The sequence below is a fragment of the Plantactinospora sp. B24E8 genome, from assembly GCF_039871735.1.
Lineage (GTDB): Bacteria > Actinomycetota > Actinomycetes > Mycobacteriales > Micromonosporaceae > Plantactinospora.
Genome location: NZ_JBDPMH010000033.1, coordinates 1 through 57,671, shown reverse-complemented (window position 1 = coordinate 57,671; position 57,671 = coordinate 1). Strand labels below are relative to the sequence as shown.

At 71.3% G+C, this 57,671-nt stretch carries 45 protein-coding genes (1 of these 45 running past the window's edge); 29 read left to right on the top strand and 16 right to left on the bottom strand.

Annotation, left to right across the window (positions count from 1 at the left end; all coding sequences use genetic code 11):
* From ABGB21_RS30230 to ABGB21_RS30200, 7 genes are all read left to right on the top strand, one after another.
* On the top strand, positions 1–582 hold the 3' portion of the coding sequence (locus ABGB21_RS30230) for a helix-turn-helix domain-containing protein (protein WP_347656648.1). 720 nt of this gene lie to the left of the window's left edge; 582 of the gene's 1,302 nt are visible here — the last part of the coding sequence; its start codon lies off the left edge, out of view; the stop codon is at positions 580–582.
* Positions 579–1,859 (top strand): amidohydrolase/deacetylase family metallohydrolase, encoded by a 1,281-nt coding sequence (locus ABGB21_RS30225; RefSeq protein WP_347656646.1) that lies wholly within the window; start codon positions 579–581, stop codon positions 1,857–1,859. Before ABGB21_RS30230 ends, ABGB21_RS30225 begins: the two co-directional genes overlap by 4 nt.
* Before the next feature lie 3 nt (positions 1,860–1,862).
* Positions 1,863–2,243, top strand: a complete 381-nt coding sequence (locus ABGB21_RS30220; protein ID WP_347656644.1) for a RidA family protein — start codon at positions 1,863–1,865, stop codon at positions 2,241–2,243.
* 79 nt (positions 2,244–2,322) lie between these two features.
* Positions 2,323–3,609 (top strand): extracellular solute-binding protein, encoded by a 1,287-nt coding sequence (locus tag ABGB21_RS30215; RefSeq protein ID WP_347680622.1) that lies wholly within the window; start codon positions 2,323–2,325, stop codon positions 3,607–3,609.
* 6 nt (positions 3,610–3,615) lie between these two features.
* A complete protein-coding gene (locus tag ABGB21_RS30210; RefSeq protein ID WP_347656641.1) occupies positions 3,616–4,509 on the top strand; it encodes a sugar ABC transporter permease in 894 nt (297 codons plus the stop codon).
* Between the two features lie 296 nt (positions 4,510–4,805).
* On the top strand, positions 4,806–5,675 hold the full coding sequence (locus ABGB21_RS30205; RefSeq protein WP_347656639.1) for a carbohydrate ABC transporter permease: 870 nt from the start codon (positions 4,806–4,808) through the stop codon (positions 5,673–5,675).
* The gene (locus ABGB21_RS30200) at positions 5,675–7,402 is read left to right on the top strand and encodes a beta-N-acetylhexosaminidase (protein ID WP_347680620.1); all 1,728 of its coding nucleotides are present in this window, start codon (positions 5,675–5,677) and stop codon (positions 7,400–7,402) included. The genes ABGB21_RS30205 and ABGB21_RS30200 overlap by 1 nt, the downstream gene beginning before the upstream one ends.
* Here the strand turns inward: ABGB21_RS30200 and ABGB21_RS30195 are convergent.
* The 4 genes from ABGB21_RS30195 to ABGB21_RS30180 form a co-directional block, all read right to left on the bottom strand.
* Positions 7,395–8,681, bottom strand: a complete 1,287-nt coding sequence (locus ABGB21_RS30195) for a ferritin-like domain-containing protein (RefSeq protein ID WP_347656635.1) — start codon at positions 8,679–8,681, stop codon at positions 7,395–7,397. The genes ABGB21_RS30200 and ABGB21_RS30195 overlap by 8 nt on opposite strands.
* Positions 8,659–9,516, bottom strand: a complete 858-nt coding sequence (locus tag ABGB21_RS30190; protein ID WP_347656633.1) for a phosphate/phosphite/phosphonate ABC transporter substrate-binding protein — start codon at positions 9,514–9,516, stop codon at positions 8,659–8,661. Before ABGB21_RS30190 ends, ABGB21_RS30195 begins: the two co-directional genes overlap by 23 nt.
* Positions 9,513–10,643 (bottom strand): acyl-CoA dehydrogenase family protein, encoded by a 1,131-nt coding sequence (locus tag ABGB21_RS30185; RefSeq protein ID WP_347680618.1) that lies wholly within the window; start codon positions 10,641–10,643, stop codon positions 9,513–9,515. The genes ABGB21_RS30190 and ABGB21_RS30185 overlap by 4 nt, the downstream gene beginning before the upstream one ends.
* Before the next feature lie 97 nt (positions 10,644–10,740).
* On the bottom strand, positions 10,741–11,991 hold the full coding sequence (locus ABGB21_RS30180; RefSeq protein WP_347656629.1) for an MFS transporter: 1,251 nt from the start codon (positions 11,989–11,991) through the stop codon (positions 10,741–10,743).
* A 182-nt stretch (positions 11,992–12,173) separates the two neighbouring features.
* Here ABGB21_RS30180 and ABGB21_RS30175 point away from each other — a divergent pair, with 182 nt between their 5' ends.
* From ABGB21_RS30175 to ABGB21_RS30140, 8 genes are all read left to right on the top strand, one after another.
* A complete protein-coding gene (locus ABGB21_RS30175) occupies positions 12,174–15,392 on the top strand; it encodes a tetratricopeptide repeat protein (RefSeq protein WP_347656627.1) in 3,219 nt (1,072 codons plus the stop codon).
* A 141-nt stretch (positions 15,393–15,533) separates the two neighbouring features.
* Entirely contained in the window at positions 15,534–16,052 is a 519-nt protein-coding gene (locus tag ABGB21_RS30170) for a formate dehydrogenase subunit gamma (protein ID WP_347656625.1), read from the top strand.
* A complete protein-coding gene (locus ABGB21_RS30165) occupies positions 16,049–17,641 on the top strand; it encodes an NADH-quinone oxidoreductase subunit NuoF (RefSeq protein WP_347656623.1) in 1,593 nt (530 codons plus the stop codon). The genes ABGB21_RS30170 and ABGB21_RS30165 overlap by 4 nt, the downstream gene beginning before the upstream one ends.
* Positions 17,638–20,451, top strand: coding sequence for a formate dehydrogenase subunit alpha (fdhF, locus tag ABGB21_RS30160; RefSeq protein WP_347656621.1), 2,814 nt, complete (start codon positions 17,638–17,640; stop codon positions 20,449–20,451). Before ABGB21_RS30165 ends, fdhF begins: the two co-directional genes overlap by 4 nt.
* A 1-nt stretch (position 20,452) precedes the next feature.
* The gene (locus tag ABGB21_RS30155) at positions 20,453–20,668 is read left to right on the top strand and encodes a formate dehydrogenase subunit delta (protein WP_347656619.1); all 216 of its coding nucleotides are present in this window, start codon (positions 20,453–20,455) and stop codon (positions 20,666–20,668) included.
* A gap of 135 nt (positions 20,669–20,803) precedes the next feature.
* Positions 20,804–21,622, top strand: a complete 819-nt coding sequence (locus ABGB21_RS30150) for a TIM barrel protein (RefSeq protein WP_347656617.1) — start codon at positions 20,804–20,806, stop codon at positions 21,620–21,622.
* Positions 21,623–21,686: 64 nt separating this feature from the next.
* Positions 21,687–22,571 carry a 2-hydroxy-3-oxopropionate reductase gene (locus ABGB21_RS30145; protein ID WP_347656615.1) on the top strand — a complete coding sequence of 295 codons (885 nt, stop codon included), beginning with the start codon at positions 21,687–21,689 and terminating at the stop codon, positions 22,569–22,571.
* Positions 22,572–22,582: 11 nt separating this feature from the next.
* Positions 22,583–23,773 (top strand): glycerate kinase, encoded by a 1,191-nt coding sequence (locus ABGB21_RS30140; protein WP_347680616.1) that lies wholly within the window; start codon positions 22,583–22,585, stop codon positions 23,771–23,773.
* Between the two features lie 64 nt (positions 23,774–23,837).
* Here ABGB21_RS30140 and ABGB21_RS30135 read toward each other — a convergent pair whose 3' ends face one another.
* Together ABGB21_RS30135 and ABGB21_RS30130 are read right to left on the bottom strand one after the other, a co-directional pair.
* The gene (locus ABGB21_RS30135; protein WP_347680614.1) at positions 23,838–26,375 is read right to left on the bottom strand and encodes a X2-like carbohydrate binding domain-containing protein; all 2,538 of its coding nucleotides are present in this window, start codon (positions 26,373–26,375) and stop codon (positions 23,838–23,840) included.
* Positions 26,376–26,644: 269 nt separating this feature from the next.
* On the bottom strand, positions 26,645–27,808 hold the full coding sequence (locus tag ABGB21_RS30130; protein ID WP_347680612.1) for a molybdopterin molybdotransferase MoeA: 1,164 nt from the start codon (positions 27,806–27,808) through the stop codon (positions 26,645–26,647).
* A 138-nt stretch (positions 27,809–27,946) separates the two neighbouring features.
* Here ABGB21_RS30130 and ABGB21_RS30125 point away from each other — a divergent pair, with 138 nt between their 5' ends.
* The 5 genes from ABGB21_RS30125 (at position 27,947) to ABGB21_RS30105 (ending at position 34,116) form a co-directional block, all read left to right on the top strand.
* On the top strand, positions 27,947–29,320 hold the full coding sequence (locus ABGB21_RS30125; protein WP_347680610.1) for an OFA family MFS transporter: 1,374 nt from the start codon (positions 27,947–27,949) through the stop codon (positions 29,318–29,320).
* A gap of 108 nt (positions 29,321–29,428) precedes the next feature.
* The gene (gene fdhD, locus ABGB21_RS30120) at positions 29,429–30,277 is read left to right on the top strand and encodes a formate dehydrogenase accessory sulfurtransferase FdhD (protein WP_347680608.1); all 849 of its coding nucleotides are present in this window, start codon (positions 29,429–29,431) and stop codon (positions 30,275–30,277) included.
* 100 nt (positions 30,278–30,377) lie between these two features.
* The gene (locus tag ABGB21_RS30115) at positions 30,378–30,905 is read left to right on the top strand and encodes a (2Fe-2S)-binding protein (protein WP_347680606.1); all 528 of its coding nucleotides are present in this window, start codon (positions 30,378–30,380) and stop codon (positions 30,903–30,905) included.
* A 2-nt stretch (positions 30,906–30,907) separates the two neighbouring features.
* Positions 30,908–31,903 (top strand): xanthine dehydrogenase family protein subunit M, encoded by a 996-nt coding sequence (locus ABGB21_RS30110; RefSeq protein WP_347656601.1) that lies wholly within the window; start codon positions 30,908–30,910, stop codon positions 31,901–31,903.
* Positions 31,900–34,116 carry a xanthine dehydrogenase family protein molybdopterin-binding subunit gene (locus tag ABGB21_RS30105; RefSeq protein ID WP_347680604.1) on the top strand — a complete coding sequence of 739 codons (2,217 nt, stop codon included), beginning with the start codon at positions 31,900–31,902 and terminating at the stop codon, positions 34,114–34,116. Before ABGB21_RS30110 ends, ABGB21_RS30105 begins: the two co-directional genes overlap by 4 nt.
* Before the next feature lie 171 nt (positions 34,117–34,287).
* Here the strand turns inward: ABGB21_RS30105 and sucD are convergent, their stop codons facing one another.
* Together sucD and sucC are read right to left on the bottom strand one after the other, a co-directional pair.
* Positions 34,288–35,163 carry a succinate--CoA ligase subunit alpha gene (sucD, locus tag ABGB21_RS30100; protein WP_347656597.1) on the bottom strand — a complete coding sequence of 292 codons (876 nt, stop codon included), beginning with the start codon at positions 35,161–35,163 and terminating at the stop codon, positions 34,288–34,290.
* A gap of 5 nt (positions 35,164–35,168) precedes the next feature.
* On the bottom strand, positions 35,169–36,347 hold the full coding sequence (gene sucC, locus ABGB21_RS30095; RefSeq protein WP_347656595.1) for an ADP-forming succinate--CoA ligase subunit beta: 1,179 nt from the start codon (positions 36,345–36,347) through the stop codon (positions 35,169–35,171).
* Between the two features lie 424 nt (positions 36,348–36,771).
* Between sucC and frc the strand changes: the two genes are divergently transcribed.
* The 5 genes from frc (at position 36,772) to ABGB21_RS30070 (ending at position 43,654) form a co-directional block, all read left to right on the top strand.
* Positions 36,772–38,001 carry a formyl-CoA transferase gene (gene frc / locus ABGB21_RS30090; RefSeq protein WP_347656593.1) on the top strand — a complete coding sequence of 410 codons (1,230 nt, stop codon included), beginning with the start codon at positions 36,772–36,774 and terminating at the stop codon, positions 37,999–38,001.
* Between the two features lie 77 nt (positions 38,002–38,078).
* Positions 38,079–40,229 (top strand): acetate--CoA ligase family protein, encoded by a 2,151-nt coding sequence (locus tag ABGB21_RS30085; RefSeq protein ID WP_347656591.1) that lies wholly within the window; start codon positions 38,079–38,081, stop codon positions 40,227–40,229.
* A gap of 391 nt (positions 40,230–40,620) precedes the next feature.
* Complete coding sequence (locus ABGB21_RS30080) at positions 40,621–42,027, top strand: Nramp family divalent metal transporter (protein WP_347680602.1); 1,407 nt, start codon at positions 40,621–40,623, stop codon at positions 42,025–42,027.
* A gap of 19 nt (positions 42,028–42,046) precedes the next feature.
* Positions 42,047–42,625, top strand: a complete 579-nt coding sequence (locus ABGB21_RS30075) for a hypothetical protein (RefSeq protein WP_347653238.1) — start codon at positions 42,047–42,049, stop codon at positions 42,623–42,625.
* A 3-nt stretch (positions 42,626–42,628) separates the two neighbouring features.
* Complete coding sequence (locus ABGB21_RS30070; RefSeq protein ID WP_347653237.1) at positions 42,629–43,654, top strand: TerC family protein; 1,026 nt, start codon at positions 42,629–42,631, stop codon at positions 43,652–43,654.
* Positions 43,655–43,720: 66 nt separating this feature from the next.
* Here ABGB21_RS30070 and ABGB21_RS30065 read toward each other — a convergent pair whose 3' ends face one another.
* Positions 43,721–43,930, bottom strand: a complete 210-nt coding sequence (locus ABGB21_RS30065) for a hypothetical protein (RefSeq protein WP_347653236.1) — start codon at positions 43,928–43,930, stop codon at positions 43,721–43,723.
* A 661-nt stretch (positions 43,931–44,591) separates the two neighbouring features.
* On the opposite strand from ABGB21_RS30065, the gene oxc reads away from it, so the two are divergent.
* Positions 44,592–46,325 carry an oxalyl-CoA decarboxylase gene (oxc, locus tag ABGB21_RS30060; RefSeq protein WP_347653235.1) on the top strand — a complete coding sequence of 578 codons (1,734 nt, stop codon included), beginning with the start codon at positions 44,592–44,594 and terminating at the stop codon, positions 46,323–46,325.
* A gap of 199 nt (positions 46,326–46,524) precedes the next feature.
* Positions 46,525–47,883 (top strand): NAD-dependent succinate-semialdehyde dehydrogenase, encoded by a 1,359-nt coding sequence (locus tag ABGB21_RS30055; RefSeq protein ID WP_347653234.1) that lies wholly within the window; start codon positions 46,525–46,527, stop codon positions 47,881–47,883.
* 71 nt (positions 47,884–47,954) lie between these two features.
* Here ABGB21_RS30055 and ABGB21_RS30050 read toward each other — a convergent pair whose 3' ends face one another.
* Entirely contained in the window at positions 47,955–48,713 is a 759-nt protein-coding gene (locus ABGB21_RS30050; protein WP_347653233.1) for a TetR/AcrR family transcriptional regulator, read from the bottom strand.
* Between the two features lie 124 nt (positions 48,714–48,837).
* Here ABGB21_RS30050 and ABGB21_RS30045 point away from each other — a divergent pair, with 124 nt between their 5' ends.
* Together ABGB21_RS30045 and ABGB21_RS30040 are read left to right on the top strand one after the other, a co-directional pair.
* Positions 48,838–49,425, top strand: a complete 588-nt coding sequence (locus ABGB21_RS30045) for an NAD(P)H-dependent oxidoreductase (RefSeq protein ID WP_347653232.1) — start codon at positions 48,838–48,840, stop codon at positions 49,423–49,425.
* 33 nt (positions 49,426–49,458) lie between these two features.
* Positions 49,459–50,208, top strand: coding sequence for an SDR family oxidoreductase (locus ABGB21_RS30040; protein WP_347653231.1), 750 nt, complete (start codon positions 49,459–49,461; stop codon positions 50,206–50,208).
* Between the two features lie 61 nt (positions 50,209–50,269).
* On the opposite strand, the gene ABGB21_RS30035 is transcribed toward ABGB21_RS30040, so the two are convergent.
* The 6 genes from ABGB21_RS30035 to pnuC form a co-directional block, all read right to left on the bottom strand.
* Positions 50,270–51,031 carry a GntR family transcriptional regulator gene (locus ABGB21_RS30035; protein WP_347653230.1) on the bottom strand — a complete coding sequence of 254 codons (762 nt, stop codon included), beginning with the start codon at positions 51,029–51,031 and terminating at the stop codon, positions 50,270–50,272.
* 266 nt (positions 51,032–51,297) lie between these two features.
* Positions 51,298–53,022, bottom strand: a complete 1,725-nt coding sequence (gcl, locus tag ABGB21_RS30030) for a glyoxylate carboligase (RefSeq protein WP_347653229.1) — start codon at positions 53,020–53,022, stop codon at positions 51,298–51,300.
* Positions 53,023–53,386: 364 nt separating this feature from the next.
* On the bottom strand, positions 53,387–54,391 hold the full coding sequence (locus ABGB21_RS30025) for a 2-dehydropantoate 2-reductase (RefSeq protein ID WP_347653228.1): 1,005 nt from the start codon (positions 54,389–54,391) through the stop codon (positions 53,387–53,389).
* Between the two features lie 388 nt (positions 54,392–54,779).
* Complete coding sequence (locus ABGB21_RS30020) at positions 54,780–55,706, bottom strand: LysR family transcriptional regulator (RefSeq protein WP_347680600.1); 927 nt, start codon at positions 55,704–55,706, stop codon at positions 54,780–54,782.
* A gap of 62 nt (positions 55,707–55,768) precedes the next feature.
* Positions 55,769–56,881 (bottom strand): AAA family ATPase, encoded by a 1,113-nt coding sequence (locus tag ABGB21_RS30015; protein WP_347653226.1) that lies wholly within the window; start codon positions 56,879–56,881, stop codon positions 55,769–55,771.
* Between the two features lie 2 nt (positions 56,882–56,883).
* Positions 56,884–57,531 (bottom strand): nicotinamide riboside transporter PnuC, encoded by a 648-nt coding sequence (pnuC, locus tag ABGB21_RS30010; RefSeq protein WP_347653225.1) that lies wholly within the window; start codon positions 57,529–57,531, stop codon positions 56,884–56,886.
* Positions 57,532–57,671 lie beyond the last annotated feature (140 nt).

Below are 57,671 nucleotides of genomic sequence, written 5' to 3'. Positions count from 1 at the left end.
ATCGAGAACCGGGGCCGCCGCGGTGTGGTGGTCTTCGCCCACCAGGCCCTCTTCGAACAGGCGACCAACAGCTGGGTGACCCTGCCGGCGCTGGGACAGGCACAGGAGACGCTCGGGATCCGGGTCGCCGCCGGGTTCGGGGTGGGCGCCTCGGCCCGCAGCTGCCTGCAGCTGGCCGAGCGGGCGGCCGCCCGGGCCGAACAGGAGGACACGCCGAGCGCGTACCTGGTCGAGGACAGCGGCGTGATCATCGGGCCGATGAGCCCGGCCGGATCGGCCGTCACCTTCACCTACCGGGGGCACGGCGCCGCACTGGAGCGGATTGCCGCCGAGGTGGGGCTCAGCGCGGCGACGCTGTCGCGGCTGGCGGCCGTCGAACGGTCGCTGGCGGGCCAGGCGATCTCCCCGGGTGACCTCGCCCGACAGCTCGGCATCACCGACCCGAGCGGGCGACGGCTGATCCGCAAACTGAGCGAGTCCGGACTCGTCGAGGTGGAGGGCAGCACCCAACTGCACCGCAAGGGGCGGCCCGCCCGGCTGTACCGACTGCGCATCGGCGCGACGGTCGAGCAGGCCCGATGACCGGGACCAGCGACACCCCCGGCTGGGACCTGCTGCTGACCGGCGGAGACCTGCTCGATCCGGCCGACCGGCGCGCCGGTCCGCACGACATCGCGATCCGGGCCGGTCGGATCGCCGCCGTGGCACCCCGGCTGCCCCGGGCCGGTGTGACCGAGGTGGTCGACCTGACCGGACGGTTGGTCACCCCCGGCCTGGTGGACCTGCACACCCACGTGCATCCCGGTGCGACGTACTGGGGAATCGACCCGGAACCGGTGGCCTGGCGGTCCGGGGTGACCACCTGGGTGGACGCCGGGTCGGCCGGGGCCTGGTCCTTTCCGGCCCTCGCCGCCGCCATCGCCGGCTATCCGGTACGGGTACCCGCCCTGCTGAACATCTCCGCGGCCGGGCTGGTCGCCCCGGTCGGCGAATCCCGGAACCTCGCGAACTGCGACGTCGACCTGGCGGTGGCGACCGTACAGGCGTACCGGGAGACCATCGTCGGCATCAAGGTCCGGATGGATCGGCACAACGTGGGATCACACGGGCTGGCCCCGCTCCGCCGGGCGGTCGAGGCGGCCGCGGCCACCGACCTGCCGGTGATGGTCCACATCGGAGCCGGACCGCCCACGATCGGTCAGCTGCTGCCCCTGCTGCGACCCGGCGACATCATCACGCACTGTGCCAGCGGCATCGCCGCGGGTCCGACCGGGTTCGACCCGGCGGCGAAGGACGCCTACCAGGCGGGCATCCGGTTCGACCTCGGGCACGGCTCCGGCGGCTTCGCCTTCGACGTCCTCGAGGCGCAGCTGGCCGCCGGTTTGCCGCCGCACGCGGTCTCCACCGACCTGCACAGCCGCTCGCTGCACGGCCCGGTCTTCGACCTGCCGACCACGATGGCCAAGCTGCTGGCCGTCGGGATGAGCCTGGAACAGGTGGTCGCGGCGGCGACGATCGGACCGGCCCGGGCACTCGGCCTCACCGACGGAGCCGGCACGCTCGCGATCGGCGCGCCGGCCGACCTCGCCGTCTTCACCGTCGAACCCGACCGGTTCGAGCTGTCCGACGTGCACGGACAACGCCGTACGTCGCCGATCCGGCTGGTCAACGAGGTGACGTACCGGGCCGGCCGGCCGATGCCGCCCCGGCTGTCCGGGCCCGTCCCGCCGTGGGTCCCGCTCACCGACGCCCAACGGCACGCACTCGCCGAACGGGACCGGGCGGTACGTCGACTGCTGACCACACCCCTGGTGGGCCCGGACGGGCTCGCCGAACAGTTCCCCCGAGACGGAGGCTGACCCATGCCCAAGCGGATCGTCGTCGCCGAGCAGGCGGCACCACCCGGCGGCCCCTACTCCCACGCGGTGGTCGCCGGCGACTTCGCGTACCTCTCCGGCGCCTGCCCGGTGCTACCGGACGGCACCTGGGTGAAGGGTGACTTCGCCGCGCAGGCGCGAGCCGCGTTCGGCAACCTGGCCCGGGTGGCCGAGGCGGCCGGCGGCGACCTGACCGACGCGGTACGGGTCGGGGTGTACCTGCGCGACTTCGCCGACTTCCCGGCGATGAACGAGATCTACCGGGAGTTCTTCGGCGCCGAGAACCTGCCGGCCCGGACCACCCTGCCGGTCGCGTTGAACGGCTTCGACATCGAGGTCGACGCGGTCCTCCACCTCGGCGGGTAGCCGGACGCGGCGCCCCGGCCCGTAGGACATCCAAGCCGACCCACCCCGAACCTGGCTCGCTACCAGAGGGAGACAACCTGTGCGGAAACTCCTCGTCCTGACCGCGCTCGGCGCCCTCGTCCTCGGCGCCGCGGCCTGCGCACCCTCCACCGACCAACCGACCACCAACACCGACTCCCGGACCGGCACCCTGCGGGTCTGGCTCTTCGACGAGGCCAACCGGACCGCCAAGGAGGCGGTGGTCAACGAGGCGATCGCCGAGTTCAGGACCCGCCACCAGGACGTCACGGTCGACGTCAGCTACCTCGCCACCGACACCCGGGCCGAGCGGTACCGGGGTGCGCTCAACGACCCGGCGAGCGCGCCGGACGTGACCGAGATCGGCAACACCGACCTGGCGAGCTTCGTCGCCTCGAACGGGATGGCCGACGTCACCGAGGAGAACCGGAACTGGGCCGAGGCCGCCGACCTGCCGCCCGACCTGGTCAGCACGGTGACCGTGGGCGACAAGGCGTACGGCGTACCGTGGTGGATCGGGGTACGGGCCCTGTACTACCGCACCGACGTCTTCGCCGCCCTCGACCTCGAACCGCCGACCTCGTACGCCGAACTGGTCACCGCCGCGAAGAAGGTGCGGGCGGAGAACCCGGAGATGCTCGGCATCGCGGTCGGCGGGCTCTACACCTTCGGCGCCCTGCCGTTCGTCTGGGACGCCGGCGGCGACATCGCCACCGGGTCGGCCGGCGGCTACACCGCCGCCATCGACTCACCGGCGGCCAGGGCCGGCGTCAAGGCGTACACCGACCTGTTCAGCCCGGACATCTGCCCGGCGCAGCAGTGCGTCGACCTGACCGGCGGCGGCACCGTCGAGGCGTTCGCGGCCGGCCGGGCCGGGATGGCCATCCTCGGCAACTTCAACCGTTCGGCGGTCGACGCCGGCGCGGTCAAGGGGAAGTACGGCGTCGTCCCGCTGCCCGGAGCCAGGCCCGGCTCGATCGCACCCGCCTTCGCCGGCGGCAGCAGCCTCGGCGTCTTCCGCTCCACCGGCCACCGCACCCTCGCGGTCGAGTTCATGCAGCTGCTGGCGAGCCGGAAGTACACGCTGAAGCTGTACGACGCGATGGGCTTCGTACCGGCGATGCGGTCGGCCCGGACGGAGGTGATCGGCAAGGAGCCGTTCCTCAAGCCGTTCGTCGACACGATGGACGCCGGTACGCGGTTCGTCCCGGTCGACAAGGCGTGGACCACCATCGACGCCGAACGGATCCTGCCGAACATGCTGCAGAAGATCATCACAGGTCGGGCGACCGTGGACGCGGCGACGGCCGAGGCGAAGACCCAGATCAGCACGGCGTTCGGGAAGTAGCCACCGGTGTCCGTGACGATCCGCCGGCGGCGGCTGACGCCCCTGTGGTTGCTGCTGCCGGCGTTCGCCGTACTGGTGCCGATGTTCGCGTACCCGCTCTACCAGCTTGGGCTGCTCTCCCTCTTCGAGTACGGGCAGCCGCAGGTCAGTGGCGGCGTACCGGCCCGGTTCCTGGGTGTCGGCAACTACCGGACGCTCGTCGCCGACCCGACGTTCTGGACCGTGCTCGGCCAGACGGTGCTCTTCGCCGCCGGCTGTGTGGTGGTGACCCTGGCGGTCGGCGCGGCACTGGCGGTGCTGTTGACCCGGGTCGGCCGGGTGGCCCGGGCGGTCCTGTCGTTCGCGGCGCTGACCGCCTGGGCCGCACCGGCGATGACCGGCTCGGTGGTCTGGATGTTCCTCTTCGACAGCAACCTGGGCCTGGTCAACGAGGTGCTCGGGCTGGGCGCGTACAACTGGCTCTACGACCGTACGGTGGCGTTCGCGCTGGTCGGCGCGGTGGTGGTCTGGCACTCCTTCCCGTTCGTGATGATCACCCTGTACGCCGGCATCGAGGCGATCCCCCACTCGGTGCGGGAGGCGGCCGCGCTGGACGGCGCGGGTGCGTTCACCACCTTCCGGCGGATCATCGCGCCGATGTTGCGGCCCCTCATCGTGATCGTGGTGATCCAGTCGATCATCTGGGACTTCAAGGTCTTCACCCAGATCTACGTGATGACCCGGGGTGGCGGCATCGCCGGCCAGAACCTGGTGCTCAACGTGTACGCCTACCAGAAGGCCTTCGCCTCCGCCCAGTACGGCCTCGGCTCGGCGATCGGAGTCGTGATGACGGTGATCCTGCTCGTGGTGACCCTGCTCTACCTGCGCGCCCTCCGCCGCACCACCGGCGAGTCCCTGTGAGTGCGAGGAGTGAGCGGGGTGTGCGAGCCCCGCAGTCACGAACGGACGGGGGTGCGGTGAGTGCGAGGAGTGAGCGGGGTGTGCGAGCCCCGCAGTCGCGAACGGACGGGGGTGCGGTGAGTGCGAGGAGTGAGCGGGGTGTGCGAGCCCCGCAGTCGCGAACGGACGGGGGTGCGGTGAGTGCGAGGAGTGAGCGGGGTGTGCGAGCCCCGCAGTCACGAACGGACGGGGGTGCGGTGAGTGCGAGGAGTGAGCGGGGTGTGCGAGCCCCGCAGTCACGAACGGACGGAAGTTGGGTGAGGACGAGCAGGAGTGGGCGGGGCACGACCCGGGTGTGGCGTCGGGCCGCCGACGCGGTCGCGGTCGGCGTCGCCGCGGTCACGGTCTTCCCGATCTACTGGATGGTGCTCTCCGCGCTGAAGCCGACCGGCGAGATCCTGTCCGCCGATCCGCGACCGTGGACCCTGCACCCGACCCTGGAGCACTTCCGTTCGGCACTCGGGGTCAGCGGATTCGGCCGGTACTTTCTGAACAGCCTGGTCGTGGCGCTGTCCGTGGTGGCGTTGAGCGCGCTGGTCGCGTTCCTGGCGGCGGTGGCGCTGACCCGCTACCGGTTCCGTACCCGCACCACGATCCTGGTGCTCTTTCTGATCGCCCAGATGGTGCCGGTCGAGGCGTTGAGCATTCCGCTCTTCTTCCAGATCCGCGACCTCGGCCGGAGCGTACCCGGGGTCGGGCTGAACACCCTCGGCTCGCTGGTGCTGGTGCAGTTGGCCTTCAGTCTGCCGTTCGCGATCTGGATGCTGCGCGGTTTTGTCGCGGCGGTGCCGCCGGAGGTGGAGGAGGCCGCCACCCTGGACGGCGCCGGCCGGTTCACCATCCTCTGGCGGATCCTCTTCCCACTGGTGGCGCCGGGTCTCGCCGCGACCTCCGTGTTCTCCTTCATCACCGCGTGGAACGACTTCCTGTTCGCCCGGACGTTCATCATCAGCGCCACCGAGAACCAGACCCTGCCGGCCGCGCTGCTGGTCTTCTTCAAACCGGACGAGAACGACTGGGGCGGCATCATGGCCGCCTCCACCCTGATGACCATCCCGGTGCTGGTGTTCTTCGTCTTCGTCAGGCGCCGCCTGGTCTCCGGCCTCGGTGGCGCGGTGAAGGACTGATGGAGGTCACGAGCGAGGCGGTCAACCTGCTGCCCCATCCGGTCGACCTCCGGGCCGGTTCCGGCGGCTGCCCGCTGACCCCGACCACCACGCTCGCCGCCGACCCCGCCTGTGCCGGGGTCGCCCGGTGGCTGCGGGAGACCCTGTCCCGGAGCACCGGCCTGCCGCTGCCCGCTGTCGGGCCCGGGGCGGACCCGCCGGCCGTCGTGCCACCGGACGGCGCCGGGCCGGCCACCGGCATCAGACTCTCCGTCGACCCCGCACTGCCCGCCGAGGGCTACCGGCTACGGGTACGCCCCGACGGTGTCACCGTCACCGGTGGTACGCCGGCCGGCGTCTTCTACGGTGCGCAGACCCTGCTCCAACTGCTGCCCCCGACGGTGTACCGGCGGGCGCCGGTGTCTTCCGGCCCGTGGACCGTACCGGTGGTGGAGATCGACGACCGGCCGCGTTTCGGCTGGCGGGGCTTCATGCTGGACGTCGCCCGGCACTTCATGCCGGTCGCCGGGGTGCTGCGGATCATCGACCTGCTCGCCGCGCACAAGCTCAACGTGCTGCACCTGCACCTCACCGACGACCAGGGTTGGCGGGTGCAGATCCGGCGCTACCCGCGGTTGACCGAGGTCGGGGCGGGGCGGGCCGAGTCGATGGTCGGCTCGCGCCAGCACGAGCGGTTCGACGGGCGGCCGCACGGCGGCTACTACACCCAGGACGACCTGCGGGAGATCGTGGCGTATGCGGCGCAGCGGTTCGTCACGGTGGTGCCGGAGATCGACCTGCCCGGCCACACCCAGGCGGCGATCGCCGCGTACCCGGAACTCGGCAACCGGCCCGACCAGCCGGTCACCGTCTCCACCCGGTGGGGGGTCTCGTCCCGGGTCCTGAACGTCTCCGACGAGACGGTCGCCTTCTTCCGCAACGTTCTGGACGAGGTGATGGAGCTCTTCCCGAGCCGACACATCGGGATCGGCGGTGACGAGTGCCGCAAGGACGAGTGGCGGACCAGCCTCGCCGCCCAGCGACGGATCCGCGAGCTCGGGCTCGCCGACGAGGACGCGCTGCAGGCCTGGTTCGTCCGACAGTTCCAGGAGCATCTCACCGCCGCCGGCCGGGTGGCGTACGGCTGGGACGAGATCCTGGAGGGCGGCCCGCCACCCGGCGCCACCGTCGCCGCCTGGCGGGGGCCGGCCCTGGCGGTGGCGGCGGCCCGGGCCGGTCACGACGTCGTCGCCTGCTGGGACAGTGCCGCCTACCTGGACTACCGGCAGTCCGCGGATCCGGGCGAGCCGATCCCGGTCGGTACCGTGCTCGACGTGGCGGCGGTCCGGGCCTTCGAACCGGTGCCGCCGGAGCTTCCGGCCGACCTGCGGCACCGGATCCTCGGCGCCCAGTGCAATCTCTGGACCGAGCACGCCGACAGTCCCCGGGCCGTCGACTACCTGGCCTTTCCCCGCCTCTCCGGATTCGCCGAGGCGGTCTGGTCGCCGTCGGGGGCCGCCCCGTGGCAGGGCTTCTCCCGGCGTCTGGCCGGGCACCTCGACCGGTTGACCGCGATGGGGGTGGAGCACCGCCCGCCCGACGGGCCGCTGCCCTGGCAGCGCCGGCCGGACGCGCGCGGCTGGCCCCGTGAGCCCGCCGACCGGGCGGCCGAACTCGCCGCCCTCACCGGCAACGTGCTGTCGACACCCGCCGCCGGTCACCCGACCGGCCGCCCCGGACCTACATGAAGTTGCGGGTGTGCAGGGCCGACACGGCCGCCGCCTCGTCGTCCGGAAAGCCGATGTACTCCAGCCGTCGACGTCGACCGGCGTCCATCGCCTCCTGCAGCCGGAGCACCTCCTGCCACCCCCGGGCGATCGCCGCCGGTTTCCACGAACCGGCGGCCAGCACCACCAGCGCGTCGAAGACCTGCCGGTTCAGGCCGGCGGTGTCGGCCAGTACCGCGTGGCGGCGTTCGACCGCGTTACGCAGCCGGTGCAGGAAGGCCGGGTCGGCGCGGACCACGTGCGCGGTGTGCGCGACCCCGAACGCGACGTGCCGAGCCTCGTCGCGGGCCGCGAGCCGGGTGACGTCGGCGGTGACCGGGTCGGGGGCGTGCCGGTGCAGGAAGTGCAGCAGGTCCAGGAAGCTTCCCTCACCGAGCACGGAGAGCAGGAACGAGGCGAGGGTGAAGTCCGGTTCGGCCAGCAGGGTCTGCAGCGAGGCCCGCCCACCGGCGCCGGAGAGCCCGAGTACGTCCCGCCGCAGCAACGCCCGACGGGTGAAGATCTCGACGTGCCGGGCCTCGTCCGCAGCCTGGGCCGCCAGCAGTTGCATCACCTCGCGGTAGTGCGGGTGCAGCCGGGCGAGCATCCGGGCCGGGATCATGAGCGCGGCCTGCTCGTTCTCCACCAGGTACGTCATCACCTGCACGACGAGGTCCTCGACGTCCTCCGGCACCGAACCGGCCGCCGCCCAGTCGACCGCGGTCGCCGGGTCCCACTGGTTCGCGGTCGCCTGCGCGTACAGCCGGGGTGCGATGTCGGCCCAGACGAGGTCGCGGTCGACCCAGTCCACGGCGAGCGGTGGACCACCCGGCTCGACCAGCGCGCCCCGGGCCGCCAGACCCCACTCCCGATCCGCGTGCGGTACGACGTCGGCGGCGGTCCGGCCGGCCCGCCGCGCCCCCCGCCACCGGTCGAGGTCGGCGCTGCCCCGGAGCACGGTCCGGGTGATCACCCCCGGGCCGGACGTCGCCGCCGACCCGTACCGGCCGCCGGTCGACACCTCCCCGCCCAGGTCACCGGTCGCGGTTGACATGGCTCCGCCCGGATTCCGCTCGTCCGGTCCGGGTTCGAGCCGGTGTCCCTCGGCCCGGCACCAGGCCGCCAGGTGCAGGCCGAGTGCCGGGTGACGGCCGTGCACGACCAGCCGGTCACCGGGGGAGAGCCCGGCCAGCGCCCGGTCGACCAGCAGGTGCCCGCCGGCGTCGAAGCCGAGGTCGTCAAGGTGAACGATGGCCGGCACCGAGGGCTCCGTCGGCTTGGTAGAAACCGGTGTCGGTGACCGCCCGGTCCAGTGCGGCGTACCGGTCGGTGCGGCCCGGCAGCCACTGCTTCAGTCCTTCGAGATCGAGCAGCGGACGGGCGGTGTCGTCCGCGTAGGACATTCCCAGCAGCAGGCCACCGAAGGTGTCGACGAGCGCGGAGTCGGCCCGGGGCCCGACGGTCATGGTGCAGTGGTCGTACGGTTCGGTCCGGGCGAGCACCCGTACCGAACCGGCCGGCAGGGTGCCCTCCCGCCCGAACAGCAGCAGGCTCGCGTCGAGCAGGCAGGCCGCGTCGGCCCGCCCGGTGCGCAGCGCCTCGGCGGCGTCCCGTTCGCCGCCGACGTGGTCACCGTGCAGACCGACGCCCACGTCGAAGCGGAGCAGGTCGAGCTCCTTCTCCGGGTCGACGCCGGCGTCGCGGAGCAGCGCCAGTGGCAGCAGTGTCGCCTGGGGTGAGTCGACGGCACCGGTGGCGACGGTCCGGCCGCGCAGGTCGGCGGGGGAGTGCAGGTCCGAGTCGGCTCGGACCACGATCACCGAGGTGAGGTCGCGGTCGGTGTCGCGCATCGCGACGGCGCGTACGGTGACGTTCCGGGCCCGGGCCAGCCGGTGGGCGCGGATCCAGGCCAGCGGTGAGTTCCAGGCCAGGTCGACCCGGCCGGCGAGCAGGTCGTCGACCTGCCGCTCGTAGTGGGCGTAGAGGACGTAGTCGAGGTCCAGGCCCCGCTGTGCGAACCAGGACCGGAAGCCGGTCCAGATGGTGACCACCTTGGGGTCGTAGGCGACCGCGCCGAGCAGCAGGGTGCGGGTCATCCGGCCGTTCCGTCCAGCAGTGGCAGGCCGCAGAGCGCCCGGCCGACGAAGTCCAGCAGCGCCGACGTGGTCGGGGCCATCACCCTGGCGGCCCGGGAGTCCCGGAACCGGCGTTCGATGCCGAGTTCGCGGCGGAACGCGGCACCGCCGCACGCCGTCATGGCCAGGTCGGCCACCTCGGCGGCGCCGCTGTCCGCCGCCGCCTTGACCTCCAGGACCAGCAGTTGGGCGTCGTCGCGACCCTCCTCCAGCGCGGCCAGGGTGCGGTCGAGGAGTGCGGTGGTGCGGTCGGTCTCGATCCGCATCCGGGCCAGCAGTGCCCGGGACTCGGGCTGCTGTGCCAGGGACCGGTCCAGGTGACGCAGGTGGGTACGGGTCAGGTGTTCCGCCGTCTCGCCGGTCACCGCCTGCATGAGCCCGCTGCTCGCGGCGGCGTTGAGCAGGAGGAACCACGGCAGTACGGCGGAGAGTGCCAGGTCGAGGCCGGCGCCGTCGGTGCCGAGCAGGGCCGTACGGGAGACCGTCAGGTCGGTGCCGGTGACCGGGCGGGAGTCGTTGCCGCGCAGGCCCAGCCCGTCGAATTCGGGACCGACCGACAGTCCGGGGGTGTCGGTCGGGACCAGCCACAGTGTCATCGGCCCGGGTGCGGCGAGTGGCCGGCTCGACCAGATGTAGCTGTCGGCGTGGCTGGCCGAGGTGACCCAGCTCTTGCGGGCGTCGAGTCGGATCTTGTCGCCGTCCCCGGTCGCGGTGCCCAGTGGCGCCCAGAAGTGGCTCCGGGAGCCGGTTTCGGAGAAGGCGAGGGTGGTCAGGTGCCGTCCGGCGGCGATCTCCCGCAGCACGTCCGCCCGGTCGGCGGCGACCAGGGCAGCAACCGCGCTGTAGTGCATCATCACCACCATCGCGGTCGAGCCGCAGGCGGTGGAGAGTTGCCGGACGACGTCGGCGGCGGCGGGTAGGCCCGCGCCGCCTCCACCGTGGCGGCTCGGCACGGTGAGGGCGAGCAGACCCGCGTCGGCCAGCGCGTCCACCGCCTCGCGGGGGAAGGTGGCGGTCCGATCGACGGTACCCGCCGAGGGTACGACGATCTCCTTGACGATGCGCTCCAACGGATCCTGGTAGGTCACGCGTCCTCCCGGAAAGTGGGCCGCCATCCATCGTAGGTGAATGCGTACTCTGCGTCACGGTCACGTTTCTGTGGGGATCCGGTCCGTTCCGTCGACCTCACCGGGGCCGGGCGACCGCCGGCACTTCCGGGGGGTGCCCGCCGGCCCGGATCCGGGCCACCCGACGTTCCCGGGGTGGGCCGGCGACCAGGTGGCCGACGACCGCGAGCAGGCCGACCGCGCCGACGGCCAGCCAGTGCCCGTCGCCGAGGTACTGCAGACTCGTTCCGCCGATGGTCGGGGCGACGAACGCCGCGGCCGGGAAGGTGAGGTAGAAGACCGCCTGGTAGCGGCCGCGCAGCAGGGGCGGGGCCAGTTCGGCGTTGATCTCGGCGTTCGGCGGTGCGGCGAGCATCGAACCGACGGTCCAGACCAGCGCCGCCAGCAGGTAGCCGGGAAGTTGGTCGGCGAGTGCCAGGCTGGCGTACCCGATCGCCGTCAGGGCGGTCGCGGCGGCCAGCACCCGGTGTTTGCGGCGACCGTCGATCAACCGGGGCACGAAGAGCTGCCCGGCCACGATGAGTCCGCCGCCGAGCGCCACGACCAGCCCGTACGCCGAGGGGCTGAGTCCGTCGGCGCGCATCGACAGCGGCAGCACGGTGGAGTTCTGGGTGCTGAGGACGGCGAGCACGAAGGTCAGTCCGACGAAGGCCAGGAAGGTCCGGTCGGTGAGTGGGGTGCGCAGCCCGGCCCGGGGGCCGACGCTGGTCCGGTGCCCGGGGGTCAGGGTCTCCGGCACCTTCCAGGCGATGATGACGGCGGTGCAGAGCGTGGCGCCGGCGTCGACCAGGAACAGGGCCAGGTAACTCGCCTCGGCGAGCAGTCCGGCGAGCGCGGAGGCTCCCGCCGTGCCGAGGTTGAAGGCCCAGAACTGCAGGTTGAACGCGCGGGACCGCCGGGCCGCCGGCACCACGTCGACGATCGCGGCGACAAACGCGGGGCCGGGCATCGAGTGGGCGAGGCCGACCAGTGCGGCGAGCAGGGCGATGGTCGGCACGTCGGCGGCCACCGCCATCGCGGCCATCAACGCCGACGCGCCCAGGTGGGACCAGACCAGGGTGCGGCGTCGGCCCCAGCGGTCGGTGAGGACGCCGCCGAGCAGCACCCCGGCCACCCCGCCGATCCCGTACGCGCCGACCGCCAGCCCGGTGAGTGCCGGCCCGACCTGGCGGACCTCGGTGAGGTAGAGCGGGAGGAAGAGCATGGCGAACGCGCCGACGCGGTTGATCAGGAGTCCGGACCAGAGGTACCAGAAGGTTGCCGGTAGGCCACCGGCGGTGTCGACGAACCACGTCCGGACGGTGCGCACCGATCCTCCGATAAAGATTGTTTCCAGTTCTTCGGCCGGGTAGACGCTAGGGCGGCAGCGGCCGCCACGCCAGGGTTTTCCTTGTCACGTACCTCGTGGGCAGGCCGACCGGCGACGTCCGTACTGTCACGATGGGGATACGCGCTGTTCTGGCCCGGGTGCGTTTCGTCCATCATGGTGGTGTGTTGGTGCCCCGACGCTGGATGCTGCCGATGTCCATGGCCCTCGCCGTAGGGCTGGGAGCGCTGACTGTCGCGGTGGTGCTGCGGTGGTGGGCTTGGCCCACCGGACCGGTCCCGGCCGCGGTGTGGGCCTGGACCGAGCGGGCGAGCTGGATCACCGGGGTGCTGGGCCTGCTGATCGCCGTACTGGCCCTTCGCAGCCAGCGCCGGCCGATGGTCCACCGCCCGGTCGGGACGACGGCCACGACACCACTGGCACCCGGTCTCGGCTCGGTCGAGGTCGGCCAGTTGACCACCCCGGTACGGGGCCGGGACGCACTGATCGACCAGGTGCTTCGGGAACTGCACAACGCGCCGCCGTCGCGGGTCCGCGTCCTCGCCGGGATGGGCGGGAGCGGGAAGACCACGGTCGCCCGGGCCGTGGCCAGGCGGGCCCGGGACGCCGGGTTCACCGTCTGGTGGGTTTCCGCCGCCACCACCACCGACCTCTGGACCGGCATGCGTCAGGTGGCGACCCGGCTCGGTGGCCGGGACAGTGAACTCGACCGGGCCTGGAGTGGCGCCCAGAGTGCACCGGACCTGCTGTGGCGGCTGCTGGCCGGATACCGTGGTCGATGGTTGCTGGTCATCGACAACGCCGACGATCCGGAACTACTCTCCGGCGGCGGCGCGACGGTGACGTTGGGTACCGGATGGCTCCGACCCGTGACGTCACGCCGAGGCCTGATCCTGGTCACCAGCCGCGACGCCGACCCGGAAACCTGGGGACCCTGGTGCCGGCTGTACCGGGTCGGCATGCTCGACCAGGCCGCCGCCGGGCGGGTGCTGCGCGACCACGCCGGCGATGCCGCCGGTACCGAGGCCGAGGCCGAGGCGCTGGCGGTACGGCTCGGCGGACTGCCGCTGGCGCTGCGGCTCACCGGAGCGTTCCTCCGCGAGGTTGCCGGCTCACCGTGGCCGGTGCCGGCCGCGACGTTCACCGGATACCGGAAGGTCCTGGACGCGGGGCGGCTCGACCCGTTGACGCCCCCGGACGAAGTCACCGACGCGACCGCGTCCGGGGTGGTCGGCCGGAGCTGGGATCTGTCGTTGGAACTGCTCGACCGGCGGGGGATGACCAGGGCCCGGCCGCTGCTCCAGTTGCTGTCCGGGCTCGCCGACGCCGACGTGCCGTACCGGATCCTGCTCGACCCGGCGACGCTGGCCGGTACGTCGCTCTTCACCGGCCTGGACGGCGCCGAACTGTGGCGGCTGCTCCAGGCGCTGGCGAGCCTCAGCCTGCTCGACCAACGCCCGGCGTACGGCCCAGCCGAGGAACTGCTCCGGATCCATCCGCTGGTGCGCAACGCCAGTTGGCGGAACGCCGACGAGGGTGACCGGGCCGTCCTCGCCGGCCTCGCCGCCGCGCTCACCGTCGGAGCCGCCGAACGCGAGCATGCGTCGTCGACACCCGACGGGCCCGATCGGTGGCCGGTCTGGCAGGCGCTGGCGCCGCACGTCCTACAGGTGCTGCAGACGGTCTCGGAGTCGGCGACGGTGCCGCCCGAGGCGGTCGTCCTGGCCGCGCGCGCCGCCCATCTGACCGCCCGGCACCTGCACCGGCGTGGGCTGTACGGGCAGGCGGAAGAGGGATACCGGGCGGTGCTCGAGACGCGTCGGAGGGTGCTCGGTGACGAGGCGCCGCAGACCCTCGCGGCGCGGCACGACCTCGCCCGGGTCCACCATGACCGGGGCAGGTACGACGTGGCCGAGGCGGCGCACCGGCAGGTGCTCGCGATCCGTCGGCGGACACTTGGCGACGGGCATCCGGACGTCGCCGCGACCCGGCACCACCTGGCCCGCGCGCTGCACCACGGGGGGCGGTACACCGAGGCGGAGGCGGAGTACCGGCGCGCCCTGGCGGTCCGTCGCCGTAGCCTTGGGGAAGAACACCGGCTGACCCTCGCGACCCGGCACCAGCTCGCCCGGGTGCTGCACAACCGGGGCCGGCTGGCCGCCGCCGAGGCGGAGTGCCGGGAGATCTACGCGACCGAGGTCCGGGTACTCGGCGCCGAACACCCGGACACCCTGATCACCCGGCACCAGTTGGCCGTGGTGGCGCAGGCCCAGGGACGGCACGGGCAGGCCGAGGCCGAGTACCGGGCGGTGCACGCGATCCAGCGTCGGATCCTCGGCGACCGCCACCCGGACACCCTGATGACCCTGCACAATGTGTACCGGGGCCTGCTCAACCTCGGCCGGCTGGAGGAGCAGTTGGCCGGATACCCCGACATCATCGACGGGCGGCGCGAGGTGCTCGGCGACGAACACCCGGCCACCCTGACCACCCGGAACAACTACGCCGTGGCCCTGCACGGCGCGGGTCGGCTGGCCGAAGCCGAGCGGGTGGTGCGCGACGTGTTGGAGGTCTACGTACGGGTCTTCGGCGCCGACCATCCCGACGTGCTGGCACCCCGGGACACCCTGGCCGCGATCCTGTTCGACCAGGGCCGTCTCGCCGAGGCGGAACGGGAGTTCCGGCTGCTGCGCGCCGTCGGTGCCCGGGTGCTCGGTGAGTCGCACTCCTACACGCTGATCATGCGGTACCAGATCGCCGCGACACACCTCAGCGCCGGTCGGTACGCCGAGGCGGAGGCGGGGTACCGGGCGGTGCTCGTCGACCAGGAGCGCCAGTTCGGCTCCGAGTCGACCGACGCCCTCATGTCCCGGCACGGCCTGGCCCGGAGCTGGTACGCCCAGGGACGGTACGCCGAGGCGGAGGCCGGCTACCGGGACGTCGTCGTGGCCTGGGGGCGTCGGCCCGGCGACCACCGGCTGGGAGCGCTGGCTCCTCGGGCGGACCTCGCGTTGGCGCTGGCCCGGCTCGGCCGGGCGGTCGAGGCCGAGGCCGAGGTCCGGGAGGTGCTGGACATCCAGTACCGGCTGTTGGGGCGGCGTCATCCGGACCTTCTCGACACCCGCGCGGCACTGGCCGAGATCCTCGCGGTGAGCGGCCGTCCGGACCGGAGCCGGGCCGAGGCCCGGGGGATCCTGCGGACCGCCCGGTCGGTGCTCGGCGACGACCACCCGTTCACCGGGTTCGTCCGACGGGCTGCCAGGACAGGCCGGTTCGACTGGTCTGATCGGACCCGCCCGAGACCGAACAGCCGCAGTTCCGACGTCTTCAACGACGCGGTGTCCGAGGTGAACATGCCACAGCACCGGCACGACGACTGGTGACGTAGTCCGGGTCGCCGCCGCCGAACGGACGGCTCGATAGGTTCCGCCTATTGATCAATCGGACCTACCGATATGCATATTGTATTCAGAGCGCCGTATCGTGGGACTCGACCGGTCGGAGCGAGCGGAGGGTGGGTCCCCGTGGGAAGTCCTGGCGCCACGACGAGGGCGGATCGGGTGCGGGCGCTGGTCGCCGCACACCGCGGCGACCGGGGTGCGCTGCTGCCGATCCTGCACCGGATCCAGCACGAGTTCGGCTACGTCGACGCCGACGACGTGCCGGTGCTGGCGAACGAACTCAACCTCTCCCGCGCCGACGTGCACGGCGTGGTCACCTTCTACACCGACTTCCGATCCGAGCCGGCCGGGCGGACCGTGGTCAAGCTCTGCCGGGCCGAGGCCTGCCAGTCGGTGGGCGCCGACCAGCTCGTCGGGTACGCCGAACAGTCGCTCGGCATCAAGCTCGGGCAGACCACACCGGACGGTGCGGTCACCCTGGAGCAGGTCTTCTGCCTCGGCAACTGCGCGCTCGGCCCGGCCGGTCAGGTCGACGATCGCGTCCACGGACGACTCACCCCGCAGCGGCTCGACGCCCTGCTCGACCCGGCCCGGCTGAGCGGATCCGCCGGGGTGGCGAACGGAAAGACGGTGAACCCATGACAACCCCGGTCACGGTGTACGTACCCCGGGACTCCGCCGCGCTCTCGGTCGGCGCCGACCTGGTCGCCGCCGAGCTGGAACTGGCGGCGGCGCGGGCCGGACGACCGGTCCGGGTGGTCCGCAACGGCTCGCGCGGCATGCTCTGGCTGGAACCGCTGGTCGAGGTGGTCACCGAGCGCGGCCGGATCGGGTACGGCCCGGTGCCGCCCGAGCGGGTCGGCGAACTGGTCGACGCCGGGCTGCTCGACGGCGCCGACCACGAACTCTGTCAGGGGGTCATCGAGGAGCTGCCCTGGCTGGCCGACCAGACCCGGCTCTGCTTCGCCCGGGTCGGGGTCACCGACCCGCTGGACCCGGAGGACTACCTCGCCCACGGTGGACTCGCCGGGTTGCGCCGCGCCCTCGAGCTGCCGCCCGCCGAGGTGGTCGCCCAGGTCACCGAGTCCGGCCTGCGTGGCCGGGGCGGCGCGGGCTTCCCGGCCGGCATCAAGTGGAAGACGGTCGCCGACACCCCGGGCGCGCTCAAGTTCGTCTGCTGCAACGCCGACGAGGGGGACAGCGGGACCTTCGCCGACCGGATGCTGATGGAGGGTGACCCGTTCGTCCTGATCGAGGGGATGACCATCGCCGCGTACGCGGTCGGGGCGACCGAGGGCTACGTCTACATCCGCTCCGAGTACCCGGACGCCGTCGCCACCATGCGGCGGGCGATCGAGCTCGCCCGGGCCCAGGGCTGGCTCGGTGTGGACGTCCTCGGCTCCGGTCTCCGGTTCGACCTGCACGTGCGGGTCGGTGCCGGCGCCTACATCTGCGGTGAGGAGACCGCGATGCTGGAGAGCCTGGAGGGCAAGCGGGGCATGGTCCGGGCCAAGCCGCCGATCCCGGCCATCACCGGGCTGTTCGGCCGGCCGACCGTGGTGAACAACGTGCTGACCCTCGCCTCGGTGCCGACGATCCTCGCCGACGGTGCGGCGGCCTACCAGGCGCTCGGGGTGGAACGGTCGCGCGGCACCCAGGTCTTCCAGTTGGCCGGCAACATCAACCGGGGCGGGGTCTTCGAGACCGCGTTCGGGATGACGCTGAGCGATCTGATCCACATCTACGGCGGCGGCACCCGCTCCGGCCGGCCGGTCCGGGCCGTGCAGGTCGGTGGCCCGCTCGGGGCGTACCTGCCGGCGGACGGTCTGGACCTGCCGATGGAGTACGAGGCGTTCGCCGCGGCTGGCGCGATGCTCGGCCACGGTGGCATCGTGGTCTTCGACGACACCGTCGACATGGCGGCGATGGCCCGGTTCGCGATGGAGTTCTGCGCCGAGGAGTCCTGCGGCAAGTGCACGCCGTGCCGGGTCGGCGCGGTGCGGGGGGTCGAGACCATCGACAAGATCGTCGCGGGTCAGGACCCGGACGACAACCTGGCCCTGCTGGGGGACCTCTGCGAGCTGATGACCGAGGGTTCGCTCTGCGCGATGGGCGGGCTCACCCCGATGCCGGTACGCAGCGCGCTGCTGCACTTCCCCGACGACTTCACCGCCCGTGAGAAGAAGCGCTCGGAACAACTCCCTGGCCGATTTGAGGAGGCCACGTCATGAGCCTGCTGAAGGAACCCGATCTCGGTACCCCGGCGAAGGACGGCCCGGCAACGGTGACGGTCGAGGTGGACGGCCTGCCGGTGTCCGTACCGGAGGGCACCTCGGTGATGCGGGCCGCTGCGTTGAGCGGCATCGACATCCCGAAACTCTGCGCCACCGACAGCCTGGAGGCGTTCGGCTCCTGCCGGCTCTGCCTGGTGGAGATCGACGGTCGCCGGGGCACCCCGGCCTCCTGCACCACCCCGGTCGCCCCGGGAATGAAGGTCACCACGCAGTCGCCGAAGCTGGAGAAGCTGCGCCAGGGTGTGATGGAGCTCTACATCTCCGACCACCCGCTGGACTGCCTCACCTGCTCGGCGAACGGCGACTGCGAGCTGCAGGACATGTCCGGCGTGGTGGGCCTGCGCCAGGTCCGGTACGGCTACGAGGGCGCGAACCACTACGAGGAGCCGACCGACACCAGCAACCCGTACTTCAACTTCGAGGCGTCCAAGTGCATCGCCTGCTCCCGGTGTGTCCGGGCCTGTGGTGAGGTGCAGGGGACCTTCGCGTTGACCATCGAGGGACGCGGCTTCGAGTCCAAGGTCTCCGCCGGCGGCACCGACTTCATGTCGTCGGAGTGTGTCTCCTGCGGCGCCTGCGTGCAGGCCTGCCCGACGGCGACGCTGCAGGAGAAGTCGGTCGTGCAGCTCGGCATGCCGACCCGTACCGTGCTCACCACCTGCGCGTACTGCGGGGTCGGCTGCTCGTTCAAGGCGGAGCTGCGGGGCACCGAACTGGTCCGGATGGTGCCGCACAAGGACGGCGGCGCCAACGAGGGGCACTCCTGCGTCAAGGGCCGGTTCGCCTTCGGCTACGCCACCCACCCGGACCGGGTACTCACCCCGATGCTGCGGGAGAGCATCGCCGACGAGTGGCGGCCGGTCGACTGGGAGACCGCGATCTCGTACACCGCGACGAAGCTGCGGGAGATCCAGGCCCGGTACGGTGTCGGCGCGATCGGCGGCATCACCTCGTCGCGGACCACGAACGAGGAGGTGTACGTCGTCCAGAAGATGATCCGGGCGGCGTTCGGCAACAACAACGTCGACACCTGCGCCCGGGTCTGCCACTCGCCGACCGGGTACGGGCTGAAGCAGACCTTCGGCACCTCGGCCGGCACCCAGGACTTCCGCTCGGTGGCCCAGTCCGACGTGATCATGGTGATCGGGGCCAACCCGACCGACGGGCACCCGGTCTTCGCCTCCCGGATGAAGCGCCGGATCCGCGAGGGCGCCAAGCTGATCGTGGTCGACCCGCGCCGGATCGACCTGGTCCGCTCGCCGCACATCGCGGCGACCCACCACCTGCAGCTCGCCCCCGGCACCAACGTCGCCGTGGTCAACGCGATGGCGCACGTGGTGCTGACCGAGGACCTGGTGGACCGGGACTTCGTCGCGCAGCGGTGCGAGGGCTTCGACGAGTGGGCGGAGTTCATCGCCCGGCCGGAGAACAGCCCGGAGGCGGTCGAGGAGCTGACCGGCGTACCGGCCGAGGAACTGCGGGCCGCCGCCCGGCTCTACGCCACCGGCGGCAACGCGGCGATCTACTACGGTCTCGGCGTCACCGAGCACAGCCAGGGCTCGACCATGGTGATGGGCATGGCCAACCTGGCGATGGCCACCGGCAACATCGGCCGGGAGGGCGTCGGGGTCAACCCGCTGCGCGGGCAGAACAACGTGCAGGGCTCCTGCGACATGGGCTCGTTCCCGCACGAACTGCCCGGCTACCGGCACGTGTCGGACGACGTGGTCCGCGGGGTGTTCGAGGAGATGTGGGGACGTGACCTGGTCGCCGAGCCGGGGCTGCGGATCCCGAACATGTTCGACGCGGCGATCGAGGGCAGCTTCCGGGCGCTCTTCGTCCAGGGTGAGGACATCGCCCAGTCCGACCCGAACACCAAGCACGTGACCGCCGCGCTGGCCGCGATGGAGCTGGTCGTGGTGCAGGACCTGTTCCTCAACGAGACGGCCAAGTTCGCGCACGTCTTCCTGCCGGGCACCTCGTTCCTGGAGAAGGACGGCACGTTCACCAACGCGGAGCGCCGGATCAACCGGGTCCGTCCGGTGATGCCGCCGAAGACCGGCAAGCACGAGTGGCAGATCGTCGCCGAGATCGCCCAGGCGATGGACTACCCGATGCACTACGACCACCCGAGCCAGATCATGGACGAGATCGCCGCCCTCACCCCGACCTTCGCCGGGGTCTCGTTCGACAAGCTCGACAAGCTCGGCAGTGTGCAGTGGCCGTGCAACGACAACGCCCCCGAGGGAACGCCGATCATGCACATGGACGGCTTCGTCCGGGGCAAGGGCCGGTTCGTGCAGACCCCGTTCGTACCGACCCGGGAACGCAGCACCCGCAAGTTCCCGCTGATCCTCACCACCGGCCGGATCCTCAGCCAGTACAACGTGGGGGCGCAGACCCGACGGACCGGCAACGTGGCCTGGCATCCGGAGGACGTACTCGAGATCCACCCGCACGACGCGGAGGTCCGGGGCATCACCGACGGCGACCTGGTCACCCTGGCCAGCCGGGTCGGTGAGACCTCGCTGCGGGCGGTCTTCTCCGACCGGATGCCGGTCGGGGTCGTCTACACCACCTTTCACCACCCGGTGACCGGGGCGAACGTGGTGACCACGGAGAACTCCGACTGGGCGACGAACTGTCCGGAGTACAAGGTCACCGCGGTCCAGGTCGGGCTGAAGAATCCGCCCCGACCGCAGGACACGGCCCAGACCGGGGAACTGCTTCCGGCGATGGCGGACTGACATGCACACCGACATCTCGCCCCAGGTACGGATGGCGAACGAGATCGCCGTGCAGTTCCGCCACCAGGCGCCGGAGCTGGCGGCGCCAGCGATCGCCGAGCACATCCAGGCGTTCTGGGAGCCTCGGATGCGGGCCGAGCTGTTGCGGCGGATCGAGACGGAGCCGGACGCGTTCGACCCGCTGGCCCTGGCCGCCGCGCGGCTGGTGCGCCGCTGACCGATCCATCCTGAACGGCCCCGTGGCCCTGTACCGGTACCGGACAGGGCCACGACCGTTCCTGCCTTGACGCGCTTCCATACTGCATACAGAATCCTAAACGTGACCATGTCACGTGAGCGCCAGGGAGGGCCCGTGCCGACACACCACCTCCGCTACGACGTGAACTGCTCGATCCTCTTCACCGAACTTCCGATCCTGGAACGTCCGGCGGCCGCCAAGGCGGCCGGATTCGACGCGGTCGAGTTCTGGTGGCCCTTCGCCGAGGCGGTGCCGCCCACCGCCGAGGTGGACGCGTTCGTCGCGGCGATCCACGACGCCGGTGTCCAACTGGTCGGGCTCAACTTCTTCGCCGGCGACATGCCCGGCGGGGACCGGGGCCTGGTCTCCTGGCCCGGACGCTCCGCGGAGTTCCGGGAGAACGCCGCCCTGGTCGCGGCGATCGGCGCCGCCACCGGCTGCCGGAACTTCAACGCCCTGTACGGCAACCGGCTGCCCGACGTCGACCCGACCGAGCAGGACGAGGTGGCGGTGGAGAACCTGGCCGTCGCGGCCGCCGCGGTGGGCCGGATCGGCGGCACCGTACTGGTCGAGGCGGTCAGCGGCCCGCAGCCGTACCCGCTGCGCACCGCCGCCGACGCGATCGCCGTCATCGAGGTCGTCCGGGACGAGCGCGACGTGGAGAGCCTCGCCTTCCTCGCCGACCTGTACCACCTCACGGTCAACGGCGACGACGTCGTCAAGGTGACCGAACACGCCCACCGGATCGGACACGTCCAGATCGCCGACGCGCCCGGCCGGCACCAGCCGGGGACCGGCGACATCGACCTCGACGGCCACCTGGCCCGGCTGGAGGCGGCCGGCTACCACGGCTGGGTCGGCCTGGAGTACGTGCCGAGCGGCCCGAGCGCCGAGAGCTTCGACTGGCTGCCCCGGGACCGTCGGGCCGGCTGACGGCTGCCGGCGGGCACGTCGGCCCGGCTGAGTCACCAACCGCCAACCAAAGGAGATCGCTGACATGACCACCGTCGGTTTCATCGGCCTCGGCATCATGGGCGGCCCGATGGCCATCAACCTGATCCGGGCCGGATACCAGGTCGTCGGCTACGACTACAGCCCGGCCCGCAACGACGTACTCGCCCAGGCCGGCGGTGAGGTCGCCGCCGACATCGCCGAACTCGTCCGGCGTGCCGACACCGTGATCACCATGGTCCGCGACTCGGCCGACGTCGAGACCGTGGCCCTCGGCGAGCAGGGCATCCTGGCCAACGCCCGGCCCGGACAGCTCTACGTCGACATGAGCAGCATCTCCCCGCAGACCGCCCGGCAGGTCGCCGAGGCAGCCAAGGCCCACCAGGTACGAGTCCTGGACGCCCCGGTCAGCGGTGGCGAGGCGGGAGCGGTCGAGGGCAACCTCTCCATCATGGTCGGCGGCGAGGCGGCCGACTTCGAGGCGGCGCGACCGATCTTCGAGGTGGTCGGTGCGACCGTCGTCCACGTCGGGCCGCACGGCGCCGGGCAGACGGTGAAGGCGGCGAACCAGCTCATCGTCGCCGGCACCATCGAACTCGTCGCCGAGGCGATCGTCTTCCTCGAGGCGTACGGGGTGGACACCGAGGCGGCGGTCCGGGTCCTCGCCGGCGGGCTGGCCGGCAACCGGATTCTGGACCGCAAGGCGGCCGGAATGCTGGCCCGGCAGTTCCAACCCGGTTTCCGGATCGACCTGCACCACAAGGACATGGGGATCGTCACCTCGGCGGCCCGTGAGGCCGGCGTGGTCATCCCGCTCGGTGCGGCGGTGGCCCAGCTGATCGCCGCGCTGAAGGCCCAGGGCGACGGCGGACTCGACCACACGGCGCTGCTCAAGCTGGTCGAGCAGCTCTCCGGCCGGACCGGCGCCTGAACCGGCCCGAGATGCCGGCCCCGCGTCCGACGACTCCGGACGGGGCGGGCGGGCATGTCCTGCTCGCCCCGGACAAGTTCAAGGGTTCGCTGAGCGCCGCCGAGGTCGTCCGGTATCTCACCGTGGGTCTGCGCCGGGCCTGCCCGGCCGTCGAGGTACGCGGCTTCCCGGTGGCCGACGGCGGGGAGGGCACCCTCGACGCGGCGCTCTCGGCCGGCTTCACCCGGGTGCCGGTCCAGGTCACCGGGCCGACCGGGGAGCCGGTGGTGACCGCCTACGCCCGGCGCGCCGGGGTGGCGGTGGTCGAACTGGCCGACGCCTGCGGGCAGCGTCGGCTGCCCGGCGGACGTGCCGACCCGTTGCACGCCGGCACCCACGGCGCCGGTGAGGTGCTCCGAGCGGCACTCGACCACGGCTGTACGGAGGTCGTGCTCGGACTGGGCGGCAGCGCCAGCACCGACGGGGGCGCGGGGCTGGCCGGCGCGCTCGGGGTACGGCTGCTCGACGAGCACGGTGCGGAACTGCCGCCCGGCGGCGCCGCCCTGCGTCGGCTGCACCGCATCGACGCCTCCGGGCTGCATCCGGCGGTCCGGCGTACCCGGTTCGTGCTGGCCAGTGACGTGGACAACCCGCTGCTCGGCCCGACCGGGGCAGCCGCCGTCTACGGTCCGCAGAAGGGTGCCACCGAGGCCGACGTCGCCGTCCTGGAGGTCGGGCTGGCCCGCTGGGCCGAGGTGGTCGACAGCCACCTGCCGGCGGTGGCCCGACAGGCCGGAGCACCTGGAGCCGGCGCGGCCGGTGGGGTCGGCTTCGCCGCGCTCGCCTTCCTCGGCGCCACCTTCCGGCCCGGCATCGAACTCCTGCTCGACCTGCTCGGCTTCACCGCCCTGCTTACCGGCGCCCGGTTGGTGGTCACCGGCGAGGGCTCGCTGGACGGGCAGAGCCTGCGCGGCAAGGCTCCGGTCGGGGTGGCGTCGGCCGCCGCCGGGCGCGGGGTGCCGACCGTGGCGGTGGTCGGCCGGCTCGCGGTCGGCGAGGACGAGCTGCGGGCGGCCGGGATCGGCCGGGCGTACCCGCTCACCGACCTGGAGCCGGATCCGGAGCGCTGTGTCGCGGAGGCACCCCGGCTGGTCGAGCAGACGGCCGCCCGGGTCGCCGCCGACTGGCTGGCGCCGTCCGGCCGCCCCGGGCCCGACCGCTGACCGGGGCGGTTCCCTGCCGTACACCTCGCCTCCCCGGCAGGGAACCGCCCCGGTGCCGCCGCTGTCAGGGCTTCTTCGCGACCGTGTACCGGACGACGTCGGTACGCAGGACGTCGCCGGAGACCTTCACGATCCGAAGGGTGTGTACGGCGTCCGTCAGGCCGGTGACCGCGAACACCGGTCGGGCGGTGACCCGGACGTCGTTCGAGAGGTTCACCCGCTCGACGAGCCGGCCGTCGAGGTAGACGTCGGCCTCGCCCTGGTCGGGGCCGAGCGCCGTCCGCCACTCGACTCCGACGCCACGGAAGGTGAAACTCACGGCCGCGCCGTTGTCGGTTGTCGAGTGCACGTCGTCGCGGTGGTCGCCACGGAACCGGAAGTCGAGGACGGTGTCGCCGACCGGCCGGCCCGCCAGGAAGCCCTTCCGGATCGTCACGACCCGACCGTCGACGGTGTAGTCGGTTCCCCGGACCAGCTCCGCCCCGCCTCCGGCGACCGCGACGAGTTCGCCGGGATCGCGCCCGATCTCGACGGTGACGTCGGCCTGCGCGGACGGCCGCTTGTCAAACGTCGCCGTGGTGGTGCTCAGCAGGCTCTCCTGCCGCACGTCGAGCTTGTCGAGCAGCATGAACGACCCCGAGCGCTTCACACCCCGGATCGTGTGGGTGCCACTGGGCAGGTCGGAGACGCTGTACACCACCTGCTGCGCCCTGCGCCCCTCGGCGGGGTCGAGGTGGGTGCTGACCGTCTGCTTGAACTCGCCGTCCAGGTAGATGTCGACATCACCCTGAGACTCGTGGGTTTCCGTCACGTAGTCGACGCCGGTGCCGACGAAGGTGTACTCGAAGGAGTCACCGTTGGTCTCGGTGTAGTGCACGTCGTCCTCGTGGTCACCGAACCCGCGGTTGCCGCTGCGCCCCCACGAGCCCGTGTAGACGATCTCGGAACTGTTGTTGTTCACCGGGATCGTCCGTACGGCGGAGGTCTCCGACCGCCGCGGAGCGTCGGGCGTCGACGAGTCCGTCACGTCGATCGTCAGCTGTTCCGAGACCGCGGGCACCTCACGGTTGCCGTTGCGCTGCCACGCACCCTCGTACGACATCCGCAGGTCGTCGTCGTTGACGCCGATCGTCGAGTTCTTCTGCGGCGTGACGGTGAGCAGCCGGACCCCGTGGATCGGCAGTCCGGTCGCGACGAAGCCGGTCCGGAACTCCCCGAGATCCTTCCGGGCCCACAGGTCACGTACCTCGGCGGGACCGGTCAGCCCGAGGTCCGCCCAGTTCACCGCGACGTCCGCCTCGGTGGAGCCGAGGTTGAACAGGGCCACGGTGAACGTGCTGTCCTCGTTGAGCGAGTACCAGACCTGCCGGTTGGTCCTGGTCGACAGGGGTTGTGCGGGTCGTCCGGCCTGGTTGACCGCGATCACCTCGCGGTTGGTGAGCAGTTCGAGGCCGTACGGGTCGAGCCGGGTCAGGTCGTTGCCGAGGTAGAACGGCGCGGCGGAGATCGCCCAGAGGGTGGCCGCGGTGCGCCGCTCGTCCCGGGTGAGTCCGTCCATCGTGCCGTTGCCGACGTTGAGGGAGTCGAGGTCGTTCCACCCGCCCGGTCCGCCGTGCCGCCACCACTCGGCCAGCCGGGGGAAGAGCCGGGCGACGTTCTGCCAGTTCGTGAGCGCCTCGCCGGTGCAGTAGCACTCGACGTCCCAGTCGATGCGCCAGCCGTTCGCGTACTGCTTCCAGTAGTCCGCGTACCGGATGTCGAGCGCCCAGGAGAGTTCGAGCCAGATGCCGTGCCGGGCGAGCGCCTGCGACCAGGCCCTGACCTCGTCACGTGCGTCGAGGGAGAGGTCGCTGACGCCGGAGCCCGGGGTCACGCTGTCGAACTTCAGGAAGTCGACGCCCCATTCGGCGTAGAGGTCGGCGATCGAGTCGACGTAGGCCTGCGCGCACGGGCCGGAGAAGTCGATCCGGTGTCCCAGGCCCCAGTAGTCGCCCTTCTGCAGCGGGCGGACGGGCAGGTCCCCGGTGGTGCAACCCGGGGCGCCGTGGATGGGAACGTCGGCCTCGACCAGTGCCGGTGAGATCCCTGGGATCCCGTACAGCCCGAACTTCTGGCCGTTGGCGTGGACGTGGTCGATCACCTCCGGCAGCCCGTTCGGGTAGAGCGTCCGGCTCGGCACCGGGCGGCCGTGGTCGTCCGTACCGCCGTTCCAGCCGGCGTCGACGTTGATGTACTCGTAGCCGTACCGCTGGAGTTTCTGGTGCATGGCGTCGGACTGCGACTTGAGCTGGTCGGCGGTGATCCAGCCGCCGCCGTTGGGGGTGTACACCTGCATGCTGTAGCTGCTCCAGCCCATGTAGGGCCTGCGCGCCCGTTCCCCGGCCGGGGCGTACGGGTCAGCCACGGTGACGGCGGTGCCGGGTGTGGCGGCGGTGGCGCCGGGCACCGTGGCGGCGGTGCCGGGTGTGGCGGCGACCGGCGACGTGGTCGCCACCGGCTCGGCGAAGGCCGCGGCGGAGGGCGGTCCGACCGGCAGGAGGGCGGCGACGGCCAGCCCCACGAACGCGCCCCGCGCCGCTCTGGCGCCGAGGGGGAGGGTCATGAACATGTGCCTCTCTGTCTGACAGCTCGTCCCGGCGGAGGGGACGGATCGACACCGGGGCTCGGGAGTCACGAGTCACCGGAGTTGTCACCCCGGCCCGATGGCGCGCCGAGGTGGTGGCCGACCAGCGGCCACTGTGGAAACCTGGCGGAAACCATCGCCTAAATACTTCACGCCGTCAAGTATTGATTCGGGTCGGCGTCGCTCCTACCCTCGGTGCGGCCCGCTCGACGGCACGGAGTCGCCGGGCCGCGCTGCCATGCCCACGATCAGCCGAGGCGGAGGAGTTCGACCTCGCCGGTGCCGTCCCACTCCGGCGGTACGACGGCGAGCGCGTCCGCCCCGGCGGCGCCCCGGAGCGAGCCGGGACGGTCGTGGTGCAGCGGGGTGGCGGTGGCACCGGTCCGCAGCACCGGAACCAGCCGGGTGTCGTGCGGATGGCTGGCCACCGGCCCGGCCAGGGTGCTGGTCAGCGGTGGGGGTTCGGTACGGCCGGCGAGCCGCCCGAGCAGCGGCACGAGCAGGGTCAGTACGGCGGCCAGTGCGGCGTACGGGTTTCCGGGCAGGCCGACGACGTGCCGGCCGTCCGGCAGGATCGCCAGGAGTTGCGGATGCCCGGGTCGGCAGGCGACCCCGTGCACCGGCACGTCGGCGCCGAGGGTGTCGAGCGCCCCGCGCAGGTGGTCGGCGGCACCGGCCGAGGTGGCCCCGCAGACCACCAGGACCTCGGCGTCGGAGCGGAGCAGGGCGGCGACCAGTGCCGCCCGGTCGTCGGCGACCCGGGTCTCCCAGGCCGGCTCGGCGCCGGCGGAGCGGAGCAGCCCGGGCAGCATCGGCCCGATCGCGTCCCGGACCTGCCCCGGAGCGGGCAGGCCGCTGGTCCGCAGTTCGGCGCCGGTGACCACCACGCCGACCCGGGGGCGGCGGTGCACGGTCAGCGTGTCGTGGCCGAGGCTGGCGGCGAGACCGAGCAGGACCGGGGTGACGACCGTGCCGGCGGGCAGCACCTCCCGGCCGGTCGGGCAGTCCTCGCCCCGACGGCGTACGTGCCGACCGGGTTCGATCTCGCCGGTGACCGTTCGGCCGTGTCGGACGGCGCGTTCGTACGGCAGGACGGCGTCGGCGCCGCCCGGCACCACGGCACCGGTGGCGATCTCGACCGCGTATCCGGGCAGCAGGGCGACCGGCGGGTGCGGGTCACCGGCGAGGACCCGTCCGGTGACCTGCCACGGTCCGGGGCCGGCGACCGCGTACCCGTCCATCGCGGCGGCGTCGTAGGCCGGCAGCGGGGAGAGGGCGACCAGGGGTGTCGCCAGGGCCGCACCGACCGCGTCGGCCAGGGGTGTCTGGACCGGTGGGAGGGGGCGGGCCGTGTCGCGGGCGTACCGCCGGGCCTGCTGCCAACCGGTGGCGCTGACCGTGCCGAGTCTCATCCGCGCTCCTCGCCGCTCGTCCGCACCAGTATCAACGACATCGGCCGGCCTGGCCGATCGATCTGGACAGTCGCCGGTCGCGTGATAGAGAATAGTGCACTCGACATACTGTATACAGTGGCCCGGTTGGAGGAACCCATGGACTCCAGCGATCACCCCGCCCCGGTACGCGAGATCAGCGACCTCTACGGCCGCCGCTACCGGATCGGCGAGAGCGACCGCGCCCTGCTGGGGCGCTCCCGATCGTGGATGACCCGGCTGCCCTGGGCCGCGATGCTGGCGATCAGCCTCTTCCAGTACGGCTTCGGCGCGGCCCTGCCCACCCTCACCGAGGCCAACGGCTGGAGCCTCTGGCAGGCGTTCGGCGTACTCGGGCTGTGGGTGGCCTGCCAGGCCGCCAGCTCACCACTCGGCGGCTGGCTGTACCAGCGACTGCGGGTCCGGCTCGCCGTACCGATGCTGGTCGGGGCGGCCGGCTGCGCGGTCGCGTTGGTCACCCTGGCGCACCGTACCGACCTGGCCAGCGTCCTGCTCGGCTATTCGGTACTCGGCGGGTTCGGCGCCGGCCTGGTCTACATGACCTGCGTCGCCACCGTCACCGAGTGGTTCCCCGAGCGGATCGCGGGCCGGGTCGCCATGGTCAGCGCCGCCTTCGGGTACGGCGCGATCCCGTTCGTGGTCTTCGCCGGCTACGCCCTCGACCCGGGCAACCGTACCGCCGTCCTCGACGGCACCGCGGTGGCCGTCTTCCTGGTCGTCGGGCTCTGTGGACTGTTGATGCGCCGACCACCGAGGAACTGGTGGCCGGTGGAGATCGATCCACAGCGGTGGGCGGTCGACCGCCGGATCAACCGGAGCATCCCGCACAACCGGCCCGCCGTCCGGCCGTACCCGCCGAGGGCGGCGTGGCGCAGCGGCATGCTGCCGATGATGTTCGTGGTCGTGGTCCTCACCGCGGCGATGGCGCTGTTCGACATCGCGTACCTCGCCGGTTCCGCGCACGCCGGTCGGCTCTCCGCGCTGGCCCTGGTGGCCGCGATGAGTGCGCTGGCCGCGTCGAACGGCATCGGACGGGCGGTGACCAGTTCCCTCTCCGACCGGATCGGGCGGCGGGGCACCCTGGGGCTCGCCCTGCTGGTCGGTGGGGTGGCACAGTTCGGGCTGCTCGCCGCCGCGGCCAACAACAACCACCCGGCGGTCGTGGTGGGCTTCGCGGCGGCGGCCGGCGCCGGTACCGGAGCCGGGTACTCCCTGTTGGTCAGTCTGGTCCGGGACTGGTTCGGCGACGACGCGACGGTGCCGAACTACGGGATCGTCTACACCGGCAAGGCGGTCGGCGGCGTACTCGGAATCCTGCTCGCCGGGCTGGTCGTGACCACACCGGATTCTGTCGTACCGTTCGTGGTAGCCGGTTGCCTCGGTCTGCTCGGCGCGGCGCTGACCCGGTGGATGCGTCAGCCCGGGCTCGCCGTGGTCCGGCTGCCGTCGCCACTCGGCGTCGACCGCATCTAGCGCGCGGAGACGGCGTACGGGTGACCGGTGGTCCGCGGTGACGCGGGTGCGGATCCCGCGACGCGGTGTGCCCGGTGTGCCGGGCCGGAGAGGATCGGTGGTGGCGGGATGGGACGGGTGACGAGTCGACGCCGGGTCGTCCGGATCGTCGACGGGGTACGCAGCGAGCCGGTCGACACCCTGGCGGCCGAGGAACCGCTGGAGATCCGGGTGAACGGCCGCTCGCTGGTGATCACGATGCGCACGCCGGGCGACGACTTCGACCTGGCGGCGGGGTTCCTGGTCAGCGAGGGGGTGGTCCGGGCCGGCTCCGAGATCGCCAACATCCGCTACTGCGCCGGCGCCACCGCCGACGGGGTGAACACCTACAACGTGGTCGACGTGGTGCTGGCCCCGGGGGTGGCGCCACCGGACCCGTCGTTGGAGCGCAACTTCTACACCACCTCGTCCTGCGGGCTGTGTGGTAAGGCGAGCCTGGAGGCGGTGCGGACGATCGCCGCCTGGTCGGTCCGGGACGACCCGGTGCGGATCGATCCCGCGGTGGTCAGCACCCTGCCCGACACCCTGCGCAACGCGCAGCGGGTCTTCGACCGGACCGGCGGACTGCACGCCGCCGGGCTCTTCTCCGCCGACGGCCGGCTGCACTGCCTGCGTGAGGACGTGGGCCGGCACAACGCGGTCGACAAGGTGGTGGGCTGGGCGTTGCGCAACAGCCGGGTGCCGTTGCGCGGCACCGTGCTGATGGTCAGCGGCCGGGCCTCGTTCGAGCTGGTCCAGAAGGCGGTGATGGCCGGCGTACCGGCGCTGGCGGCGGTCTCCGCGCCCTCCTCGCTCGCCGCCGAGCTGGCCGAGGACTCCGGTCTGACCCTGATCGGCTTCCTGCGCGGTGCGTCGATGAACGTGTACGCCGGTGCGGACCGGCTCGTGCGGCGGGACCGTACCGAGGCCCCGGCCTGACCGAGCCTAGGCTCCTTTTCGCGCGGTTGTGGCTTCCTTGGTCCCTGTCCTCCTGGATACTGCCGGTAACGGCGGTATGTCGGATATGGCTGGAGGCCGCATGAGTCGAGACGACGGACACCGGGGCGCCGGACGGACGGTCACGCCCACCGGCGCCACCGGGATCGACCTGACCCTGACCGTCAACGGAGCCCTCCGCGACCTGCGGATCGACAACCGGGTCACCCTGCTCGACGCGCTCCGCGACGAAGTCGGGCTGACCGGCACCAAGAAGGGCTGTGACCAGGGTGCCTGCGGGGCCTGCACGGTGCTGGTCGACGACCGGCGGGTGCTGGCCTGCCTGACGCTGGCCGCCCAGTGCGAGGGCCGGCGGGTGACCACGATCGAGGGACTCGCCGAGGACGGGCGACGGCACCCGCTCCAGGACGCCTTCCTGCGCCACGACGGCTTCCAGTGCGGCTACTGCACCCCCGGCCAGATCATGTCGGCGGTCGCCCTGCTCCGGGAGGGCCGAGCCGGCAGCGACGAGGAGATCCGCGAGTTCATGAGCGGCAACATCTGCCGCTGCGGCGCCTACCCGAACATCCTCGCCGCGATCCGCGAGGTCGCCCGTGAGGCGGTGGGATAGCCGTGCGCCCGTTCGAGTACCTGCGCCCCGACGACGTGGGCGCGGCGGTGGCGCTGGTCAGTGCCGACCCCGCCGCGCAGTACCTGGCCGGCGGCACCACCCAGGTCGACCTGATGCTCAAGGACGGCATCCTCGACCCCGAGCGGCTGGTCGACATCACCCGGCTGCCGCTGCACGGGATCACCGCGGACGACCGGACGCTGCGGGTCGGCGCGCTGACGACGATGGAGGAACTGGCGGCCGACCCCACCGTGGCCCGCCGCCTCCCGCTGGTCCGGACGGCACTGCTCGCCGGGGCCTCGGCCCAACTGCGCAACATGGCGACGATCGGCGGCAACCTGTTGCAGCGCACCCGGTGCCGGTACTTCCGGGATCCGACCGTGCCGGACTGCAACAAACGGCGACCATCGTCGGGCTGCGCCGCGATCACCGGCGCGGCGGCCCGGATGCACGCCATTCTCGGCGCGGGCGAGACCTGCATCGCCCTGCACGCCTCGGACCTCTGCGTACCGCTGGTGGCGCTGGACGCCGTGGTGGAGGTACGCGGTGTCGACGGCGGGCGGCGGATCCCGCTGACCGAGTTCTACGTCCTGCCCGGCGAGCGGCCGGACGTCGAGACCGTACTGCGGCACGGCGACCTGGTCACCGGGGTGGAGGTGCCGCTACTCCCATCGACGGCCCGGTCGCTCTACCTGAAGGTGCGTGACCGCGCCTCCTACGAGTTCGCGCTCGTCTCGGTGGCCGCCGTGCTGACCGTGGAGGACGGGACGATCACCGAGGCCCGGGTCGGGCTCGGGGGCGTCGGGACGGTTCCCTGGCGGGCCCGGGCCGCCGAGGCGGTGCTGACCGGCGCGGCGGCGACCACCGCGACCTACCGGTGGGCGGCCGAGGCCGAGATCCACGACCCGTTCACCGTGCCGGGTACGGCGTTCAAACCGGAGCTGGCCAGACGGACGATGGTCCGGGCGCTGGAGACCGTCGTGGGGGACCGGCCATGACCATGACGGAACCGACGCGGGTGGTCGGGGCCGGACTGGACCGGGTCGACGGACCGTTGAAGGTGGCCGGCGCGGCGCCGTACCCGTCGGACGTCAGGTATCCGGCGATGGCGCACGCCGCGCTGGTCCGGTCCACCGTCGCCGCCGGCCGGATCGCCGCGATCGACACCGCCGCCGCCGAGGCGCTGCCCGGGGTGCTGGCGGTGCTCACCCACCACAACGCCCCACGGCTGCGGCCGGGGCCGGAGAACAACCTCGGACCGACCCCGCCGCCACCGCTGCAGGACGACCGGATCCTGCACAACGGGCAGTACGTGGCGGTGGTGGTCGCCGAGCAGGCGTACCAGGCGACGGACGCGGCCCGGTCCGTCACCGTCACGTACGAGCGGGCCGAGGCCGCCCTGGACATCGACGACGACCGGGGCGAGTTGAAGATCGACCCGTTCGGTTTCGACGGCGGACGGGGTGACCTCGACGCCGGACTGGCCGCCGCGGACGTGGTGCACGAGGCGACGTACACCACGGCGGAGAACACCAACAACCCGTTGGGGCTCTTTGCGACCGTGGCGGCCTGGGACGGCGACCGGGTCACCGTGCACGACTCCACCCAGTGGACGTCCAACGTGCGTACGACTTTGGCCCAGGTGTTCGGTCTGCCGGAGGAGGCGGTCCGGGTCTACGCGAAATACGTCGGCGGCGGCTTCGGGTCGGGGCTGCGGGTGTGGCCGCACACCGTGCTGGCGGTGCTCGCCGCCCGGGTCGTCGGGCGGCCGGTGAAGCTGGTGCTCTCCCGCCCGGAGATGTTCACCGGGGTCGGCCACCGGCCCAACACCGTGCAGCGGATCCGGATCGGCGCCCGCCGGGACGGTGGGCTGGTCGCCCTCGACCACGAGGCCGTGCAGACCGTCGCGATGGAGGACGAGAACCCGGAGCCGGTCGCGGCGGTCAGCGCCAACGCGTACGCCTGCCCGAACGTGCGGTACCGGGACCGGCAGCGGCGGCTGCACATCCCGTGCCCGGGGTCGATGCGCGCGCCGGGGGAGGCGCAGGGCAACTTCGGGCTGGAGTCGGCAATCGACGAACTCGCCCACCGGCTCGGGATGGACCCGCTGGAGCTCCGGTTGCGCAACTACGCCGAGGTCCAGCCGCAGTACGGCCTGCCCTGGTCGAGCAAGGCGCTGCGCGAGTGCTACACGGTCGGGGCGGACCGGTTCGGCTGGTCGCGGCGGGACCCACGGATCGGTGCCATGCGGGACGGCCGGTGGCGGGTCGGTTACGGCATGGCCGGGGTGAGCTACCTCTGGTGGCAGATGCCGTGCGCGGCGCGGGCCACGATCAGCCGGGACGGCACCGGCTACGTCCGCAGCGCCGCGACCGACATCGGCACCGGGACCTACACGGTGATGTGGCAGCTCTCGGCCGAACTGCTCGGACTGGACCCGGACCGGGTCCGGTTCGACCTGGGCGACTCGGACATGCCACCCGCACCGCAGGCGGGCGGGTCGGGGCTGACCGGTGCGCTGGGCAATGCGGTGTACGACAGCTGCCGCAATCTCCTGCGGCGTTTCCTCGACCGGGTCGCCGACGATCCTGGCTCGCCGCTGCGCCGCTGCACCGTGGACGACGTCGCGGTCAGCGGTGGGCGGATCCACCACCGGACCGACCCGCGGCGGGGGGAGAGCTATGTCGCGATCCTGGAACGGCACCGGCTCGACGAGCTGACCGCCGACGGGGCGAGCAGCCCGCCCGAGGCCCAGCAGGTCGGGATGGCACCGGCCGGGGCCTTCGCGGCCAAGTTCGTGGAGGTGCACGTCGATTCCGAACTGGGGCTGATCCGGATACCCCGGGTGTTGTCGGTGGTCGACGGCGGGCGGATCCTCAACGAGAAGCTGGCCCGTAGCCAGATCATCGGCGCCACGGTGGGCGGGATCGGCCAGGCGCTGTTCGAGGAGACCCGCACCGACGCCCGGACCGGGCGGGTGGCGAACGCCAACCTCGGCGACTACCTCGTCCCGGTGCAGGCCGACATCGGTGACCTGGACGTCGTTTTTGTCGGTGGTCCGGACCGGCTGACCCCGGTCGGTACCAAGGGGGTCGGCGAGGTGGGCCTGCCGGGGACGGCCGCCGCGATCGCCAACGCGGTCCACCACGCGACCGGGGTACGGATCCGGTCCCTGCCCATCACACTCGAACAGCTGATCGCCCCGAGCTGATCGGCTCGGGCTGATCGGCTCGGGCTGACCGGCCCGGCGGGGTGGCGGCGGACGTGGGGCCGGTCGGGGTCCGGGCGGAGGTGTCGGTCTCCGCCCGGACCTGCGCCGACCGGCGCGGTGGCGCCGGAGCCCGCCTGCCGAGTTCGGCGGGCGCCGGCCGCTCGCGGTCGGTCAGCGCGCGAGCAACGTCTCCCGCATCAGCGCGGCGGTCTCGGACGGCGTCCGGCCGACCCGCACCCCGACCGCCTCCAACGCCTCCTGCTTGGCCACCGCCGTCCCGGAGGAGCCGGAGACGATCGCGCCGGCGTGCCCCATCGTCTTGCCCTCCGGGGCGGTGAAGCCGGCGACGTAGCCGACCACCGGCTTGCTGATGTGCTCCCGGATGTAGTCGGCGGCCCGCTCCTCGGCGTCGCCACCGATCTCGCCGATCATCACGATCGCGTCGGTCTCCGGGTCGTCCTCGAACGCCTGCAGGCAGTCGATGTGGGTGGTGCCGACGATCGGGTCGCCGCCGATGCCGACGCAGGTGGAGAAGCCGAAGTCGCGCAGTTCGTACATGAGCTGGTAGGTGAGGGTGCCGCTCTTGCTGACCAGCCCGATCCGCCCCCGCTTGGTGATGTCGGCCGGAATGATCCCGGCGTTGGACTGGCCGGGACTGATCAGTCCGGGACAGTTCGGCCCGATGATCCGGGTACGGTTCCCGGCCGCGCTCGCGTACGCCCAGAAGGTCGCGGTGTCGTGCACCGGGATCCCCTCGGTCAGCACCACGGCGAGGCCGAGTTCGGCGTCGACCGCCTCGATCACCGCCGCCTTGGCGAACCGGGGCGGTACGAAGACCACGGTGACGTCGGCGCCGGTGGCCTGGACCGCCTCGGCGCAGTTGTTGAAGACCGGGATGTCGTCGACCTGCTGGCCGCCCTTGCCCGGGGTGACCCCGGCGACGATGTTGGTGCCGGCGGCGACCATCCGCCGGGTGTGCTTCGTGCCCTCGGTACCGGTGATGCCCTGCACCAGCACCCTGCTCTTCTCGGTAAGGAAGATTGCCATCGTGCTCACGCCCCCTTGCCGGCGAGTTCGGCGGCGAGCCGCGCCGCGCCGTCCATCGTGTCCACGGTCCGTACGCCCTCCAGCGCGGCCTCGGCGAGGATCCGCCGGCCCTGCGCCGCGTTGTTGCCGTCCAGCCGGACGACCAGTGGTTTGGTGATCGTCTCGCCCCGGGCGGTGAGCAGCCCGACCGCCTGGACGATGCCGTTGGCGACGGCGTCGCAGGCGGTGATCCCGCCGAAGACGTTGACAAAAACGCTCCGGACGTCGGGGTCGCCGAGGATGATCTCGAGCCCGTCGGCCATCACCTCGGCGGAGGCGCCGCCGCCGATGTCGAGGAAGTTGGCGGGTCGTACCCCGCCGTACTCCTCACCGGCGTAGGCGACCACGTCGAGGGTGCTCATCACCAGGCCGGCGCCGTTGCCGATCACCCCGACCTGGCCGTCGAGCTTGACGTAGTTGAGGTGCTTCTCGGTGGCCCGGACCTCGAGCGGGTCGGTGGCGCTGTTGTCGACGAACTCCCCGTGGCCGGGCTGGCGGAACCGGGCGTTGCCGTCCAGGGTCACCTTGCCGTCCAGGGCCCGGACGGTGCCGTCGGCGAGCCGGGCCAGCGGGTTGATCTCGACCAGGGTGGCGTCCTCCTTGCGGAACACGTCCCAGAGCCGGACCAGGATGTCGACCACGGCACCCCGTACCTCGTCGGGCAGGTCGGCGTCGGCGACCAGCCGGCGTGCGGTGTCGGGGTCGAGGCCACGGGCCGGGTCCACGTGCAACCGGGCGAGTGCCTCCGGGTTCTCGGCCGCCACCTGTTCGATGTCGACGCCGCCCTGCCGGGAGACCATCGCCAGGAAGGCCCGCTGCGAGCGGTCGAGCAGCAGTGAGGCGTAGTACTCGTCGACGATCTCGCTGGCCTCGGTGACCAGCACCTTGTGCACGGTGTGGCCCTTGATGTCCATGCCGAGGATCGCGCTCGCGACCTCCCGGGCCCCGTCCGGTCCGTCGGCCAGCTTCACCCCGCCGGCCTTGCCCCGGCCGCCGGTCTTCACCTGGGCCTTGACCACCACCCGGCCGCCGATCTCGGCGGCCGCGGCGTACGCCTCGTCAGGGGTGGTGGCGACGCGGTTCCGGCTGACCGGTACGCCGTGTTTGGCGAACAGTTCCTGTGCCTGGTGCTCGAACAGATCCACCGGGTCTCCCTTCTCTTCGACCTCTTGGTGGTGGTTGGTCCCGCTCGCGGGTGTACGTCGACCGGGATCGGACATCGGGATCGGAGGTGGAACGTGGAACCGAGCGGCGGGTCCGCCGACGGGGGGAGTGGGGTCGGACGCCGGTGCCGGGCCGTGGCCGTCCCGGCGAACCGGGGGGCAGGTCCGTCCGCGCCGCCGGGCGGGAGTCCGGTCTGCCGGCCCGCCGGGCGGTCACGCGGAAAACGTCTTGCTACCCCCTAGACACTCCGCTGTTACATGCGCCACGATATTGCCTACCCCATACGGTATGCAATCCTCGAAGGTGGGCGGAGATCCGGACGTCGGACCGCGACAGTGGTCACACAACGGATCCCTCGCACCACGATCGGCAACGCATGGCGCGGCGCGTACAGGAGGTTCGCTCATGGGTAAGGCACTGGAGGGCGTACGGGTCCTCGACATGACGCACGTACAGTCCGGTCCCTCGTCCACACAACTGTTGGCGTGGCTGGGCGCGGACGTCATCAAGCTGGAGGCGCCCGGACAGGGGGACATCACCCGTGGCCAGCTCCGCGACCTCCCCGACGTGGACAGCCTCTACTTCACGATGCTGAACGCCAACAAGCGGAGCATCACCCTGAACATGAAGCACGAGCAGGGCAAGGAGGTCTTCACCAAGCTGGTGTCCGAGGTGGACATCCTGGTGGAGAACTTCGGCCCCGGCGTCGTCGAACGGTTCGGCTTCCCCTGGGAGCGGCTGCAGGAGATCAACCCCGGTCTCATCTACGCCTCCATCAAGGGCTTCGGCCCCGGGCGGTACGCCAACTTCAAGGCCTACGAGGTGATCGCCCAGGCGATGGGCGGCTCGATGAGCACCACCGGCTTCGAGGACGGCCCGCCGACCGCCACCGGCGCGCAGATCGGCGACTCCGGCACCGGCATCCACCTGGTGGCCGGCATCCTCGCCGCGCTCTACCAGCGCACCCACAGCGGACGCGGCCAGCGCGTCCAGGTCGCCATGCAGGACGCGGTGCTCAACCTGTGCCGGGTCAAGCTCCGGGACCAGCAGCGGCTGGCCCACGGCCCGCTCGGCGAGTACCCGAACGAGAGCTTCGGCGACGAGGTCCCACGCTCCGGCAACGCCTCCGGCGGCGGCCAGCCCGGCTGGGCGGTGCGCTGCGCCCCCGGCGGCCCGAACGACTACATCTACGTCATCATCCAGCCGGTCGGCTGGAAGCCGATCTGTGAACTGATCGGCCGCCCCGAACTGGCCGACGACCCGGCCTGGAACACCCCGCAGGTGCGCCTGAACAAGCTCGACAAGGCGTTCGCGCTGATCGAGGAGTGGACGGAGAAGCACACCAAGTGGGAGGTCATGGAAAAGCTCAACGCACACAACATCCCGTGCGGGCCGATCCTGTCGACCAAGGAGCTGATCGAGGACGAGACCCTCGCCGAGCTGGGCTCGGTGGTGGAGGTCGCGCACCCGACCCGGGGCACGTACAAGACGGTCGGCAACCCGCTCAAGCTCTCCGACTCGCACGTCGAGATCGAGCGCTCGCCGCTGCTCGGTGAGCACACCGCGCAGGTCCTGGCCGAGCTCGGTTACGACGAGCGGCAGGTCGGCGAGCTGCGCGCCGCCGGCGCCGTCTGAGGCCCGCGACCGCCGACCGAACCAGACCCGCCCGCCGTAACCGGCGGAATGTGACGTCCCTAAGGAGACGACAGAGAATGCCAGTGAACGACAGCAGCTACGACCGCGAGGCCGTACGGCGGGTGCTCGACCAGGTGAAGGCCGAGGGCCGGACCTCGCTGACCGCGCCCGAGGGCCGGCTGGTGGTGGAGGCGTACGGGATCAGCACTCCCGGCGAGGGCCTGGCGACCAGCGCCGACGAGGCGGTGGCGCTGGCCGGACGGATCGGTCTGCCGGTGGTCCTGAAGATCGTGTCGCCGGACATCCTGCACAAGACCGAGGCCGGCGGGGTGCTGGTCGGACTGCACACCGCCGAGGCGGTCGCGGCCGGCTACCAGACGATCATCGACAACGCCCGGGCGTACCGGGCCGACGCCACGATCGTCGGAGTCCAGGTGCAGCAGCAGCTCGACTCCGGCCACGAGGTCATCGTCGGTACGGTCACCGACCAGACCTTCGGCAAGGTGGTGGCGTTCGGCCTCGGCGGCGTGCTGGTCGAGGTGCTCAAGGACGTCACCTTCCGGCTCGCCCCGACCGACACCACGACCGCGCTGTCGATGATCGACGGGATCGCCTCCGCCGAGATCCTGCGCGGCGTACGCGGTGCCGAGCCGGCCAACCGGGAGATCCTCGCCGACCTCATCGTCCGGGTCTCCGACCTGGTCACCGACTTCCCGGAGCTGGCCGAGGTCGACCTCAACCCGGTGCTGGCCACCTCGACCGGCGCCACCGCGGTCGACGTACGGATCCTGATCGACGAGGAGGCCGCGAAGCAGCCGGAGCGGTTCTCCGAGGAGGAGATCCTGGCCAGCATGAACCGGATCATGCGGCCCGCCTCGGTCGCGGTGATCGGGGCCTCCGCCGAGGCCGGCAAGATCGGCAACTCGGTGATGAAGAACCTGGTCAACGGCGGCTACCAGGGCGAGATCTACCCGATCAACCCGAAGGCCACCGAGATCCTGGACCGCAAGGCGTTCAGGAGCATCGCCGACGTACCCGGCCCGGTGGACGTCGCGATCTTCGCCATCCCGGCCAAGTTCGTACCGGCCGCGCTCGAGGAGGTCGGCGCCAAGGGCGTCGCCGGGGCGATCCTGATCCCGTCCGGCTTCGGCGAGACCGGCAACCACGAGCTGCAGGCCGAGGTGGTGGCGATCGCCCGCCGGCACGGGGTACGCATCCTCGGACCGAACATCTACGGCTACTACTACACGCCGGAGAACCTGTCGGCGACCTTCTGCACCCCGTACGACGTCAAGGGCGGAGTCGCGCTCACCTCGCAGAGCGGCGGCATCGGGATGGCGATCCTCGGCTTCAGCCGCTCCGCGCAGATGGGGGTCTCCTCGATCGTCGGGGTCGGCAACAAGTCCGACATCGACGAGGACGACCTGCTCACCTTCTTCGAGAGCGACCCGAACACCCAGCTGGTCGCCATGCACCTCGAGGACCTGAAGGACGGCCGGGGCTTCGCCGAGACCGCCCGCCGGGTGTCGAAGACCAAGCCGGTGATCGTGCTCAAGGCCGGCCGCACCTCGATGGGCGCCCGGGCGGCCAGCTCGCACACCGGTGCGCTCGCCGGTGACGACAAGGTCTACGACGACATCCTCCGCTCCAACGGCGTGATCCGCGCCCCCGGCCTCAACGACCTGCTGGAGTACGCCCGCGGAATTCCGCTGCTGCCCACCCCGCAGGGCGAGAACGTCGTCATCATCACCGGCGCCGGAGGCTCCGGGGTGCTGCTCTCCGACGCCTGCGTCGACAACGGGCTCACCCTGATGGAGATCCCGGCCGACCTCGACGAGGCGTTCCGGAAGTTCATCCCGCCGTTCGGCGCGGCCGGCAACCCGGTGGACATCACCGGCGGCGAGCCGCCGTCGACGTACCGCAACACCGTCGCGCTCGGCCTGTCCGACCCCCGGATCCACTCGCTGATCCTCGGCTACTGGCACACCATCGTCACCCCGCCGATGGTCTTCGCCGAGCTGGTCGTCGACGTGGTCAACGAGTTCCGGGCCAAGGGCATCCACAAGCCCGTCGTCGCCTCGCTCGCCGGCGACGTCGAGGTGGAGCAGGCCAGCGAACACCTCTACCGGCACGGGATCGTCGCCTACCCGTACACCACGGAGAAGCCGGTCGCCGTGCTCGGTGCCAAGTACCGGTGGGCACGCTCCGCCGGTCTGCTCGGTGGTTGACCGGGCGACCGTCGCACCAACGGACCTTTCCCGACCCGGTCCGTCGCGGCGACCGCCGCGACGGACCCACCGGAAGGTCGGGGAAGGTCCGATGCACATCCGCTACACCACACCAGGCAGTTGGAGGGGCCACTAGCCTCACGGCGACCCGCTCCGCGGCCAGGGGTCGAAGGACACATGCACGTCGGGTCCGGCTCCGTCCACCGGATTCGTGTCGTCGGAAGTCCCTAGGAGGTCCAGCGTGGACGCTTCGAACCGCCCTGCCCACAGCCAGTCGACAAGTAGTACGCCTGCGACATCCGGCACCACAGAGATCCCCGACCAGCGCTCCGGCGCAGGCGGGGGCACCGCCACCGAAACCCGGGTGTGGCGGGCCGGCAAGCTCGAACCGATGCCGATCCGCGAACTCCCCAAGGCGCCACCCTCGGTCCACCTGCTCGGCCCGACCGTGTTCCTCGTCGCGCTCGGCGTGGGCATGGGCGAGTCGTACATGTGGCCCCGGCTGGTCCTGATCTTCGGGCCGGAGATCCGGTGGCTGTTCCTGATCGGCGTCACCCTCCAGGCGTTCGTGATGCTGGAGATGGCCCGGTACGCGATGGCCACCGGCGAGAGCATCTTCTTCGGCGCCGCCCGGGTCTTCAAACCACTGATGTGGTTCTTCTTCAGCGTGGCGATCCTGGTCTACATCTGGCCGGGGCACCTCTCCACCGGTGCCGCCGCGTTCGAACAGGTGACCGGCATACCCTGGACAGTATCCGCGTGTGTGGGTCTGATCCTGGTCGGCATCGTGTTCAGCCTCGCCAAGGTGATCTACCCGCTGCTGGAGAGCCTGCTCGGCATCCTGATCGGTGTCCTGGTGATCGGCACCGCGGTGGCCGCCTCGATCGTCGGCCAGTGGAGCGACGTCACCGAGACCCTCGGCGGCATGTTCCACTTCGGCTACCTGCCGGACGAGGCGATGTCGGCGACCTGGTTCCCGGTCATCGTCGGCGCGATCGCCTTCGCCGGCCCGTCCGGCATGCAGCAGATGTGGTACACGCTGCACCTGCGGGACTCCGGCGCCGGCATGGGCGCGCACATCCCAAAGATCCGGGGCCTGCGGCACGCCGGTGAGCAGGAGGTCATGCCGTCGCGTGGCTTCATGTTCGACACCGACAACCCGGAGGAGATGAAGAAGTGGAAGGGCTGGCGGCGGTGGGTCACCTTCGACGCCCTGCTGCTCTTCTGGGGTGTGACGATGCTGGTCACCATCTCGTTCACCGTGCTGGCCCAGACCGCGGTCCGGGAGAACCCGAGCGTCGGTGACGTGATCCGGGACGGCGAGCGGGAGGCGGCGCTGAGTGCGATGGCGGAGGCCTTCGCCTCGGCCGGAGCCCCGGTGCTGCACGGCATCTTCCTCGGATTCATCGCGCTGATCGGTCTCAACGCCACCCTGGGGCTGTTCGACTCGTTCTCCCGGGGCCAGGCGGACATGACGTACCACTTCGTCCCGGGGGCCAAGCGGTTCAGCATGTCGAAGCTGTACGCCGGCTTCCTCTGGGGCGTGATCGTCTTCGGCATCCTGATCCTCAACTTCGGTCCCGCGGACGGCCCGGGTGCGATCCTCGACATCCTGGCCTTCCTGTCCACCTTCGCGATGGGCGCGTACTGCGTCGTGCTGCTGCTGGTGAACAACCTGATGCTGCCGAAGAAGATCCGACCGAACATCTTCCAGAACCTGGTGATCGGCTTCGGTGCGACGTTCTACCTCGGCATGCTGATCTACAGCCTCGTCCGCTTCGGCGTGGTCATCGACTAGACGGAAACGAGGACCTGTGATGACTGCTGACCGTCTACGGCAGCTGACCGAACTCGCCACGCCGGGGGCCGCGATCGGGCTTCTCGGCGGGCTGGCCACCGCCGGAATGGCCCTGATCGCCGGCCAGTCCGGTGGCTGGGCCCTGGCCGCCGGCCTCGGCCTCGGCCTACCGCTGGCGCTGGCCGGTGCCGGGTACGGGCTGCTGCAGGCGCGCGGCGTCCTGTCGCCCGGGGTGTTCGCCCCGGCGGCGCTCTTCTGGCTGGTGGCGTTCCCGATCGCCCGGCTGCTGCACGAGGTGCTGGCCGGCCTGCTTCTCGCAGGCCGGCCGGCCCTGCCGCCGGACGTCCTCGGGTTCCTCGTCTACCAGGCGATCGTCAGTCTCGGTTTCGCCATCGGGTTCAGTTGGCTGCACGAGCGGATCGCGCCGTACTGGCTGCGTCGGATCCGGCACCGCAACCCCGCCGCCGACCGGCTGTACGGCTTCTACCTCCGGCACGCCGAGGCGCAGTACCGGGCCCGGGAGAGCCGACGGCGGACCCGGGCGACCGCCCGCGCGACGGGCCGACCGGCCCTGTTTCGAACTGGCCCCAAGGAGTAGTTCATGAACCTACCGGTCTGGGTGTGGGCCGTCACGATCGGCGGCTTCCTCGTGATGATCGCCTTCGACTTCTACCTGGTCGCCCGTAATCCACGTGACCCGTCCTTCCGGGAGTGCGTCGCCTGGGTGAGCTTCTACGTACTGGCGGCGGTCGTCTTCGGGTTCGTGATCATGGGAACCCAGGGCACGTCGTACGGCGGGCAGTTCTTCGCCGGCTGGCTCACCGAGTACTCGCTGAGCGTCGACAACCTGTTCGTCTTCGTCATCATCATGAGCCGGTTCGCGGTACCCCTGAAATACCGGCAGAAGGTGCTGCTGATCGGCATCGTGCTGGCGCTGCTGATGCGGGCCGTCTTCATCGCGGCCGGCGCCCAGGCCATCACCCGGTTCGACTGGCTGTTCTACATCTTCGGCGCGTTCCTGATCTACACCGCGATCAAGCTGGTCGGTCCGCAGCACGAGGACGAGTTCTCCGAGAACGTCGCGCTGCGGACGATGAAGCGGATCCTGCCGACCACCGACGGCTACCGTGGCTCGTCGGTGCTGGCCAGGGTGGACGGGCGGATGATGGTGACGCCGATGCTGATCGTCATGATCGCCATCGGTACCACCGACCTGCTGTTCGCCCTGGACTCCATTCCGGCGATCTTCGGCCTGACCCAGGAGCCGTACCTGGTCTTCACCGCGAACACCTTCGCGTTGATGGGCCTACGGCAGCTCTACTTCCTGATCGGCGGGCTGCTGGACCGGCTGGTGTACCTCAGCAAGGGGCTGGCGATCATCCTGGCCTTCATCGGGGTGAAGCTGGTGATGGAGGCCCTGCACCATGACGGCGTCTCCTGGGCGCCGGAGGTGCCGATCGCCGTCTCGCTCGGGGTCATCCTCGGGACCCTGGTGGTCACCACGGTGGCGAGCCTGGCGGTGTCCCGGCGGGAGCAGCGGCAACGGCCGACCGCCGCCACGGAGGGTACGGAGGCGGATATCGCCGACGCCCCCGATCCGGTGGCGGCGGAGCGGGACAAGGTCTGAGGCGGGACGAGGTCCGTACCGGATGCTCGGTCAGGCCGCGCACCGGCGGCCTGACCGAGCTGCCCGTCAGACCTTGAGCAGGTCCTCCTCCGAGGCGGAGCCCCGGAGGAAGCGCTCGATCTCCTCGTCGCTCGGCCGGGCGGCCCGACGCTGGTTCTCCAGCGCGGCGGCCAGGCCGAGGCCGAGGGAGCGGCCGTCGGCCGGGAAACCGGTCGGCAGGGCCAGGCGGTCGCTCAGGCGGGTCAGGGAACGCGAGAACGTTCGCCAGGTGGTCATGACATCACCCCTGATTGATTGGTCTTCCCGGGAAACGACGCTTCCCGGGACTGTGCGCACCGGACCGGCGGCGTTGCGCCGTACGGGTCGGTGGTCCGGCAGGACACCCGGATGTGCCTGGTGGGGCCGGGCACACTCCGGGTCGCCGGGTTTGCCGTCGCCACGTTCTCCTCGGGTGGCGGCGGGGTCTGTCGCCGGATCGGCCGTGAACGGGGGATACCCGCGACGACCGGACGGGGCCGCGGCGTTGCGTCCCGGATCGGTGGTGTCAACGGTACGGTTCGCCTCCTGTGTGGAGCTACCCGGTGTCGTTCCACCACAAACCTGCTCAGTGCTCGTCCTGTCCGTTGACAGGTCCCATGTTGTGCGCTTCCAGGATACCGCCTGCGGTATACAAAAGACGATCTAGTGACCAAAGCCACCGCCGGGACCGTCGCGTTCCCCGTGACCAGGCCGGCACTGGCGGGCCGGCGGCTGCCCGGAAAACGTGCCTGCTACCCCCTAGACACTCCGCTGTTACATGGTCCACGATTATTGCCTACCCCATACGGTATGCAATTCTGGGGACGGCGAGGGGGAGGGTGTCGGTCGACCCCGACGGCCGGCGTCTGGATTGCATATGCATACAGCGGTCGCATGACCACGATGGAGGACTCTGATCATGACCATCGCTTCCGTCCGGGAATCAGAAGCTGACGGCGCCGTAGGTGCGAAGAAACTCACCGACGGAATCCATCTGGTCGTCGACGCGCTCAAGCTCAACGAGGTCGACGCCATCTACGGCGTCGTCGGCATCCCGATCACCGACCTGGCCCGCCTGGCACAGGCGTCCGACATCCGGTTCATCGGCTTCCGGCACGAGAGCGCCGCCGGGCATGCGGCGGCCGCGGCCGGCTTCCTGACAAAAAAGCCGGGAATTTGCCTGACCGTCTCCGCGCCGGGCTTCCTCAACGGGCTGGTGGCCCTCGCCAACGCCACCGTGAACTGCTTCCCCATGGTGCAGATCTCCGGATCCAGCGAGCGGCACCTGGTCGATCTGCAGCGGGGCGACTACGAGGAGATGGACCAGCTGGCGGCGGCCCGACAGTTCGCCAAGGCGGCATACCGCGTACACCGGGCCGAGGACATCGGCCGCGGCGTGGCCCGCGCGATCCGTACCGCCGTCTCCGGACGACCGGGCGGCGTCTACCTCGACATTCCGGCGGCGGTCCTCGGCGAGGTCATCGACGCGGACCTGGGCGCGGCGTCGCTGTGGCAGGTCGTCGACCCGGCACCGCGTCAGCTGCCGGAACCCGCGGCCCTGGACCGCGCCATCGAACTGCTCGCGAACGCCGAGCGGCCGCTCGTCGTGCTCGGCAAGGGCGCCGCGTACGCGCAGGCGGACGAGCAGGTCCGCGAGTTCGTCGAGCGTACCGGGGTGCCCTACCTGCCCATGTCGATGGCGAAGGGGCTGCTGCCCGACGACCACCCGCAGTCGGTGGCCAGCACCAGGTCGCTGGCACTGCGCCGGGCCGACGTCGTGATGCTCGTCGGCGCGCGGCTGAACTGGCTGCTCGGACACGGCGACGCGCCGCAGTGGGACCCGGACGCCAAGTTCATCCAGGTGGACATCGCCAGCACCGAGTTGGACAGCAACCAGCCCATCGCGGCGCCGCTCGTCGGTGACGTCGGTTCGGTGCTGCAGGCCCTGATCGATCGGACCAAACCCGGCCAGATCACGGTCCCGGCCCAGTGGCGCGACGAGCTCTCGGCCCGCTCCGCGGCGAACGTCGACAAGATGGCGAAGCGCCTCAAGGCCGCCGAGACGGCACATCCGATGAAGTTCCTGGGCGCGCTGCAGGCCATCCGCGACGTCCTGGCGGAGAACCCGCGGGCGTACGTCGTCAACGAGGGTGCGAACGCGCTGGACCTGGCCCGTAACACCATCGGTATGTCGGTGCCGCGACACCGCCTGGACAGCGGCACCTGGGGCGTGATGGGCATCGGCATGGGGTTCGCGATCGCCGCCGCGGTCGAGAGCGGAGACCCGGTCGTCGCCATCGAGGGCGACAGCGCGTTCGGCTTCAGCGGCATGGAGATCGAGACGATCTGCCGCTACAACCTGCCCATCGTCACGGTGGTGCTGAACAACAGCGGCGTCTACCGCGGCGACGAGGCGTCACCGTCGGCAGACCCGGCACCGACCGCCCTCACGGCCCGCCACGACGTCATGATCAGCGCTTTCGGGGGCAAGGGCTATCGGGCGACGACGCCGGCGGAGGTCACCGCCGCGCTGCGCGAGGCCCTGGCGGCGCGGCGGCCCGCGCTCATCGACTGCGTCATCGACCCCGCCGACGGGACCGAGAGTGGCAACATCGCCCACCTCAACCCGAAGGGCATCACGGTCCAGCGCTGAGGACGACCGGCTGTCCTGTGTTCCACGGTGCGCCCCGGTGACCGGGGCGCACCGCACCGTCGGCGTCGGCGTGGACGGCGTCGGACATCTCGCTCAGGCGCCCCGGTGAGCAACGCCCCTTCGCCGCGACGAACCCGCGGTGCGGGTGAGCGGCCGGCCGATGCGCGACCGTGGTCAAGAACGGAGGGCTCGGATCCCCATGTACACAGTCACCGACCCAGCGACGGGTGAACTGGTCGAGAAGATCGAGAACGCGACCGAGGAGGAGGTCCGGGAAGCGATCGACCGCGTCCACCATGGGTACCTGTCGTGGCGGCGCCGGTCGGTCGCCGAGCGGGCCACCATCGTGTCGAGGGCGGCGGACCTGTTCGCCGAGCGCGCCGACGAACTGGCGGCGATCATGACGCTGGAGATGGGCAAGCGGATCAACGAGGGTCGCGGCGAGATCGGCGTGGTCGTCGACATCTTCCGGTACTACGCCGACAACGGCCCCGCGCTGTTGGCCGACGAGCCACTGGAGATCAGGGGCGGCAGGGCCGTCATCACCAAGAACCCCATCGGGGCGCTGCTCGGGGTCATGCCGTGGAACTTCCCCTGCTACCAGATCGCCCGGTTCGCGGCGCCGAACCTGGTCCTCGGCAACACCATCCTGCTGAAACACGCCTCGATCTGCCCCCGGTCGGCGGCCGCGTTCGAACGGGTACTGCACGACGCCGGAGTGCCGGAGGACGCGTACGTGAACATCTTCGCGTCCAGCAGGCAGATCCCCGGGATCCTCGCGGACCCCCGCATCCAGGGCGTCTCCCTGACCGGCAGCGAGCGGGCCGGCATCTCGGTCGCCGCCGAGGCCGGGAAGCATCTGAAGAAGGTCGTCCTGGAACTCGGCGGGTCCGACCCGCTGGTCCTGCTGGACACCGACGACATGGACCGGACGGTGAAGGCGACCGCCACCGCCCGGATGCGCAACTGCGGCCAGTCGTGCAACTCGCCGAAGCGGATGATCGTGCTCGCCGACATCTACGAGGAGTTCGTCGACCGGTTGACCAAGCACGTGGCCGAGACCTTCGTACCCGGCGACCCCCGCGACCCCGCGACGAAGTTGCCGCCGCTGGCGTCGGTCGCGGCGGCCGACGAGGTGGCCGGTCAGATCGAGAAGGCGGTCCAGCAGGGCGCCACACTACGCACCGGCGGGCGTCGCATCGACCCGGGCGCCTATCTCGAGGCCACCGTGCTCACCGACGTGACCCCCGAAATGGACGCCTACCACGAGGAGATCTTCGGCCCCGTGGTGGTGGTCTTCCGCGCCCAGACCGAGGAGGAGGCGGTCGCGATCGCGAACGACTCGCCGTTCGGGCTCGGCGCCAGTGTCTGGGGCACCGATCCGGACCGGTTGCGCCGGGTCGCCGAGCAGATCGAGTCCGGCATGGTGTATCTGAACAGCGCCGGTGGCTCGCAGGCCGACCTGCCGTTCGGCGGGATCAAGCGCTCCGGGGTGGGCCGGGAACTCGGCCCGGCCGGCATCGAGGAGTTCATGAACAAGAAGTCCATCCGGCTGTGAGGCCGTGACGACCTGTGAGGCAGTGACGACGGACGAGTAGTCGTCGCACCCGGCCGCGGTCCGGGCGCCGGTCACCCGGTGCCCGGGCCGCGGTCCTGGTTCCGGCCGGCCAGGGCGGCGGCGATCCCGTTGAGCACGTGGTCCAGCCCGTACCGGAAGCGTGCGTCGGGGGACAGGTGCGCGAGCCGCCCCTCGCGGATCGTCCGGTTGAACATCGGGTAGCGGCCGGACGCGACGACGTGTCCGACGTACGGGCCGACGTACTCGCTCATCCACCGCTCGCGGTCCATGCCGGTGTGCCGGGCCTGGTCGAGCCAGCCGATCTCGTCGCGGACGGCGCTGGCGACGTAGTCGCCGACCATGCCGTACAGGCTGGTGATCTCGTCGATGTGCAGGCCGAACCCGTCGAGGGCGCGCAGCGCGAAGTCGTAGACCCGAAGCGAGTGGGGCCCGAGGGTGGGGCGTCGGGCCAGCGTGGCCCGCCACGGGTGACGCAGCCCCACGGCGCGGGACTGGTGCGCCACCAGCGAGAGGTCGGCCCGCCAGTCCCCGCCGGGCCGCTCGGGCAGGTCGATCTCGCCCGTCACCGCGTCCACCATGAGGTCGATCAGGTCGTCGCGTTTCGGCACGTAGCGGTACAGCGACATCGCGCCGGTGCCGAGTTCCTGGGCGATCCGCCGCATGGTCGCCGCGTCCAGCCCCTCGGCGTCCGCGATCCGGATGGCTACCTGGGTGATCTGTGCCCGGCTGTAGCCGGGCCGTCGCCCAGGACCGGACCGCTCGACCCGCTCCGGGGACATCCAGATGCTGGCCCGGCTGTTGTCGGACATCACACCCTCCGTTCTCTTGCGTACATCGTACCCAAATGGCTAGCGTTCATTTCGGGTACGACGTACGCGAATTGTTCCGGGTGCGGCCACACCCCTTCGATCCACTTCCGCCTGAGGAGCAGACATGTCCGACAACCGGCTGAGACTCGCCGTCATCCTGGGCAGTGTCCGGGACGGACGGTTCGGCCCGACCGTGGCCAACTGGTTCGTGGCCGAGGCGCAACGCCGCGACGACGTGCTGGTCGACCTGGTCGACCTGGCCGAGGTGCCGCTCGGTCCGGAGGCGCCGTCGAGGTCGCCGTCGGCACAGACGCTGCGTGCCCTCGGTGTCCTGACCCCACGACTGGCGGCCTCCGATGCCTTCGTCGTGGTGACCCCGGAGTACAACCACAGTTATCCGGCGGCCCTGAAGAACGTGATCGACTGGCACAACGTCCAGTTCCACGCCAAGCCGGTGGCGTTCGTGTCGTACGGCGGGCTCGCCGGCGGACTGCGTGCCGTCGAGCACCTGCGGCTGGTCTTCGCGGAACTCCACGCCGTCACCACCCGGGACACGGTCAGCTTCCACGGTGCCTGGAGCCAGTTCGACGGCGAGGGCAGGCCCAAGGACCCGGAGGGTCCCGCCACCGCCGCCACGACCCTGCTCGACCAGGTGACCTGGTGGGCCCGGGCGCTGAAGCACGCCCGGAGCACCGCCCCCTACCAGGCCTGATCCAGACGCGACAGATCGAGAGGCGAACCAGTCATGAGCACACGTGCCGGCAGGACGGCGCTGGTCACCGGCGGCAGCAGGGGAATCGGCCGGGCGATCGCCCAGCGCCTGGCCCAGGACGGCGCCCGGGTCGCCGTGCACTACGGCAGCAACGCGGCGGCGGCGAAGGAGACCGTCTCGATGATCGAGGGGGCCGGTGGGCAGGCCTTCGCCGTACACGCCGAACTCGGCGTACCCGGGGATGCCGCGGCGCTCTGGGCGGAGTTCGACGCGCAGGCGGACGGGCTGGACATCCTGGTCAACAACGCGGGGATCCTCGGCGACCCGCAGGAGATCGGGGACGTGAGCGACGCCGCCTTCGACCACGTCTTCGCGGTCAACGCCCGGGCACCGTTTTTCATCACCCAGCAGGGACTGCGACGACTGCGGGACGGCGGCCGGATCGTCAACGTCTCCACGATGCTGACCCGCGGTTCCGCGATGCCGAGGTCGATCGTCTACGCCATGTCCAAGGGCGCGCTCGACGTCTTCACCGCGACCCTGGCCAAGCAGTTGGCGCCGCGCGCCATCACCGTCAACACCGTGGCGCCGGGGGTCATCGACACCGACATGCACCAGGGGCGCCTGGTCGGCGACACCCGGGCCTGGTTGTCGTCCCTGTCCCCGATGGGTCGACTGGGTACGGCCGAGGACGTCGCCGACACGGTGGCCTTTCTGGCCTCCGTGGACAGTCGCTGGGTGACCGGCCAGTGGATCGATGTCTCGGGCGGCACCCTGTTGTAACCGGTGCCGCCCGTCAGGCCGGGGAGCCCTTCCACGAACGGGACGCGGAAAGGGCTCCCCGTCAGGCCAGGGCCTCCCGCTCGGCGGCCTCCTTGCGCCGCTGGTGGTAGCTCTCCCGGGTGCGCTCGGTGTGCTTGCGCATCAGCTCGGCGGCCCGCCTACTGTTCCGGCCGGCGATCACCTCGATCAGCGCCGCGTGCTCGTCCCACGCCTCCCGGCCCCGGGACTGGGCGATCGGCGCGTAGTACCACCGGACCCGACGGTCCACCATGGCGATCAGCTCGGCCAGCACCTTGTTGCCGGACATGCTGACCACGTACGCGTGCAGGGCCGCGTTCGCGGCGACCAGGCCGGACTGGTCGTTGTCGCTCAGCGCCTTCTCGCCGGCCGCCTGCAGTTCGTGCAGCCGCTCGACGTGCGCGTCGGTGACGTGCTTCGCGGCCAACCGGGCGGACTCGGTCTCCAGCAGGGTACGGGTGGCCAGCAGTTGGTCGGCCTCCTCCTCGGTGGGTACGTGTACGAAGGCACCGAGAGCCGGGCGCAGGTCGACCCAGCCCTCGCTCTGCAGGCGCTGCAGCGCCTCCCGGACGGGTTGCCGGCTGACGCCGAGTTGGGCGGCGAGCTCGTTCTCGACGAGGTGCTCACCAGGTCGCAGTTCCCGGTTGATGATCATTTCGGCGATGACGTCGTAAACCGCCTGGCGCAGCGGTGCGGGACGCTCCAGCGGTTGCCGGGCGGCCCGGCTCTGGCCGCGGGTGGCGGCGAGCCGGCGGCGCCCGCCGCCGCTGGCGGCTGGCGAGGACGAGCCTCCCCAATCTGTCATCGACTACCTCCGGCCGCGAAAGAACGAATCGGACGCTGCTCGCGTCCGAACCTGGGCTATAGCATACAGTCGCCGACATGCAATGACGTCGCCGGCGGTACGTGACCGCGACGACTTCCGGTGAAATCGACATCCGGTGACCCCGGCCGGGAAGCTTTCCCGGTGGTGCCGTCGGGGCGGACGGCTCGGCCGTCCGCCCCGACATTGGGTTTGACGATGGTGAATGGCGACGGCTCGACGGAGCGCGCCGCGCCGGGAGCCGGAATTCAGCCGGCGAGGCCGTCCCGGTACTCGATCTCCGGAACCGGCTCGAACTCGTTGACCTGCGCGATGCTCAGCCCGTGCGCGGTGTTCGCCTCCCGCTCGATCATCACCTCGACCAGCACCGGACGGCTGGTCCGCTTCGACTCCTTGCTGGCCCAGGCCAGCGCGTCGGCGATCTCACCGGGCCGGGTCACCCGGCGGCCGGAACAGCCGTACGCCTCCATCACCTTGACGTTGTCCGTGCCGTACTCGTCGTAGTGGATGTCGACCTCGTAGTTCATGTCGTAGCCGATCTCGGCCTGCCGGATGAGTCCGAGATACTCGTTGTTCAACATCACCAGGACGAACGGGATGTTGTACTGCGCGGCGACCGCGAGTTCCTCCACCAGGAACTGGAACGAATAGTCGCCGACCACCCCGACCACCTCGGCATCGGGTTTCGCCGACTTCACCCCGATCGCCGCCGGAATCTCCCAGCCGAGCGGACCGGCCTGCCCGCAGACCTGGTAGTGCCGGGGCTTGTAGACATTCTGGAACTGGCCGGACCAGATCTGGTAGAGACCGATCGCGGTGACGAAGTAGGTGTCCGGGCCGAAGAATTCGTTGATCTCCCGGAACACCCGGGGTGCCTTGATCGGCACCGAGTCGAAGTCGTCCCGACGGACCAGGGTGCGGCGCAACTGGCGTACCCGGGCGACCCACTCGCCGCGGTCCGGCAGCGCGGCGCGGCGCCGGGCCGCGTCGCGCAGTGCCACCAGGAACGCCCTGGTGTCCGACACCACGCCGAGGTCCGGGCCGAAGACCTTGCCGAGCTGGGTCGGCTCGATGTCGACGTGGATGAACTTCCGCCCGGCCCGGTAGGTCTCCAGGTCACCGGTGTGTCGGTCGCCGAACCGGGCGCCGAGCGCCAGGACCAGGTCGGATTCCAGGAACGATGCGTTGCCGTAGCGTTGGGTGGTCTGGATGCCGGTCATCCCGGCGAACAGGTCGTGGTCCTCCGGGATCGCGCCCTTGCCCATCAGGGTGACCTGCACCGGCACGGTCAGCAGCTCCGCGACCTCGCGCAGCAGGTCGCCGGCCTCGCCGATGATGACGCCGCCGCCGGCCAGGATCAGCGGGCGCTCGGCGGCCAGCAGCATGTCGAGGGCGCGCTCGACCCGGGGCGGGTGCGGTTCGACCACCGGCACCGGCAGCGGGGCGTCGATCGAGGCGTCCCACTCGATCTCCTGCCGCTGTACGTCGATCGGCAGGTCGATCAGCACCGGCCCCGGACGCCCGGAGCGGGCGATCCGGAACGCCTCCCGGAAGATCCAGGGCGCCTGGGCGGCCTCCTTGACCTGCACCGCCCACTTCGTCACCGGCTTGGCGATCTCCACGATGTCGACCGCCTGGAACGCCTCCTGGTGGAGTTTGTTGGTCGGTGCCTGGCCGGTTATGCAGATCATCGGGATGGAGTCCGCCTGGGCGGTGTAGAGACCGGTGATCATGTTGGTGCCGGCCGGGCCGGACGTGCCGATCGCCACCCCGACCCTGCCGTTGGTCCGGGCCCAGCCGTCCGCCATGTGGGTGGCGCCCTCCTCGTGGCGGACGATCAGGTGCCGCATGTCGGTCTTACGCATCGCCGCGTACAGCGGCAGGATCGCCGCGCCGGGGCAGCCGAAGACGACGTCCACGCCCTCCGACTGGAGCACCGCGACGACCGCGTCCATGCAGGGAATCTTTGCCATGGGGTAGTCAGACCTCCGGATAGTGGGCGTGGGTGGTCAGGGGCACGGGAGCCTCCGGGGCATCGGGTGTCCTGTGGATCGGGCGGGCTCGCCGGTCCGGGACGGGGGATGGGGTGGGGTCCGGGGCGCCGACGGCCCGCCTGGTGGTGACCGGCACCGGGTCTGCGGTGCGGATACGCGTTGGCGAATGTGCATACAGTATGCGGTCGGCACTTACAGTGCAAGACTCTGCGGCACCGCCGCCGGGTGGGGTGGTCACCTGGTCGGGGTTCCGCCCGGTCGGCGTACCGGAGCGGTCACGGGTTCTGCGGCTCGCGGGCGACCTGCCGGTTCCCGGCGGTCGGTCCGTCCGACGGGGGAGGGGTCAGGCCGCGCGCATGGCCGGGGCCTCGGCCCGCCTGGCCAGCATGGTCCGGCCCAGCAGGTCGGTGGCGGAGTAGATGGTCCGCAGGGTCGGGGCGGGTGCGCCGGTGATGTCGGCCATCTCCACCACCGCGGCCGCGATGGCGTCGAGTTCCATCTCCTTGCCGGCCTCGAGGTCCTGCAGCATCGAGGTCTTGTGGTGGCCGACCCGCTGCGCGCCGTCGATCCGTTTCGCGATGGAGATCTCCGGAGTGCTGCCGACCCGGTGCGCGATGTCGAGCGTCTCCTCCATGATCCGTTCGATCACCCGCCGGGTGCCGAGGTGCTCACACATCTCCACCATGGTGGCCCGGGTGAGCGCGCTGAGCGGGTTCAACGCCACGTTGCCCATCAGCTTGATCCAGATGTCGTCTCGGAGGTGTCGTTCGACCGGACACTTCAGGCCGCCGGCGATCATCGCCTCGCTGAACCGTACGCACCGGTCGGAGATCGTCTCGTCCGGTTCGCCGATGGAGAACCGGGTGCCCTCCAGGTGCCGGATCACCCCGGGGGACTCGATCACGGTCGCCGGGTAGACCACACACCCGATCGCCCGTTCCGGCGCCATCACCGCGGAGGTGGCGCCCCCCGGGTCGACCGCCTCGATGCGGTGGTTCTCGTACGGGCCGGCGAGCTTGTGGAAGTACCACCACGGAATGCCGTTCTGCCCGGCCACCAGTGCGGTCTCCGGTCCGAGCAGGGGTTCGAGCAGCGGCCCCGCCGAGGCGTACGAATGGGCCTTGAGGCCGAGGAAGACGTAGTCCACCGGGCCGACCTCGCCGGGATCGTCGGTCGCGTGCGGATGGGCGGAGAAGTCCCCCCGAGGGCTGAGCACCCGGACCCCTCGGGTCCGTAGTGCGGCCAGGTGTGCCCCACGGGCGATCAGATGGACATCCACTCCGGCCCGACACAGGGCCGCGCCGACATACGCGCCGATGGCACCGGCTCCGAGCACTGCAACTCGCACGGGCAGCTCCCTTCACAAAGGACTTACCTGTATGCGTTATGTTGAGTACAGTATGCAATTACTGGTGAGGCTGGCAAGCCTTCGAGCTGCCGCCCCAGGTCAACCTGTCTCTTTCCCCGGCAGTCGCCGGTACGTTTCTCCGGCGACCATTCCGAACCCGGGCATGGCGGAAAGCGGGCTGTCGCCCAAGGGCCCGCGTCGGCCGTCCACCGACACGGGCCCCACCGCTCCGGTGGATGTTTTGTGCCCTGCCCCGGGGCGGGTACGCCGTCCGGCCCGTGGCCCGGTCGCCGGACGGTCACGCCTCACCCACCAGGGTGGTCGACCAGCCCGGGCGGAACAATGAGCAATCCCCGAACGGCCGATCGGTCGTACCTATCGATGCAGGTCAGACTGCCTCCGCCGGCACCAACGCGTCGATGTCGGACTGCAGGTCGAGGTCCTCGGCCACCCGGATCAACGCGCTGGTGACCAGCGGCTGCGGATCGCGGTCCAGCACCAGCAGCCCGACCGTGCTGGTCGCGGTCGGCTCGACCAACGGCAGCACCCGCGTCCCGGGCGGTACCCCCAACAGCCCCAGCCAGGCCTGCGGGATGACACTCGCCCAGTTGCCACCCCGGACGTGCGAGCAGAGCGTGGAGACCGAGTTCGTCTCCATCCGCGGGGTGACCGCCACCCCGGCCCGCAGGAACAGGTCGTCGAGGATGCGTCGGTGCTGCATGTCCGGGGTGAGCAGGCAGAGCGGCAGCCCGGCGACCTCCGCCCAGCCCACCTCGGTACGTTCCGCGAACTCGCCGCCCTGGCTGGTCAGCAGGACGTAACGCTCGTCGTAGAGCGGAATCGTCCGGAACCCGGCGAGCGGCTCACCGGTGAGATAGGTCAGCCCGGCGTCCAGTTCGAAGTCGATCAGCCGACGGTGGATCTCCGCGGAGGTCAGCGAGAGTACGGTCAGACTGGTCCCCGGATGCAGTTCGCAGAACGGGCCGGTGAGCAGCGAGACCGGCGGCAACGAGGCCGGCACCGCACCGAGTCGCAACCGCCCGGTCAGACCCTGGTGGCTGGCCCGGCCGAACTCCGCCACCAACTGGTCCCGGTCGGCGAGCAGACGCCGGGCCCAGGCCAGCAGCCGTTCGCCCTCCGGGGTGAAGCCCTCGAACCGGTGCCCCCGGCGGACCACCGAGACGCCGAACTCCGCCTCCAGCTTGCGGATCCCGTCGGAGAGGGTGGGCTGACTGACCCAGCAGGCCGCCGCCGCCCGGCCGAAATGCTGCTCCCGGGCCAACGCGGTGAGGTACTCCAACTGGCGCAGGAACATCGCCGACCACTCCTCTCCGCCCGGCCTCCGGGCCAAGTAAACATCGGTACGGTGGGTCCGGGTCAGGCCCCGGTCGACGAAACCTCCGTGCCCCTGGCCGGCAGCGGATCGGCCAGCGCCCAGCCCCGGGCCAGCAACGCGTCGCAGGCCTCCAGCGCGGCGGCCAGGCGTACCTCGGGTGCGCCGGTGAGCAGGATGAACGGGGCTCCGGCGGCGTGCAGCTCGGCCCGGAACCGGTCGGTCATCCAGCCCCGCAGGTGCGCACCGTCGCGCAGCCCGTCATCCTCGAAGGGCACGCCCTCGTGGTCGGTGAGCAGGTAGAGGTCGGCCATTCCGGCCGCCGCCCGGACCGCCGGCGAGGTGGCCCCGAGATAACGCTCCTCCCAGACCGCGGTCGCCCGGGCGTCGGTGTCACAGACCAGGATCGGCGACCCGTCCCGGGCGGCCGACTCCTCGGCGGCGTTCTGGGCCCGTACCACCTCGACGAAGTCCTCCGGACCCCAGGTCACGTCGAAGACGGTCGCGGCCGGGTCGACCGCGCGGAGCGCGGCCAGCTTCCGTGCGGTCAGCTCACGGCCGTACTCCGGCACCCAGCGGGTGTCGGCCCAGACCCCGCCCCGGGCGCGTAGCGCGGCGGCGAGCGCGCGGGAGAGCGTGGTCGTCCCGGTGGACTCGGCGCCGACCACGACCACCCGGCGGGTGAACCAGGCCCGGACCGGGGGCGCGAGGTGGTGCCAGTACGCGACCGGATCGGCCCGGACCGCGGTGCCGGAGACCGGTACGATGGCCCGGTCGCGGTCCACGCAGACATGGGTGGCGGCGAACCGTCGGGCCAACTCCTCGCCGTACGCCTCGGAGCTGAACACGGCGTCGACGACGGCGTCGCCGACCGCCCGGCGGAACACCGCGCAGTGCGCGTCCCAGGCCCCGGGGTCGGCGTAGTCCACCGGGTGGTCGTCGACGACACCGACAAACCGGACCCAGGGTGTCGAGGCGTGCACCTCACGCAGCCAGCGCAGCCGGTCGGCGAGCGGGACCGACTCCACACTGGACGGCGCGACGACCACGCTCACCCGGGCACAGTCCGCCGCCGCGCTCTCGACCAGCCGGTGGTGCCCGGCGTGCGGGGGATAGAACTTGCCGACCACCAGACCGTGGCGGAACCGGGGCGCCATGGTCAGGCGACCGCCGGAGCACCGGCCGGTTCCGGCACGTCGGCGGCCCGGCGCAGGTCGGCGCGCCAGGCCCGGAGCCCGAGTACACAGAGGGCGAGGAACGCCAGGTAGAGGATCGCGGTCAGCCAGAGGTCCTTGTAGCCGTAGAGCGGGATGTAGACCAGGTCCACGGTGATCCAGAACCACCAGCTCTCCACCAGCTTCCGGGCCTGCCCGTACGTCGCCAGCAGCGAGAGCGCGGTGGTCAGCGCGTCCGGCAGCGGCACCGTCGACCCGGTGAAACGATCCAGGAAGTACCAGAGCGCACCGGTCAGTACGATCCCGGCGACCGCCAGGCCCAGCCACTCCGGCCGGCTGGTGCGGCGTACCCGCAGCGTGCTCCGGCCCGCCCCGCCGAAGGTCCAGGACCACCAGCCGTACGCGCCGAGCAGCACGTAGACGATCTGCAGGCCGGCGTCGGCGTACAGGCCGGCGGACCAGAAGACCACCATCAGCAGCAGGACGTTGAGGATGCCGACCGGCCAGTTCGCGATGTGCTGGCGCACCACCAGGTAGACGCAGAGCAGACCGGTGGCGAAGCCGAGCAGTTCCGCCCAGGAGGTCGGCGCACCGAACACCGTGAACGCCGCCGAGTTGAGCCAGTCCAGCACCGTTCCTCCTTGTCAGCCGGTCGGTCGACACACGGTAGCCGAAGCCGGGCCGCCCGATGGCGACGGCTGTTGCCGGCGCCTCCTCCGTCTGCCGCGGACGGCCGCCGCCGGCGACCCGGGTTCCGTGCGGAACCCGGGTC

Coding starts and splice junctions, on each gene's coding strand:
- ABGB21_RS30225 (WP_347656646.1), top strand. CDS start 579: ATGACCGGGACCAGCGACACCCCCGGCTGGGACCTGCTGCTGACCGGC.
- ABGB21_RS30220 (WP_347656644.1), top strand. CDS start 1,863: ATGCCCAAGCGGATCGTCGTCGCCGAGCAGGCGGCACCACCCGGCGGC.
- ABGB21_RS30200 (WP_347680620.1), top strand. CDS start 5,675: ATGGAGGTCACGAGCGAGGCGGTCAACCTGCTGCCCCATCCGGTCGAC.
- ABGB21_RS30190 (WP_347656633.1), bottom strand. CDS start 9,516: ATGACCCGCACCCTGCTGCTCGGCGCGGTCGCCTACGACCCCAAGGTG.
- ABGB21_RS30165 (WP_347656623.1), top strand. CDS start 16,049: ATGACAACCCCGGTCACGGTGTACGTACCCCGGGACTCCGCCGCGCTC.
- fdhF (WP_347656621.1), top strand. CDS start 17,638: ATGAGCCTGCTGAAGGAACCCGATCTCGGTACCCCGGCGAAGGACGGC.
- ABGB21_RS30155 (WP_347656619.1), top strand. CDS start 20,453: ATGCACACCGACATCTCGCCCCAGGTACGGATGGCGAACGAGATCGCC.
- ABGB21_RS30145 (WP_347656615.1), top strand. CDS start 21,687: ATGACCACCGTCGGTTTCATCGGCCTCGGCATCATGGGCGGCCCGATG.
- ABGB21_RS30140 (WP_347680616.1), top strand. CDS start 22,583: ATGCCGGCCCCGCGTCCGACGACTCCGGACGGGGCGGGCGGGCATGTC.
- ABGB21_RS30135 (WP_347680614.1), bottom strand. CDS start 26,375: ATGACCCTCCCCCTCGGCGCCAGAGCGGCGCGGGGCGCGTTCGTGGGG.
- ABGB21_RS30130 (WP_347680612.1), bottom strand. CDS start 27,808: ATGAGACTCGGCACGGTCAGCGCCACCGGTTGGCAGCAGGCCCGGCGG.
- ABGB21_RS30125 (WP_347680610.1), top strand. CDS start 27,947: ATGGACTCCAGCGATCACCCCGCCCCGGTACGCGAGATCAGCGACCTC.
- fdhD (WP_347680608.1), top strand. CDS start 29,429: ATGGGACGGGTGACGAGTCGACGCCGGGTCGTCCGGATCGTCGACGGG.
- ABGB21_RS30115 (WP_347680606.1), top strand. CDS start 30,378: ATGAGTCGAGACGACGGACACCGGGGCGCCGGACGGACGGTCACGCCC.
- ABGB21_RS30105 (WP_347680604.1), top strand. CDS start 31,900: ATGACCATGACGGAACCGACGCGGGTGGTCGGGGCCGGACTGGACCGG.
- sucD (WP_347656597.1), bottom strand. CDS start 35,163: ATGGCAATCTTCCTTACCGAGAAGAGCAGGGTGCTGGTGCAGGGCATC.
- frc (WP_347656593.1), top strand. CDS start 36,772: ATGGGTAAGGCACTGGAGGGCGTACGGGTCCTCGACATGACGCACGTA.
- ABGB21_RS30085 (WP_347656591.1), top strand. CDS start 38,079: ATGCCAGTGAACGACAGCAGCTACGACCGCGAGGCCGTACGGCGGGTG.
- ABGB21_RS30080 (WP_347680602.1), top strand. CDS start 40,621: ATGCCGATCCGCGAACTCCCCAAGGCGCCACCCTCGGTCCACCTGCTC.
- ABGB21_RS30075 (WP_347653238.1), top strand. CDS start 42,047: ATGACTGCTGACCGTCTACGGCAGCTGACCGAACTCGCCACGCCGGGG.
- ABGB21_RS30070 (WP_347653237.1), top strand. CDS start 42,629: ATGAACCTACCGGTCTGGGTGTGGGCCGTCACGATCGGCGGCTTCCTC.
- ABGB21_RS30065 (WP_347653236.1), bottom strand. CDS start 43,930: ATGACCACCTGGCGAACGTTCTCGCGTTCCCTGACCCGCCTGAGCGAC.
- oxc (WP_347653235.1), top strand. CDS start 44,592: ATGACCATCGCTTCCGTCCGGGAATCAGAAGCTGACGGCGCCGTAGGT.
- ABGB21_RS30055 (WP_347653234.1), top strand. CDS start 46,525: ATGTACACAGTCACCGACCCAGCGACGGGTGAACTGGTCGAGAAGATC.
- ABGB21_RS30050 (WP_347653233.1), bottom strand. CDS start 48,713: ATGTCCGACAACAGCCGGGCCAGCATCTGGATGTCCCCGGAGCGGGTC.
- ABGB21_RS30045 (WP_347653232.1), top strand. CDS start 48,838: ATGTCCGACAACCGGCTGAGACTCGCCGTCATCCTGGGCAGTGTCCGG.
- ABGB21_RS30040 (WP_347653231.1), top strand. CDS start 49,459: ATGAGCACACGTGCCGGCAGGACGGCGCTGGTCACCGGCGGCAGCAGG.
- ABGB21_RS30035 (WP_347653230.1), bottom strand. CDS start 51,031: ATGACAGATTGGGGAGGCTCGTCCTCGCCAGCCGCCAGCGGCGGCGGG.
- gcl (WP_347653229.1), bottom strand. CDS start 53,022: ATGGCAAAGATTCCCTGCATGGACGCGGTCGTCGCGGTGCTCCAGTCG.
- ABGB21_RS30020 (WP_347680600.1), bottom strand. CDS start 55,706: ATGTTCCTGCGCCAGTTGGAGTACCTCACCGCGTTGGCCCGGGAGCAG.
- ABGB21_RS30015 (WP_347653226.1), bottom strand. CDS start 56,881: ATGGCGCCCCGGTTCCGCCACGGTCTGGTGGTCGGCAAGTTCTATCCC.